This window comes from Halosimplex carlsbadense 2-9-1 (genome assembly GCF_000337455.1).
Taxonomy (GTDB): domain Archaea; phylum Halobacteriota; class Halobacteria; order Halobacteriales; family Haloarculaceae; genus Halosimplex; species Halosimplex carlsbadense.
Map to the genome: position 1 here is coordinate 1 of NZ_AOIU01000024.1, position 50,985 is coordinate 50,985.

Sequence of the window (50,985 nt, forward strand, 5' to 3'; positions counted from 1 at the left end):
ACCATCATCACCACGTCGCGGTTGGCGATGTGAGCCAGTTCGTGGGCGAGGACGCCCTCGACCTCGCCGGCGTCGAGCGTCGCGAGCAGCTCCCGCGAGACGACGACCGTCCCGGCCCCTTTCCGCCCGACTGCGAAGGCGTTGGGTACCCCCATCCGCGCGATCATGAGCCGGGGTTTGTCGATGCCCATCTCCTCGGAGAGCGCCTCGACTTGCCGGTGGATCTCCGGGTACTGCTCCTCGGGCATGTCTTCGGCCCCGACGCTCCGGATCGCGGCCCACTTGCCGACCTTGTACTGGACGCCCACGAACAGGACGCTGCCGACCAGGACCAGCCACAACGGGACCGAGAACGCGCCCATCGCCACGACCGCGGCGACGGCGTAGAGCGCGAACAGTATCGATCCCACGACCGCCATCCGCGCGGTGAGATTCGGGTGACGCATACGTGACGTGTTCCCGTCCCGACGACTCAAGAACCCTCCGCTTGTCGTCGGTCGACCGTGAAGTTCCCCTCGAGACACGTGTGAGATTCCTGATTGGTAACTAGTAGACGCGTTCTACGGGCGTTCGAACGCAATTTCCGACGGCCGAACGCTCTCCTCTGAAGGGGACGACGCGCCGCGGAAAGTTGCTGTCGGCCGACGGCCGTCTAAATATCTATTGCTCGAAATTTCTGCCAGACGAAAAGCCAAAACTCACATCTGGAAGTGACGAGACGCTGAGCTATGAACCGCAAGCTGATGATACCCGGAGTCGCTTTGGCTCTCGCTGGCGTTGCCCTGACCGCCGAGTTCGACCTGACAGGGCCTCAATTCCCCGACAACCCCGTCGAGTGGCTCGGATGGACCGCGGTTCTGTTGGGACTGTTCCTGATGAAACTCGCTGCGACACGCGAAACGTGAGCCCCACCGATGAGATGTCCCGCTCGGTGATATCGTTCGGATCTATTCGAGTACGATTGTCGCTCTCGATGGCGAGCACACGCTTCGCGGTACTCGCCGTGTGGTTCGCGGCAGAATCATAGCGGGAGGTAGATCTGAACCGGAGGCAGACGTGCTCGCTCACTAGGTTCACTGCGCGCGACTGCCAGGGTTCAAATCTCCTCGGCCTATTTTCGAGGAAACGGCTCACTCGTCGCTACGCTCCTCGTTCGCGTTGTTTCCTCGAAAATAGCGGGAGGTAGATTTGAACTACCGATCTGCGGGTTATGAGCCCGCCGGAATCTCCTGGCTATCCCATCCCGCTATCAGTTTATACCGGCGACCACCCATTAAGGGTTGTGATTCGCTCGCCGTCCGTGAATTAGTCCCGTGGTCACGTCTCGTGGACCTGCCAGGTGAACAGGCTCTCGAAGACGTAGTTGACGAACATCGCGACTCCGATGGCGAGCGGGCTCGCGAGCAGGAACCACAGGTCCGTCTCGGAGACGACGACAGTCACGTCCAGTCGCTGGGTCAGGAACCAGTAGATGGCGAACTGAATGAGCGAGCCGCCCGAACGGACGAGGTGGGACTTCCCTAGCCGACGCAGGAACGCCCTCGCTCCCGGCGCCCCTTCGTCGGCGAACGTCCAGTGCTCGTTGACCGTGAACATCACCAGGATCGCCGTCTCGATCCCCACCGCCTTGGCGAGCAGTTCCGGGACGCCGAAGCCGAGGCCCAACAGGACGAGCATCGCGTTGTCGGCGACCGCACCGACCGCGCCGACGGAGACGAACTTGCCGAACCGCACGCCCGAGAGCAGGGCGTCGAGCCGGGAGTCGTCTCCGCCTTCCACGCCGCCCTCGCTCGCTCGCGCCGACCGCTCGCCGTCAGTCATGTTTGTCCACCAGTGCGGTCGGCTCCTCGCGGGTCGCCGCGATGGCGTTGTGGACGCGGCTGTCGCGGATCTGTTTCGCGCGGTGGCGCGAGGAGAGCAACGCGCCGGCGAGCCGAACGGACGTGCGGACCGGTGAAACGGTCGATCCGGGCATATCCTCCCAGGTGATCGGCACCTCGGCCACGTCCAGCTCCAGCGCGCCGGCCATCGCGACCAGTTCCACGTCCCAGGCGAAGCCCGGCTCGTAGAGGTGCTGTCGGACGGCCGCCCACGACTCGGCGGTGATCGCCTTCGCACCGCACTGGTAGTCGTAGAGGTCGGCGTCCAACATCCGGCGGGCGAGCCAGGCGAAGCCGTCGCCGAGGAAGCGACGGGCGAACGTCTGGTGGCTGGTGATCGTCGAGTCGGGGTGGCGGCGGGAGCCGACGGCCACGTCGGCGCCGCCGTCGGTGATCGCGGCGAGCACGTCGGCGAACTCGGCGGGCGCGGTGGAGCCGTCGGCGTCGACGAACCCGAGCACGTCGGTGTCGAGCGCCTCGAACCCGGCGGTAACGGCGGCGCCTTTGCCCCGGCGGTACGGCGAGAGGTGGACGGTCGCCGGCAGGTCCGAGAGGGCGGCGGCCACCCGGTCGTCGGCGTCGTCCAATTCGATCCGGATCGCGTCGGGAGCGAGCGCCTCGTCGAGCGAGCGAACGTACTCCGTGAGTCGGTCCACGTCGGGACGGAAGGCGGGGACCACGAGACCGACGGACGCGCTCATTGTCTGCCGTGACCACCGCGGCGAGTAAAAACCGTTCGGAACGACCGACATCTTGACGGCCGCAGTCGAGCGTCCGCCGGCCGCGGTCACCGACCCCGACGACCCGTGTCGGCGGCCGTTCCCCGGACCCCGGGTGGTCCATAAGAGGTATAGGGTCCGGAGACGGCCACACTGGTAATGGAGTACGGTCTGGTCATCTGGTGGCTCGTGGCCTACCTCGCCTTCATGGCGGTGGGGATGCCGCTCGCGGCCGCCCTGTTCCCCCGGCTCGCCGACCGCGGCGCGGGCGTCGCGCTCCCGACGGCCCTGGCCGTCCTCTGGGTCGTCGCATACCTCCTCGGTCACGTCTCGCTGACCGTCGGCTTGCTCGTCGGGCTCGCCGCCCTCGCGGCCGCCGCCGGCGCCGCGCTCTACCGCGCCAACGAGACGGAGGGCGCCCCGCTGTTCGACCGCCGCCGCTACGCGGAGGCCGCCGCCGTGTTCACCGTCGCGTTCCTGTTCATGATCGCCGTCCGCGCCGTCGACGCCGGCGTCCATCCCTTCCTCGGCGAGAAGTTCCTCGACTTCGGCATGCTGCAGTCGCTGTTGCGCGCCGACGCGCTCCCGCCGGAGGACATGTGGTTCGCCGGCCGCCCGGTCCAGTACTACTACGGCGGCCACCTGATAACCGCCCTGCTGACGAAGATCACCGGCACCGAGGCCCGCTTCGCGTACAACCTCGCGCTCGCCGGCTTCTACGGCATGCTCGTCACCGCTGCCTACGGGCTCGCCGGCTCGATCGCCGCGAGTCGCGGCGTCTCGCGGGTCCGCGCCGGTGCGTTCGCCGCCTTCTTCGCCGGGTTCGCGAGCAACATCTCGACGCCGGTCTACTTCGTCGCCTGGCTGCTCCCCGACGGGATCGCCTCCTTTTTCGCCGGGCTGTTCGGGACGGGCCTGGGACGGGTCGGCGCGGGCGGACTGACGGACTTTCGCTACTGGGACGCGAGTCGCGTCATCGAGGGGACGATCAACGAGTTCCCGCTGTTCGCCTGGCTCAACGGCGACCTGCACGCTCACATGATGTCGACGCCGTTCGTCCTGCTCACCGCGGCGCTGCTCTTTAGCTACTACCGCACGCCCGAGACCGACGTGACCCGCCGTCGGCTGCTCGTACTCGCCGTCGTGCCGCCGCTCGCGGGCATGCTCGCCGTCGTCAACACGTGGTCGTTCCCGACCGCCGGCGGGCTGACCTTCCTCGCCCTCGCGCTCTCGCCCGCGGACCCGGTGACGCTGTTGCCCGGCTCGGTCGCCGACCGCGTCCCCCGACGAGAGAACTGGCAGCGCGAACTCGCCCGTCACGGCGTCGCGCTCGGCGGTGCGGTCGCCGTCGTCGCCCTCGGGCTCGTCTGGTCGCTGCCGTTCTGGCTCGGCACCGCCAGCGGCCGCTCGATCGCTTTCCTCCCCGACCGGAGCTCGCTCGGCGGCCTCCTGTTCGCCCACGGCGCGTTCGTGGTGCTGTTCGCGGTTCACCTGGCCCGGAACTCCTTCGCGGAGGTCGACCCCCAGCACGTCGCCGAAGCACTCCTCATGCTCGGGATCACCGTGGTGGTCGCCTGGCTCGGCGGCTCGGCGGCCGCGCTCGGGATCTTCGGCCCGATGATCGTCGTCGCCTGGATCCTCCTCCGAACGCAGGCCGACGTGGTCCACCGGGCGACCGCACGGGCCGCCGGCACCGCCCGCAAGGTGGCCACCGACGGCGGGGCTCCGACCGAGGCCGCCACCGGCGAAACGCCGCCCGAAACCGCTTCCGGAACCGACGCGGGGATCCCGGCACGGCTCCGCGACGTGGTCGGCTTCGAGACGCTCCTGATCGTCGCCGGCGCGGGCATCGTCGTCCTCGTCGAGTTCGTCTACGTCCAGGAACAGGCCGGACCGGGCCGAATGAACACCGTGTTCAAGACCTACGCAGACGTGTGGATCCTCTGGTCGGTCGCCGCCGGCGCGATCCTCGCCCACCTCGTCGAGAACCACTCGCCGGGACTGGCGCTGTCGGGCGAGCGGTGGGCGTCGGTCTTCCGCGCGCTCGCGGTGGTTCTGATCGTCTCCACCTCGCTGTACGGTGCCCTGGCCCTCGGCGGCCACTTCGCCGGCGACGGCTACTTCAGCCGGTACAACCACCCCGACGACCCCACGCTCGACGGCTTCACCTACATCAACGAGACCCACCCCGAGGAGTACGCCGCAATCCGCTGGTTCGAGGACGTCGAGGGCCAGCCCAACATCGCGTCGGCCCCGGGCCAGGACATGTACCGCTGGACCAATCCGATATCGAGTCTGACCGGCGTCCCGACGCTGGCCGGCTGGGCCCACGAGGTCGGGTATCGCGGCGGGGAGTCCTATCGCACCCGCGTCGACGACGTGAACACCATCTACACCGGGAGCCCGGAACAGCGGGCCTACTACCTCGACGTGTACCAGGTCGAGTACGTCTACGTCGGGTCGAACGAGCGGTCGGCCTACACGAGCGACGACCTGGCCGTCTTCGAGTCGATGGCCGGCGTCACCGTCGAGAAGCAGTGGGACGGCGCGACCGTCTACCGGGTCGACCGACAGGCGCTCGAGTACACCGGACAGGGCGGTTGATACCCCAGAGGCGCCGAATCCGACCCGCCTCGCCGATCAGTGCGAGTCGGCGTGGCGCCGTCGGTGGACGACCCCCTGATTGTTCGCCGCCTTCTCGACGAACGACCTGAGCGCCTCGCCCGTCTCACTGTCCTCGTCGAGTACCATCGGTTCGCCGGCGTCCCCGCCCTCGCGGACGGCCGGGTCCAGCGGGATATCGCCGAGGAACGGCATCCGCGCCTCTTCGGCGAACGCTTCGCCGCCGCCCTCGCCGAAGATAGCGTGTTCGCCGCCGCAGTCCGGACATCTGAACGAGCTCATGTTCTCGACGATCCCCAGCACCGGCGTCTCGTGTTCGCCGAACATCTCCAACCCCTTACGGGCGTCGTCGATGGCGACCTCCTGGGGCGTCGTGACGATGACGGCGCCGGTGACGGGGACGCTCTGGAGCAGCGTGAGCTGCGTGTCGCCGGTCCCCGGTGGGAGGTCGACGACCATGTAGTCGAGGCTGCCCCACTCGACGTCCTCCCAGAGCTGGGTGAGTACCTTGTGGACCATCGGGCCGCGCCAGATAACGGGGTCGTCCTCGCCGACGAGGAAGTCCATGCTCATCAGCTTCATGCCGTACCGCTCGGGCGGCACGAGCGTCTCCTCGGGCGTCGCCTGCGGTTGCTGGTCAGCGGCCAGCATCCGCGGGACGTTCGGCCCGTACACGTCGGCGTCGAACAGCCCCACGCGGGCGCCGAGCTGTGCCAGTCCCGCCGCGAGGTTCACGGCGATCGTGCTCTTGCCGACGCCGCCCTTCCCCGACGCCACGGCGATGACGTTCTCGACGCCCGGCAGGACCGACCCCTCGGCGACGAGCCCGCTGTCGACCTCGGCGTCGAGTTCGACCCGCAGGTTCAGGTCCGACAGTGCCTCACGGACAGCCCCCGCGATGTCGGTCTCCGTCGGGGAGTAAGGCGCGCCCAGCGCCAGCGAGACGCGGACTGCCTCGTCGTCCACCTCGACCGAGTTGACCAGCCCGAGCGAGACGATGTCGTCGCCGAGATCCGGGTCCTCGACCGTGCCGAGCAGGCCGAGTACGTCGTCTTCGTCCATACTCCGTCTCCGGTGGTCCCGGCGAAAAGGGTTGTGGAGCCCCCCTCGACCGACTCCGTCCGATCCCTCCCTCTCGTAGCTTGCACGAAACTACCACGTCATCGATCAGTATCACGAACATTTTTATGGGGAAGAGGCAGAATATCGTCACGACAGGATGACACGCTGGGGGGCGGGGGTTCCGACAGTCGCGGTGAGCGCGGTGCTGATGGTCAGCGCGACGCTCGCCGGTGTCCCGATCGCGAACGCGGTGGGCGCGGGCGGTCCCGACGATGGAGGCAACGAGTCGCCGCTGGCGGACGCGGGGCTCGACCGGAACGTCAGCGCCAACGTGACGGTGTTTCTCGACGCGACGGGGTCGCGCGATCCCGACGGCGAGGTCGACGAGTACGACTGGCTAGTCGAGCGACCCGGAGGCGGGTATACGATCCCGTCGTGTCCGACGTGCGGGCGGACGCGGTTCGTCCCGCGCGAGACGGGCACCTACAACGCGACGGTCACGGTGACCGACGAGGATGGCGCGACCAGCACGGACACGCTACGGATCAACGTCGAGCCGTCGAACGGTCCGACGGTGACGATTTCGGGGCCGGACAGCGTGGTCGAGGGGCAGGTCAGCGCGTACTCGGCGTCGGTTTCGGCCGGGGCGAACGACCTGGCGGCCGTGGTCTGGCGCGCGGACGGGCGGCGGCTGAACCGGACGACGCTCACCGGCGAGACCGCGTCCGTCGACCGCCTCCACGCGTTCAGATCCGACGGGACTGTCACGCTCAGCGCGACCGCGGTCGACCGACTCGGCCGGGAGCGCACGGCGACACAACGGGTGACCGTCACCGAACCGGACACCTCTGGCGGCGGATCGGTCGGCGGCGGATCGGTCGGCGTCGGTTCCGGTATCGGAACTTCCTCCGCCGATAGCGAATCGAGTAACGGGAGCGTCGGCAGCGACAGTGGAACGGCGTGTTCGCGCTACACCCGCAACGACGACCGGTACTGCGACAACGACCGCATGACCCTGGACAGTGACGGCATCGTCGTCTCCGACGCCGACAACGACGGCTCGACCGAATGGGCCGGGGTGGAACTGGACGAGGAGTTCGCGCAGAGCCACGACGGCGTATCGTTCGACTCCGTCGACGGCGTCGCGAAATTCGACAGTCAGGAAGCGTACAAAGAGGCGTTAGGGGTAGAATCTGTGAATATTAACCCGGATGCTGAGGTGAACATAAAGCAAAACAGGGAAGATCAAGGGGACGGCACTGGCGGAAATGAGTTTGGGTCTGGAGATGGTACTGGTTCTAAAAATACAAAAAATACGACAGATGGTTCAAACTCAAACACGGAGAGTGAAAATTCGAGAGATATTCCCGAGAGAGTGATGGACAGGATACAAGACGAAAGAGGCGGCTCGTCATCCACCGACCAGAATGAAACCAATACAGGGGACTCAAATACAAGAACGGGTCGAGTGCCTCCAGGCCAAAATAACGGAGGTTTCTAACCATTATTGACTTTCGTGAGAAGACACGAGGCTTGAGTACAGTTACGTCGCTACTGCTAGGTTCAGTCCTTTTATTTGTGGTTCTATTTCTAACGATCTCTGGGACCGGACTTTTCATTAATAATCCGAGTGGTACTGGATTCGAGACTCCAACGACAACACCGGATCATACCTTTGTCCAATATACAGAAACTTCAAAAGTTGAGACGCGAGACCCCGCTATAACTTCAACTGGGGCCCCGGTGACGACTATGGAGCCAACATTAACACCTTCAGCCACTTTAACTCCGGAACCTTTGCCAACATCTGCTGAAACAACAACAGCCCCTGTAACTGTTGTACCTACGCCGACTCCTGCATCTGACCCATTTGCAAATGAGAAGTACGGTCAATTTGTAGGCGCAGTCCTTGGGGAGGCAGAAGTTGATGCAGCAACTCCAATTAGACTTCGTGCTTGGAAAGTTGCTGAAGGGAATTCCCTAATTGTAGTTTTGAATTTAACATCTGAATCAGAGAATGATGCCAGAAGAGCTAGAGAGATAAACACGCTAGTCACCAGCGGATTTGCACAGGCTGTTGCTCACCACGATATGGAAAGAATTGATGGGAAAATAACGGACAGGCTTCGAATTGCCGAAGTGAACAACACCGGTGCTCGGCCAAAGACTCTCATCGTCAATACCTCGCTCGCACGAGAGTACTACACTGGCCAGATCAACGCTGTAGAATTCACTGAAGAGTACTGGAAGACTGAGAGAAACATGACCGCTGACGAGATAGAGTTCGTGTACAATATGGATATGCGGACAGGAAATCAAACGCTCCACAACGCGACAGCCGACTGATTTTATAGAAGTGCAACAATCACCCGTTCCCAGCGTGCTACTAAATTATTTTTTAGCTAACATATATTCCTGCCCCGCCCTGACACCCTGGCGATGACGCTACCCGACTTCGGTCCCGCGGACGACGACCGACTCCACGAACTGTCGCACGACGCCCTCTCGAAAGTCGCACAGACCGACGACGACGCACCCACGTTCGACACGGGCACGACGATCGTCGCGATCGCCACCGACGGCGGTGTGGTGATGGCGGCCGACCAACGGGCGAGTCTCGGCGGCCGATTCACGACGAACAAGAACGCCGAGAAAATTTCGCAGGTCCACCCCACTGCGGCGCTGGCGATCTCGGGGTCGGTCGGGCCCGCGCAGAACCTGATCCGGTCGATACGGGCCGAAACGAGTCTCTACGAGTCTCGCCGGGAGGGCCCGATGAGCATGCGGGCGCTCTCCCAGACCGCGGGGCATCTCGTGGCCGGGCTTCCGGTCGCGCCGATCCTCGGCGGTGTCGACGCCGAGGGCGGGCACGTCTACGAACTCGACGGCGGCGGGAGCGTGATGGCGACCGACTACGCGGCGGGCGGGAGCGGGATGCAGGTCGCCTACGGCGTGCTCGAACGGCGGTTCGATCCCGGAGCGACGCTCGACGAGGCGACCGAGGCGGCCGTCGCTGCGGTCGAAGCGGCGAGCGAGCGCGACACCGCCAGCGGCAACGGCGTGACCGTCGCGACGATCACCGACGAAGGGGTCGAAATCGAGGGGATCGGCGACGGGCGAGACGCGCCGGGCTGCGACAGCGCGGGGGAGGAGGTGGCCTGATGCAGTCGAACGACCAGCAAGCCTACGACCGCGGGGTGACGGTGTTCTCGCCGGACGGTCGTCTGTACCAGGTCGAGTACGCCCGCGAGGCGGTCCAGCGCGGGAGTCCCGCGGTGGGGGTCGTAGCCGACGACGTAGTGGTGTTCGCCGCCCACGCTCGGCCGCGGTCGCCGCTGATGGAGGCCGACAGCATCGAGAAGGTCCACGACCTGGACGGGAGACTCGGAGTCGCGACGGCGGGGCACGTCGCCGACGCACGCCGGCTGGTCGACTTCGGGCGGCAGTTCGCCCAGCGCGAGCGACTGCGCTACGGCGAAGCCCCGGGCGTCGAACCGCTCGCGAAGGCCGTCGCCGACCGGATCCAGGAGTCCACGCAGACCGGTGGGACGCGGCCGTTCGGGGCCGCACTGCTGGTTGGTGGCGTTCCGGAGGCGTTCCGGTCGGCTGGTGGGACTGCCGACGCCGACCCACGGCTCTACGAGATCGACCCATCGGGGACGCCGACCGAGTGGCGCGCGACCGCGGTCGGCCGCGGGAGCGACGCTATCCGCGGCCACCTGGAAACTGAGTACTCGACCGGGCTGGACACCGGGGCAGCCGTCTCGCTCGCACTCACTGCGCTGGGCGCGGATGCCGACGAGGCACCGACCGCGGCGGAGATCGACGTGGCCGTGCTGGACGGGGACGGTTTCGACGCGTTCGACCGCGACCGGCGGGCGACCGCGCTCGCCGACGCCGGACTCGGCGGGGCATCGTGACGCGAGCGAGTCCGCGCCGATAGGGTATCGTCAGGACTCCGCCGGGCCCGACTCCGCGGTGTCGTTCGCGCGGACGGTTTCAGCGTCGTCCGTCGATACCGCGGTCGAGTCGTCAGTGTGCGTGCCGGTGGCGCTGTCGTCCGCGTCGGCTCTCGCGCTCGGTTCCTCCCGGGACTCCCGACGGTGGTCGACGACGCGGCCGTCGCCGGCGACGTAGCACACGAGGACCTCGCCGTCGAGGCGGACGCTGACGACGATACACCACGGGTCGCGGGAGACGGCTCGTTCGCGCCACTCGCTGCCGACGTTCCAGATGGGGCGGTCGCGCACGTCGCGGTCGTGGTCGTGATAGAACGCGACGACCGCGGGGTGGTCGAGCAGGGTCAGCGCGACCGGACAGCGCAGGTCCGCGCCGCAGGTCTCGCACTCGTAGACCGTCTGGACCGGGACGTACTCGTCGTCTCGGTGGGACGCGCCGTGGTCGGCCTCGTCCTCGGCGGGCTCGATCCGGGCCGACACCGTCGCGGTACACTCCGGGCAGACGCCGTCGTCGAACGACTCGATACGGCGACGGTGGTGGGCGTCGACGGCGTCAGCGAACTCGTCGGAATCGCGGGCGGCGTAGCCGCCCGGGGGGAGCGAGAGTCGGAGGACCGTCCCGCCGCAGTCCCCGCAACCGACCTCGGTGACGTTGTCCGCCACGGCGGCGACGAGCCCGTCGCCGTCACAGAGCGGACACGGCTCGTCCAACTCGACCGGGTCGCGGTCGACGCTGGCGGTGTAGGTGCCGGCGGCGACCGCCCGGGCGACCGACCGGCCGGCGTCGGTCAGCTCGTAGCGTTCGTCCTCGCGCTGGCGGACGAACCGCTCGGTGAGCCGGCGGAGGTGGTAGGCGAACCCGGCAGTGGTGTCCGCATCGGTGGCCTCGGCGAGGTCTGAGAACGCGCGCGGCGATTCCGTGTCGAGCGCGCGGACGACGGCCAGGCGGGTCTCCCCGCCAAGCGCGCCGAAGGCATCGCTCGGCGTCGGTGCGTCGGGGTCCTCGGGGTCGCTCGCGCCACCGCCCGCGGACTCGGGGTCCGACGCTCCGTCCCCGCCCTGTCGACCGTGGGTCATGACACGCAACTGCGTGGCACGGCGGTTTCAACCTGTCGTCGGAGGCGATCCCTGCACCGAACTGGTCGTCTGTGCGGAAACCTTGCAACGGGCACCGGTCTTATTACCGCCGGGCCGAAAGAGCCGGTATGCTCGCGGACGAGTTCGGTCGGGAGGTGTCGGGCGTGCGCGTCTCGCTCACCGACCGGTGCAACTTCGACTGCGTCTACTGCCACAACGAGGGGCTGGGGGACACCCGCGGCCCGATGGCGCCCCGCGAGCACGAGATGACCACCGACGACGTGGTCCGCTTCCTGGAGGTCGTCGCCGAGTTCGGCGTCGACTCGGTGAAGTTCACGGGCGGCGAGCCGCTCCTGCGCGACGACTTGGAGGAGATCGTCGCCCGCACGCCCGAGATGATGGAGACCTCGCTCACCACGAACGGGACGATGCTGCCCGGTCGGGCCGAGGACCTGGTCGACGCCGGGCTCGAACGGGTCAACATCTCTCAGGACGCCCTCGATCGGGAGACGTTCAAGCAGGTGACCCAGGCCGGCGCCTACGACGCGGTGATGGACGGCGTCGACGCGGCGCTCGACGCCGGGCTCGCGCCGGTGAAGCTCAATATGGTGGTATTCGAGCAGACCGCAGGCTACGTCCCGGAGATGGTCGAGCACGTCGCCGAAAACGAGGGGCTGCGCCTGCAGCTCATCGAGTACATGCCGGAGATCGCGGGCCACCCCGAGTGGGCGATCGACATTCAGCGCGTCCACGACTGGCTCGCCGAAGAGGCCGACCAGGTCGAGCGCCGCGAGATGCACGATCGGCGGCGCTACTGGGTCACGCCCGAGGATAGCGACGGCGGCGGCGACGACCTCCTCGGCGACGACGGCGCGGTCGACGAATCGCGGGCCGGGATGGTCGAGATCGTCGACCCCGTCGAGAACCCGACGTTCTGTGCGAACTGCCATCGCGTGCGCGTCACGCACGAAGGGTACCTGAAGGGGTGTCTCAATCGCAACGACGACCTCCGGCCGATGGGCGAGATGACTCGGGCGGAGATCCGCGAGACGTTCCGCGAGACGGTCGCGAACCGCGTCCCCTACTACGGCGAGTACATGGTGAAAGAGGACGGCGAGTGGGTTGTCAACGAGGAGTACCTCGACGACTCGCCGGTCAACGACGCCTATCCGACGGTCGACGAGACGCCCGCGGAGACGGACGACTGAGCGGCGAGCGGCGGGCGGTTCGCGTTTGCCGGCTGCAAAACGCTGAATGGCGCGAGTCCCGTTGGTCCGTCGTGAGCACGTACCAGCCCGCTTCGTGTAACATCGGTCGACGTCAGCGCAAGCGCCGTCTGGCCGTCGCGGGCGCGGCCTTCGCCGTCGCGGCCGGCTACGTCGGTGCAGTCGTCGCAGGCTATCTACCGGAGCAGCTTCTGATCGGTGTGTTCGTTCCGTTCGCTGTCGGGTTCGAGTGGGGAGTCCAGGCGGTCACCAGTTTCTGCGTCCGCCTGGCCCTGCTGAACCGCTACGACTTCGGGTCCGGCGACGGCGCGACCGGAACCGTGTCGGACCCGAGTCACCGAAAGGCCGACCACGAGTACGCGGCGAAGATCACGGTCGCGGCGGTCGCGCTCGCCGGCGCGGTGACCGCGTCGACGGTCGCAGTCGTCTGATCAGTCGAGCTCGGCCAGCGTCCGCTCGGCGATCTCACCCATGTCGGTCGTCCCGTAGCGTCGTTTGGTGACGGCGCGCATCCGTTCGTCGGCTTCGGCCCACGCCTCGGCGGTCCAGAAGCGGGCGACCTTGGCGTCACTCCCTGCCGACAGCGAGCCGCGGGTGTCCTCGCGGCGGACGGCATAGTCGAAGGCGACCATGTGTTTGCCCTCGACGGGCCACGTTCCGCGGCCGGCGACCAAGGTCAGGTCGTCGCGGTCGACGGCGAGTCCGGTCTCCTCTTCAAGCTCGCGCGCGGCCGCGGCGTCGGGGTTCTCCCCCCAGTCGACGTGTCCGGCGGGCGTGCCCCATTGCCCCTCCGTCTCGCCGACCGCGCGCTGGACGAGCAGGACGCTGTCGCGGTCGACTACCGTGACGCTCGCGCCGGGCGTCGGGCTGTGGAAGACGTACCGCTCGCAGTCGTCGCAGACGGACGCGCCGGGGGCCAGGTCCGAGTCGCGGAGCTCGTGTCCGCAGTAGCCGCAGAAGTCCGGTTGGAAGTTCGTCATCGCTCCGGGATCGTAGCGGTCCGTGTTAACCCCTGCGCAGAGCCGGTCCCGACGATTGGCTCCGTGAGCTTGGGGCTACGGCCGCCGGAACGTGTAGGTGACGCCGTCGCGCTCGACGCGGAGCTCCCCCGCGTCGTGGTCGAAGACGAGCCGCTCGGGGACCCCCGAGAACTCGTGGAGGGGCATCCCGGTCTCGATCCGGCCGCCTGGGTGGACCGTGACGTGGGTCGTCCCGCGAAAATCGGCGACGAGCGACCCGTCGTCGCGCTCGGAGACGGTGCCCGACCCGGCGAAGCGTTCGAGGGCGCGCCGGACGGCCTCGCCGTCGGCCGGGTCAACGGATTCAGTATCGGCCATATCGACACGTCGGCCCGGGCGGGCAAAGCGGTGACGGCGGGTCGGGCGGGGGTCACCGTCAACCCGCGGGCCGAGGTCCGTGCCACCGACCCCCGCGATGGATTCACTCCGTGATGTTTAAATAGGGGCCGGGAGGTAATTCAGGTACGCTCGTGCAGGGGCATCGGGTCCCGAGTCCCGCCGGACCGACCGCGCGAGGGCGCTAGTATACAACCGCACGCTGCAAGTGCGTGTCGTGGTAGCCAAGCCTGGCCCAAGGCGCAGGGTTGCTAACTCTGTGGCGTACAGCCTCCGGGGTTCGAATCCCCGCCACGACGCTCACACCCGAATCACAGACACATGAGTGCAGAAGACCAAGACCCGGACGAGAGCGAGGAGGAAGACATTCGCTACTTCGTCCGAATCGGCCAGACCGACCTCGACGGCACGAAGTCCGTCGAGCGGTCGCTCACCGACATGAACGGTATCGGCCATCGCGCGGCCCGCATTATCGCCGAGGAGGCCGGCATCGACCGCCGGGCAGTCTTCGGCAAACTCGACGAGGACGACATCGACGAGATCGTCGCTCTCGTGGAGGGCTTCGCCGAGGAGGCGCCCGAGTGGCTCGTCAACCACCGGAACGACTTCTTCGCCGGCGAGGCCACCCACGAGACGGGGACCGACCTCGAGATGTCCCGTCGTCAGGACATCAACCGCATGAAGATGATTAACTCCTACAAGGGCGTCCGGCACAAGCGCGGACAGAAGGTCCGCGGTCAGCGCACGAAGTCCACCGGCCGCTCCGAGGGCACCATCGGCGTCAACGTCGAGGCCATCAAGGAAGAACAGGCCGAGGCGGCCGAAGCAGAGGGGGATGAGGAGTAATGGCGCTCGGTAGCAACACCAAGTTCTACGAGACGCCCAACCACCCCTACCAGGGCGAGCGCATCAGCGAGGAGTCCGCGCTCACCGGTCAGTACGGCCTCAAGAACAAGGAGGAGCTGTGGCGCGCCCAGTCCGAGCTGCGCGCCTACCGCCGGGAAGCCCGGAAGCTGCTGGGCCAGACCGAGACCGAGGGCGCGGCCAAGGAGACCGAGGAGTTCCTCGCTCGCCTCAAGCGCATCGGCGTCCTCGACGAGACGGACTCGCTGGACGACATCCTGTCGCTCGACGTGACGGACATCCTCGAACGGCGGCTCCAGACGGTCGTCTACCGGAAGGGGCTGGCCAATACGACGAGCCAGGCCCGCCAGTTCGTCTCCCACGGCCACGTCACCGTCGAGGGTCAGCGCGTCACCCGACCCTCGAAGAAGGTCGACGTGAGCGAGGAAGGGAGCGTCGAGTTCGACTCGACGAGCCCGCTGACGGACGAACTCCACCCCGAACGCGCGGAGGACCAATAACATGAGCGAGACCCAGGACGACAAGTGGGGCATCGCCCACGTGCACGCATCGTTCAACAACACGATCATCACGATCACCGACGAGACGGGCGCCGAGACGCTCGCCAAGTCCTCGGGCGGAACTGTCGTGAAGCAGAACCGCGACGAGGCCTCGCCGTACGCGGCCATGCAGATGGCCGAGGTCGTCGCCGAGGAGGTCCGAGCGCAGGGCGTCGAGGGCGTTCACGTCCGCGTGCGCGGTCCGGGTGGCAACCAGCAGACCAACCCCGGTCCGGGCGCGCAGGCGACCATCCGCGCGCTGGCGCGAGCCGGCCTGGAGATCGGTCGCATCGAGGACGTGACCCCGATCCCGCACGACGGCACCCGCGGTCCCAAGAACGCAGGATTCTAACGATGGAGGACTACGAGGTCGAGTTCGTCGAACGCGGCGACCGGGAAGCGCGATTCCTGGTGCGGGGGATCACCCCCGCGTTCGCCAACGGCATTCGCCGCGCGATGGTCGCGGACGTGCCCACCTTCTCCATCGACGAGCTGCGTGTCGTGGAGAACTCCAGCGTCATGTTCGACGAGCAGATCGGGCTCCGGCTCGGGCTGGTCCCGCTGACCACGCCCGAGGGCGAGTTCGAGATCGGCGACGAAGTGACGCTGGCGCTCGACGTGGAGGGGCCGAGCCGCGAGGAGACGACCGAGACGGTGACGGCCTACTCGGGCGACATCGTCTCCAGCGACGAGATGGTCCGACCCGCCAACGACAACATCCCGATCATCGACCTCAAGGCCGGCCAGCGGCTCGAAGCCGAGGCCGACGCGGTGCTCGACCGAGGTCGAGACCACGCCAAACATCAGGGCGGCGTGGCCGTCGGCTACCGTCACCTCCAGCGCGTCGAGGTCGTCGGCGACAAGGGCGAGTTCGCCGACGAGGAGCCCCACATCCTGCGCGGGGTCGTCGAAGAGGACGGCGAGCTGGTCCACACGGACGAGTTCGGCAACGACCTGACCCAGCGCTACCCGGGCAAGGAGATCGAAGTCGAAGACGTACCGAACGCCTTCGTCTTCCACGTCGAGACGGACGGGTCGCTGACGGTCGACGAACTCGTGACCCGGGCGGTCGGCTCGCTTCGCGACCGCGCGGACGAACTGCGCGAATCGATCCAACTGTAACGATGAACAGCCCCCTTCAAACCCACGGCGCTCGCATCCGGTCGTCGGGCAGCAGTTCCGACGGCCACGAGCGCTCCGTTCGCCTGGCTGCAAACGCGCAGGCGGCGGCTCGATCCGGCGCGGCGAGCGCCGGGATCGAAAGCGGTTTGAAGGGCGGCACGAAAGACAGAATCGCGAGCAGGGATAGCCAAGTCAGGCCAACGGCGCAGCGTTCAGGGCGCTGTCCCGTAGGGGTCCGCAGGTTCAAATCCTGCTCCCTGCACTTTTCTAGGAGAAACGTATGAGCAAGAGCAATCCGAGACTCAGTAGCCTCATCGCTGACCTCAAGACGACCGCCCGCAACTCGGGCGGCGACGTCTGGGGCGACGTGGCCGAGCGCTTAGAGAGTCCGCGGCGCACCCACGCGGAAGTCAACCTGGGGCGTATCGAGCGATACGCCCAGGAGGACGAGACCGTGGTCGTGCCCGGCAAGGTGCTCGGCAGTGGCGTCCTGCAGAAGGACGTGACCGTCGCTGCGGTCGACTTCTCCGGCACGGCCGAGAAGAAGATCGACCAGGTCGGCGAGGCGGCACCGCTAGAACAGGTACTCGAGAACAACCCCGAGGGATCGAACGTGCGGGTGATCCGATGAGCCTCGCCGAGTTCGAGGCCGACGTGGTCGTCGACGCGCGTGACTGCATCCTCGGTCGCGTCGCCTCGCAGGTCGCCGAACGGGCGATGGACGGCGAGCGCGTCGCCGTGGTCAACGCGGAGGCGGCGGTCATCACCGGCAGCGAGGACGACGTGATCGGCACGTTCGAGACGCGCCGGGAGCTTGGCTCCGACCAGGGGCCGGCCTACCCGAAGCGACCGGACGGCATCCTCAAGCGGTCGATCCGCGGGATGGTGCCCTACAAGACGACGCGCGGTCGCGACGCCTTCGAGAACGTCCGCGTCTACGTGGGCAACCCCTACGACGACGAGGGCGAGGTCCTCGACGGCACGTCGCTGGACCGACTGTCGAACATCAAGTTCGTCTCGCTCGGCGACGTGAGCGAGGCGCTGGGAGCCAACAACACATGGTAACGAACACCTCAGGCAAGAAGAAGACGGCCGTGGCCCGCGCGACGATCCGCGAGGGCGAGGGTCGTGTGCGTATCAACGCACAGCCAGTGGAGTTGACCGAGCCGGAGCTGGCCCAGCTGAAGATGCTCGAACCGTTCCGCCTGGCCGACGACGACCTCCGCGACGGAGTCGACGTCGAGGTGGACGTGCAGGGCGGCGGCGTGATGGGGCAGGCCGACGCGGCCCGCACCGCCATCGCCCGCGGGCTGGTCCAGCACACCAACGACGCCGAGCTGCGCGACGCGTTCATGGAGTTCGACCGGTCGCTTTTGGTCAACGACGTGCGCCAGAGCGAGTCCAAGAAGTGGGGCGGCCCCGGCGCACGGGCCCGCTACCAGAAATCCTACCGGTGATATCGCCATGATGGTCCCGGTCCGGTGTTTCACGTGCGGCAACGTCGTCGGCGAACACTGGGAGGAGTTCAAGGCTCGCACCCGCGAGGCCGAAGAGGCCGAGGACCCGGAGAAGGTCCTCGACGACCTGGGCGTCGAACGGCACTGCTGCCGGCGGATGCTCGTCTCGCACAAGGACCTGGTCGACATCGTCGCACCCTACCAATGAGCCAATCGTACAACCGCTACGAGAAGGCCCGCATCATCGGCGCGCGAGCGCTGCAGGTGGCCTACGGGGCGCCCGTGCTCGTCGACACCGAGCAGACTCAGCCCATCCTGATCGCCGCCGAGGAGTACGACTCCGGTGCGCTGCCCTTTACGGTCCGTCGGGGTGAGCGATGACGCTCGTCACCGACGTTCGGCTGCGCCGCGTGCTCGACTCGCGGGGCAACGCCACCGTCGAGGCCGACGTGCTGACCGAGGAGGGCGGCTTCGGCCGCGCGGCCGCACCGAGCGGCGCCTCCACCGGCGAGTACGAGGCCATCGAACTGCCGGCCGCCGAGGCCATCGCGAAGGCTCGCGAGGACGCGATCCCCCGACTCGTCGGGGAGGTCCACGCGGGCAACCAGCGCGAGGTCGACGCGGCGCTGGCCGCCGCCGACGGCACCGACGACTTCTCGGGCATCGGCGCCAACAGCGCGGTCGCCATCTCGATGGCCGCCGCGAAGGCCGGCGCCAGCGTCACCGGCGCGCCGCTGTACCAGCACCTCGGCGGGACCTTCCGCGGGAACACGTTCCCGATTCCGCTGGGCAACATCGTCGGCGGCGGCGAACACGCCGCCGACGCGACGGATATCCAGGAGTTCCTCGCGGCGCCCGTCGGGGCGCCCTCCGTGTCGGAGGCCATCTTCGCCAACGCCGCGGTCCACGCGAAGGTCCACGATATCCTGATCGAGCGCGACGAGCCCTGCGGCAAGGGCGACGAGGGCGCGTGGGCGCCGTCGATCGACGACGCCGAGGCCTTCGAGATCGTCGACGAGGCGACCAAGGCCGTCGCCGACGAGGTCGGCTTCGAGATCCGCTTCGGCCTGGACGTGGCCGCCGCGGAGATGTACGACGAGGACGAAGGCGGCTACGTCTACTCCGACCAGGTCCGATCGACGGAGGAGCAGGTCGAGTACATCGCCGACCTCGTGCGCGAGTACGACCTCAAGTACGTCGAGGACCCCCTCGACGAGGACGATTACGAGGGGTTCGCCGACCTCACCGAGCAGGTCGGCGACCGTACCTTAGTCTGTGGCGACGACCTCTTCGTGACCAACACCGACCGGCTGGGTGAGGGCATCCAGCAGGGCGCGGCCAACAGCATCCTGATCAAACCGAACCAGATCGGGACGCTGTCGGACGCGTTCGACGCCATCGAGCTGGCGGTCGAGAACGCCTACGGACACGTCGTCTCCCACCGCAGCGGTGAGACGACGGACGCAACCATCGCACACCTCGCAGTCGCGACGGACGCGCCGTTCATCAAGACGGGCGCGGTCGCGGGCGAGCGCACTGCCAAGCTGAACGAACTCATCCGAATCGAGGACAACGCAGTATGAGCGGAAACGAAAACGAAGGTCTCGACGCCAGCGACTCCGAGGTCGACCCCGAGGTCGACGAGGACGCGGCGGCCGAGACAGAGACTGAGGAACCGGCCACTGGGGCCGACGAGCGGGTCGCCGACGAGGCGGCCGACGAGGAGCCGGCCGAGGAGGCCGACGAGGGGCCCGCCCTCGACGAGGACGTCATGCCCGACGACGAGGCAGACCTCCTCATCCCCGTCGAGGACTACCTGGCCGCAGGGGTCCACATCGGTACCCAGCAGAAGACCAAGGACATGCAGCGGTTCATCCACCGCGTCCGGACCGACGGGCTGTACGTGCTCGACGTGAGCATGACGGACACCCGTATCCGGACCGCGGCGGACTTCCTGGCCAACTACGACCCCGAGCAGATCCTCGTGGCGTCGTCGCGCCAGTACGGCCGCTTCCCCGCCGAGAAGTTCGCCGACGCCGTGGGCGCCCGCGCCCGCACCGGCCGCTTCATCCCGGGAACGCTGACCAACCCCGACTACGAGGGCTACATCGAGCCCGACGTCGTGGTCGTCACCGACCCCATCGGCGACGCCCAGGCCGTCAAGGAGGCTATCACGGTCGGCATCCCGGTCATCGCGATGTGCGACTCCAACAACCAGACCTCCAACGTCGACCTGGTCGTCCCGACCAACAACAAGGGGCGCAAGGCCCTGTCGGTCGTCTACTGGCTGCTGGCCAACGAGACGCTCGACCGCCGCGGCGCCGAGCCGTCCTACGGTCTCGACGACTTCGAGACCGAGATTTAACGCGCTCGTTTCGACTTCTGTTTCGAACGGTTCGACCTCGTAGCAGCCGCCGTACCGTGGTGGCGCGTCCGCACAAAGTATTACCGCCGTCAGTCCTGAGACCGGGGCATGGACGGACGGGAACGCGCCGTGTTCGGGTGGGCGGCGACGGCGGTCGTGTGGCTGGTCGGGATCCTCGCGGCCGCGCCGCTGGTGGGCGGGCACCCGCTGGCGGTCGCCGCGCAGGTCGTGATCGAGGCCTCGCCCGGGGCGGTCGCGACGCTGGCGATCGAGACGCTGGGCGCGGCCGCACAGCCCGCGCTGATGGCCGGTATCGCGATCGCGGCGGTGGCCGCCGCAGCGGGGATCGCGGCCTTCACCGAGGGGTACGGACCCACCCGGAGCCAGGAGCGCTACCTCGCCACCGGCGTCTCGATACTCGTGGTCGTCCTGACGGCCGTGGGCTTTCGGGCAGCGGGCGACGGCGTCTTCTGGCGGTGGACGCTCGCGACGGCGCTGGCGCTGGCGCCACCGGGGCTCCTCCGCCTGGCGAGCGGGGGCCACCGTCCGTCGGTGGGTCGGCGACGGACGCTCCGGAACCTCGGCGGCGCGGTCGGGCTGGCGGCAGGTGGCGCGATCGCGGCCCGGAGCCTTGGTCGACCGGCGACCTCCGGTGACGGACCCCAGCCCGGCGAGTCGCTGGACGCGGTCGCCGAGAAGCGCGACGAAGGGACGACGACCCCCGACTCCGGACGCACGGCGACGCCACCGAGGACCGGCGAGATACTCGAATCACGAAGCACGACCGAGAACGTCGTCGTCTCGGTCGCCGAGCCCGACGCGGACCCGGCGTTCGGCTACGACTTCGCGGGGATGCCGGCGGCGGTCGGGACGGCCGCCGACCACTACGTCGTCGACAAGAACGTCTCCAATCCGAGCGTCGACGCGGAGCGGTGGTCGCTGTCGGTCCGCGGCGCGGTCCAGGAGTCCTACGATCTCTCCTTCTCCGACGTAGTCACCCACCCCGAGGCTCGCGATATGACGGTCACGACGGCGTGTATCTCTAACTCCGTCGGCGGCGACCTCATCAGCACCGCCGAGTGGCGGGCGGTGCCGGTTCGGGCGCTCCTGGAGGAAGCGGGCGTTCCCGACGCCGCCGAGGACGTGGTGACGCTGGCGGCGGACGGCTACACGGAGGCGATCCCGTGGGACGCGGTGAGCGACCGCGAGGACATCGTGCTCGCAGTCGGGATGGACGGGCGAACTCTTCCGAAGGAGCACGGCTTCCCGGCGCGGCTCCTGATCCCCGGCCGCTACGGGATGAAATCGACGAAGTGGGTCGAAGCCATCGAGGTCAGCGCCGGCGACCACGAGGGCTACTGGGAGGCTCGCGGCTGGGTCGAGGAGGCCGTCGTCAACACGCTCTCGTACGTCCGCTCGGTCCAGCGCCGGGGCGACCGCGTGGCCGTCGGTGGGGTCGCCTACGGCGGCCGGCGCGGGATCGACGGCGTCGAGGTGAGCTTCGACGGCGGCGACACGTGGGCCGACGCGACCCTCGAAGATCCGCCCTCGCCCCACGCCTGGCGGCGCTTCCGCCACGTCGCCGAGTTGCCGGATTCGGGGCCGAAGGACGTGGTCGTCCGCGCCACGGACGGGACCGGCGAGCGCCAGACGAGCGAGGAAACGGGCGCTCACCCCGGCGGCTCGACGGGGTGGCACTCCGTGACCGTCTCGCTGTGAGCGGCAAAACGGGGCGCGTCGGCGGTGTACCGTGTCGGATCGAGTGGCACTTTTAAGTCACACGTGGGAGAACGGGGGCGCATGAAGGAAGGCAACACGTTCATCAACGCGCTGATCGGTGCCATCGTGACCGCAGTCGTGGGCGGGTTCATTCCGTTCGGCCCCGCGGCCGGCGGTGCGGTCGCGGGCTATCTGCAGGGTGGGACCCGCTCGGACGGGCTGAAAGTCGGCGTGTTGTCCGGGATCATCGGACTGATCCCGCTCACGGCGGTCCTGTTTCTGGCGCTCAGCTTCTTCGGGGTCATCGCCGTCGGGAGCGGTGAGGCGGCGGGGCTGGCGATCGGCGGGGTGATAGCGGTCGGCATCTTCGCGCTCGTCGCTATCTACACGGTCGGCCTGAGCGCCCTGGGCGGCTGGATCGGCAACTACGTCAAGCAAGACACGGACATCGATATCTGAGGCGAAACGGGGGACCGGTCGGCGACTTCCCGCGGCCCTTCGGAAACCATTACTTCCCCGCGGGTGCGATGAGCGGGCATGGTTACCGCGAGCGCTCCCGGGAAGGTGTATCTCTTCGGGGAGCACGCAGTGGTGTACGGCGAGCCGGCGGTGCCCTGCGCCATCGACCGCCGTGCGCGGGTAACGGTCGAGCGACGGGCCGACGACCACCTCCGCGTCCACGCCGAGGACCTCAGCCTCGACGGGTTCACCGTCGAGTACGGGGGAACGGCGAGCGGCGACCCGGACGTGGACGTGCCCCAGTCGCTCGTCGAGGCGGCGACCGGCTACGTCGACGCCGCGGTCGAACAGGCCCGCGAGGCCGCCGATGCGCCCGACGCCGGCTTCGACATCACCATCGAGAGCGAGATCCCGCTGGGCGCCGGACTCGGCTCCTCGGCGGCGGTCACCGCCGCGGGCATCTACGCGGCCGCGGAGGAGCTCGGCGCGGACCTCTCGACCGACGAGGTCGCCGAACGCGCCTACTCCGCCGAGCTGGCCGTCCAGGAGGGCAACGCCTCCCGCGCGGACACGTTCTGTTCGGCGACGGGCGGCGCCGTTCGCGTCGAGGGCGACGACTGCCGGTCGCTCGACGCGCCGGACCTTCCGTTCGTCGTCGGCTTCGACGGCGGCGCGGGCGACACGGGCGCGCTCGTCGCGGGCGTGCGCGAACTGAAGAACTCCTACGACTTCGCGGCCGACACCGTGGCCGCGGTCGGCGACCTGGTACGCAGCGGAGAGGCGGCGCTCGCGGCCGGCGACCTCGCCGAACTCGGCGAGCTGATGAACTTCAACCACGGGTTGCTGTCGGCGCTGGGTGTCTCCTCGCGGTCGCTGGACGCGATGGTGTGGGCGGCCCGCGACGCCGGCGCGCTCGGGGCGAAGCTCACGGGCGCCGGCGGCGGCGGCTGCGTCGTCGCGCTCGACGAGACCGAGGAGACCGAGACCGCGCTGCGGTATCTCCCCGGCTGCGAGGAGACGTTCCGGGCGGAACTGGACACCGAGGGAGTCCGCGTCGAATGACCACCGTGCTGAAGCTCGGCGGGAGCGTCGTCACCGAGAAGGACTCGCCCGAGACGGTCGACGAGGCCGCGCTCTCGCGGGCGGCCGAGGCGGTGGCCGACTTCGACGGCGACCTGATCCTCGTCCACGGCGGCGGGAGCTTCGGCCACCACGCCGCCGCCGAGCGCGGGGTCAGCACGGAGTCGGGGACCCGTTCGGCCGCCGATGCCCGCGCGATCCACGACGCGATGGGGCGGCTCAACGCCGCCGTCCTCGACGCGCTCCACGAGGCGGGCATCGAGGCGCTCCCGGTGAGACCGCTGTCGCTCGCCAGCCGCGACGCCGACGGCGACCTCTCCCTGCCGACGGGGAGCGCGGCGACGATGCTGGCCGAGGGGTTCGTCCCGGTGCTCCACGGCGACGGCGTCGTCCAGTCGGGGGCCGGCGTGACGGTCACGAGCGGCGACGACCTCGTCGTGGCGCTGGCCGAGAGCGGCGCGCTCGACGTGGACCGGGTCGGCCTCTGTTCGACGGTTCCCGGAGTCCTCGACGGCGACGGCGACGTGATCGCGCGGATCGACCGGTTCGCGGACGCCGCCGACGCGCTGGGGGGCAGCGACGCGACGGACGTGACCGGCGGGATGGCCGCCAAGGTGGAGAAACTGCTCGCGCTCGGGGCGCCGGCACACGTCTTCGGTCCCGAGGGTCTCGAGGAGTTCGTCGCCGGCGGGTCGCCCGGGACCGTCGTCCGCGGGGAGTGACGCGCGGTCCCACCGCGGGCGGGACGTGTCGCCGACCCGAACGGCGTAACCTATTAGGTCGGGCTATGCAATGGGGGTGATATGACATCGGTCCCCCGCCGAGCGGCGTTTCGGTACGGTTTCTACCTCTTCTCGTACTGGCTGGTACTGGTTGCCGTCTGCGCCGCGTCAGTCGCCGGTGGCGTCTGGGCGCTCACCGAGGGGAACGTCGGTGCGGCCGACGTGACCGCGGATGGGGCACAGGCGGCGGCGGGTGGCTTCGCCGTCGTCCTCGGGGTCTTCGTCTACGGCGCCGGCCAGACGGGGATCGCGTACAAGCTCGTCGCCGACGGCACGCGGGCGGGCGTCGTCGGCGCCGTCGGGCCGTCCGACGGCGGGGAGAGCGACGCGAGCGAGGAGACCGACGCGAGCGAGGAGACCGACGCGGACGCGGAGCGGGAGTCCGGATCCGGCGGGTGCGCGAGTACAGCGGGTCCGGCCCACGGGTCCGACGACCCGCTGGGCGGCGACGCGGGCGCCGACGAGCGACCGGAGCCCGAACCCCGGGAGCGGGGAACCGCCACAGCCCGGACCGGTCCGGCGGCGACCGACGGTCGGGACGACGAGCCCGCCGAACCGGCGGACGGACCCGCCGCGTCGTCCCAAGAGCCGGATCGGGAGGCGACGCGGGCACCCGGTGTCGACCCCCAGAGAGCCGACCGCGAGGAACGACCGTCCCATTCGGGTCCCGGCGGTTCGGCCGCGTCCGAGGGGGGCGACCGGCCGGCCGTCGATGCGGACGAGCCGACGACGGCGACCGACGAGAGTCCCGAGGCGGCGACCCCCGCCGACGAGTCGGACGAGACGACGGCAGACGAGTGGGTATCGCCCGGCGGCGCGAGCGACGAAGCGACCGGGGCGGACCATGCGGAGGGAGGCGAGTCCGACCCGCTCGCCGGGGACGGCGAACCCGACAGCGGAGCCCCGACCGACGGGAACGCCGGCGACGAGACGGAGGGCACCCCGGCGGCGACGGACGACGCCGGGTACCGGGCCGACGACGAATCGGGGGCCGACGACCCACCGGAACCGGACTCGGAGTCCGACACCACCGAGACGAGCGCGGCAGTCGACGACGCCGAAGGCCCGCGGGAGTCGCCGGAGGACGTGGCCAACCAGAGCGGTATCGCCGAGGAACTCGGGTTCGGGCAGGCGGGCGGTCCGGCCCGGGGGCCGGGAGACGATGCCGGCGCGGCCGAGGGTTCGGACGCGGACGCATCGGGCGACGACGGGACTGACCGGGAGGACGGCGCCGGAGCGAGTTCGGGCGGTGGTCCGGCTTCCGGCGACGACTCCACGCGGGGTTCCGGACCGGGCGCCGTGTCGGACGGACCGGCGGACGACCCGCTGGCGCCGGAGACGAACGGGGACGACCCGCTCGCAACCGACGCCGACGGGGACCCGTTCGCGCCCGGTGACGAGGACGAGCGGTCGGACCCGACGACGGTGGCCGAGGAGAACGACGCGCGGTCGGCGGCGTCGGGCGAGGCGGCAGCTCCAGCGGACGGTGCGGCTGTGCCGTCCGACGACGGCGAGGACGGCGGCGATACCGAGGGCGGAACGCCCGCCGCAGTCCCGGACAGCGCGGCCGAGGAGCCCGAACCGTTCCCGACCGACGAGGCGGGCGAATCCGACGGTCCGTTCGCTCCGGACGACTCCGGCGACCCGCTGGCTCCCGGCGGGAGCGACGACCCGCTGGCGCCCGCGGATCCCGATCCGGCCGAAAATCGAGACACGCCCACTGACGAGTCGGACGACCCGCTGGCCCAGGGCCCGGCGGACGGCGGGACCGACTCGAACGCGGTCGGTGCGGGCGAGGCCCCGTCCGAGAGCGAGGAGGGTGACGACGCCGGCCCCCCGGGAGCGGGCGTCGTCGAGGAGTCCGGCGATGGGGACACGTCCGACGCCGACGACGGCGACGAGTCCGAGGCGGACGGTGGCGACTGGACGACGGGTCCGGGCCACCTCGGCGAGGAGTGACAGCTCGCGGAGACGAGTCGCACGCTTTTTAAAACCACGCCGTATATGTGGAGGTAACCGAGCATACGGCCGCCCGGGTACGGAGTGGGCGGCCGGCTGACGCATCGGGCGCCGATGCGGACTGCGCTCCGGCCGTGCCGGTGACGCGAGAGCCGTCGGACGACTTCGAGGGCTCGCGGGTCGGTCGACCGGGACGGTTCGGAGCGGGGCAGTCACGCCAGCGTCCACTGTTCGCCGGTCGCACCGCCGTCGCGGGCGAGCCTTCCTCGGAGTGCAAACCATGGAAATCGAAATCGCAACTATCGGCGGCTACGAGGAAGTCGGCCGCCAGATGACGGCAGTTCGCGCAGGCGACGACGTCGTGGTGTTCGACATGGGCCTCAACCTCTCGAAGGTCCTCATCCACGACAACGTCGAGACCGAACGGATGCACAGCCTCGACCTGATCGACATGGGCGCGATCCCCGACGACCGCGTCATGTCCGACCTGGAGGGCGACGTGAAGGCCATCGTGCCGACACACGGCCACCTCGACCACATCGGCGCCATCTCCAAGCTGGCCCACCGCTACGACGCGCCCATCGTCGCGACGCCCTTTACGATCGAGCTCGTCAAACAGCAGATCAAGAGCGAGGAGAAGTTCGGCGTCCAGAACGATCTGAAGAAGATGGAGGCCGGCGAGACGATGTCGATCGGGGACAAGAACGAACTCGAGTTCGTCAACGTCACCCACTCCATCATCGACGCCATCAACCCGGTCCTGCACACGCCCGAGGGCGCCATCGTCTACGGGCTGGACAAGCGCATGGACCACACGCCCGTGATCGGCGACCCGATCGACATGGAGCGGTTCCGCGAGATCGGCCGCGAGGGCGAGGGCGTCCTCTGTTACATCGAGGACTGCACCAACGCGGGCAAGAAGGGCCGCACGCCCTCGGAGTCGGTCGCCCGTCGCCACCTCAAGGACGTGATGTACTCCCTGGAGGACTACGACGGCGGCATCGTCGCGACGACGTTCAGTTCCCACATCGCGCGTGTCACCTCGCTCGTCGAGTTCGCCGAGGACATCGGCCGCCAGCCCGTCCTGCTCGGTCGTTCGATGGAGAAGTACTCGGGCACCGCGGAGCGACTCGACTTCGTCGACTTCCCGGACGATCTGGGGATGTACGGCCACCGCAAGTCCGTCGACCGCACGTTCAAGCGGATCATGAACGAGGGCAAGGAGAACTTCCTGCCTATCGTGACCGGTCACCAGGGCGAGCCCCGCGCCATGCTCACCCGCATGGGCCGCGGCGAGACGCCCTACGAGATCGACGACGGCGACAAGGTCATCTTCTCGGCGCGGGTCATCCCGGAGCCGACCAACGAGGGCCAGCGCTACCAGAGCGAGAAGCTGCTGGGCATGCAGGGCGCGCGCATCTACGACGACATCCACGTCTCGGGCCACCTGAACAAGGAGGGCCACTACGAGATGCTCGACGCGCTCCAGCCCCAGAACATCATCCCGGCCCACCAGGACCTCTCGGGCTTCTCGGACTACGTCAACCTCTGTGAGAGCGAGGGCTACAAGATGGGACGTGACCTGCACGTCACGCGCAACGGCAACCTGATCCAGCTGGTCGAGTAGCATGAGCCGACAGTCCCAGGCGGCCGTCGAGCGGGCGATCGTCGCGCGCCGCGAGCGCGTCAACCAGGCGGTCCCCGAGGAGTTGCCGGTCGACGAGCCCGAGCGGCTCTACGAGGCGGCGCGCTACCTGCTCGACGCCGGCGGGAAGCGGCTCCGTCCGACCGTCGTCCTGCTGGTCGCGGAGTCGCTGGCCGACGTGGACGCCGACCCCGAGACCGCCGACTACCGGTCGTTCCCGGCCGACAGCGGGACGGTCGACGTGCTCAAGGCCGCGGTCAGCGTCGAGGTCATCCAGTCCTTTACCCTCATCCACGACGACATCATGGACGACGACGACCTGCGGCGCGGCGTCCCCTCGGTCCACCGCGAATACGACCTCTCGACGGCGATCCTCGCCGGGGACACCCTCTACTCCAAGGCCTTCCAGTACCTCGTCGAGACGGGCGCCGCACCCGAGCGCACCAACGCGGCGCTCATGGAACTGGCGACGACTTGCACCCAGATCTGCGAGGGGCAGTCGCTGGACATCGACTTCGAGTCCCGCGACGCCGTCGCCACCGACGAGTACCTCGAGATGGTCGAACTCAAGACCGCGGTGCTGTACGCGGCCAGCGCGGCCATCCCGGCCATGCTCGTCGGCGCCGACGACGAGGCCGTCGACTCGCTGCACGGCTACGGCCTCGACGTGGGCCGGGCGTTCCAGATCCAGGACGACCTGCTCGATCTCACCACGCCCAGCGAGAAGCTGGGCAAACAGCGCGGGTCGGACCTCGTCGAGGGCAAGCAGACGCTGATCACCCTCCACGCCCGCGAGCAGGGCGTCGACGTGGACGACCTGGTCGAGACTGACTCCGTCGAGGCCGTCGACGAGGCCGAGATCGAGGCCGCCGTCGACCGCCTGCGCGAGGCGGGTTCGATCGAGTACGCCCGCGAGACCGCCCGGGACCTCATCGCGAGCGGCAAGGACAACCTCCGAGTCCTCCCCGACAACGAGGCCCGCGCTCGACTGGAAGACATCGCCGACTACCTCATCGAGCGCGAGTACTGACTCGCGGTCGAACCCAACGCGGTTTTTACGCGGGGACAAGAAGTCCCTTCCAATGGACGAAGACGTACGCGAGCAGGCCGAAGAGGCCGCCGAGGTCGACGCGCTGTTCAACGCGCTGAAACACGACAGCGACGCGCAGGTCGGGGCCATCATGGGCCCGCTGATGGGCCAGAATCCCGAGTTCCGCGAGTACGGCGACGAGATGGCCGGTGTGGTGGCACCGGTCGTCCAGCGGGTCAACGGGATGGACGCCGCCGGGAAGCGCGAGCGGCTCGAAGCACTCGCGCCCGAGCGCGTCGAGGAACTGGAGGCCGAAGACGAGGAAGACGACCAGGTCCTCCCGGACCTGCCGAACGTCTCCGAGTACGACGAGGTGCGGATGCGGCTGGCCCCGAACCCGAACGGCCCGTGGCACCTCGGCAGCGCCCGGATGCCCGCGGTCATCGGGACGTACAAGGAGATGTACGACGGCTGGATGCTGTGTCGGTTCGACGACACCGACCCCGAGACGAAACGACCGGATCTGGACGCCTACGACGAGATCGTCGAGGCCGTCGACTACCTCGGCTTCGAGCCCGACGAAGTGATCAAGGCCAGCGACCGGGTCGATATCTACTACGACCACGCCCGCGAGCTGATCGACCTCGGCGGGGCCTACACCTGTTCGTGTCCGGGCGAAGAGTTCTCGGAGCTGAAGAACTCGGCCGAGCCCTGTCCCCATCGCGACAAGGACACGGAGACGGTCCACGAGGAGTTCGACGCGATGGTCGACGGGGAGTACGACAGCGGCGAGATGGTCCTGCGGGTCAAGACCGACATCGAGCACAAGAACCCCGCCCTGCGTGACTTCGTGGCCTTCCGGATGATCGACACGCCGCACCCGCGCGAGGCGGCCGCCGACTACCGCTGCTGGCCGATGCTCGATTTCCAGAGCGGGATCGACGACCATCTCACGGGGATCACACACATCATCCGCGGGATCGACCTGCAGGACTCGGCCAAGCGGCAGGCGTTCGTCTACGACTACTTCGGCTGGGAGTACCCCGAAGTCGTCCACTGGGGGCACGTCCAGATCGACGCCTACGACGTGCCGATGAGCACCTCCACTATCATCGAGCAGATCGAGGCCGGCGAACTGACGGGCTGGGACGACCCGCGAGCGCCGACCATCGCGAGCCTCCGACGGCGGGGGATCCGCGGCGAGGCCATCGTCGACGCGATGGTCGAACTCGGGACCTCCTCGTCGAACGTCGACCTCGCGATGTCGTCGATCTACGCGACCAACCGCGACCTGATCGACGAGGAAACCGACCGTGCGTTCTTCGTCCGCTCGGAGGGCCCGGGCACCGACGGCAGCGTCGAGCTGCCGGTCTCGGGCGGCCCCGAGGAGGGCGAGCCGCTCGTCCACCCCAACCACGAGGACCGCGGCCGGCGGTCGATCCCGGTCGAGGACGGCGTGGTCGTCGAGACGGCCGATCTCCCCGCGGCGGGCGAGCGGGTGTGGCTCAAGGGCTACGGCTGCGTCCGCTACGAGGACGACGAACTGGTCGCGACGGGCGACGATCTGGACGTAGTCCGCGAGGGCGACGTGGACGTGATCCACTGGGTGCCGGCCGAGGGACCGCGCCTGCGCCTGCGGACGATGGACGGCGACGTGACCGGCGTCGCCGAGCCGGGCGTCCGCGACTACGAGGTCGACGACCTGGTCCAGTTCGAACGGGTCGGCTTCGCCCGGCTCGACAGCGTGCCGTCCCGCGGCACGGACGACCCCGCCGTCGCGTACTACACCCATCCCTGACCGCTCGCGGGTCTCCGTGTCACCGGAAGTGTCCTCGAACATCTCCGCCGACCGGCTTTGGAAACCGGACCGCTTGTCGCCGACCGCGTCAGTCGGTTCGACAGACACGAACGGATTCAGAAACGATAACGTTGCATGATGTGTCATGCTCATTGGCTTTCGGGCGGGCCGTGTAACACGGAAGCGTTGTCTATATGAGCGTTATCGCCGAGATTAGCATTCCCTCGACGGAGTTCGAGCTGGGACGTATCATGGACGTATCTGATTCGGGGACGGTCGAGCTGGAGTCGCTGGTCCCGACCGGGGAACGAGCCGTCCCTTTCTTCTGGGTCTACGGTGCGGACTTCGAGGCGTTCGAGGAGACGGTCTTCGAGGCGTCGTCGGTCGAGGACCTCGTCGAGATCGACACCTACGACGACCGGGTGCTCTACACCTTCGAGTGGTCGGTCGAGAACGACGCCGTCTTTCGGACCATCCGCTCGGTCAACGCGTACATCCTCAACGCGACCGGGACCGGCGACTCCTGGCGCTTCGAGCTGCGCTTTCCGTCTCACGACGCGATGTCGACCTTCCAGGAGCGCTGTCGCGAGAGCGACATCGGCTTCGAGGTCATCCGCGTCTACAACCCGAGCAAGCCCGACCTCGGTCCGTGGTTCGGGTTGACCGAACGCCAGCGCGAGGCGATCGTCCTCGCCGTCGAGGAGGGGTATTACGACATCCCTCGCGACTGCACGACGGTCGAGCTGGCCGAGCAACTCGGCATCTCCGACCAGGCGGTCACCGAACGGCTCCGGCGAGCGATCGTCAGGCTCGTCACCAACACCATCCTCACCTCTCACGAGACCTGACGGCGGCACCGTCGGGTGCGACCAGCCGGGAGGCCGGGTGGCGAAGCCCGAAACCGAGGGGCCGTTCGGCGCCGCTCGCATCCGAACCGGCCGTCGTCGTGCGGTTCGACGGGAGCAAGGTTTACGGTGGCCCGGCCGGTGACTCTAGGTAGCCATGGCCATCGATCCGGAGTTCGAGAACAATCGTGACATCGCGGAGGAACACGAGGGGCACAACGTCTGGGGACCGGTCGAGGAACCCGAGACGCTGGGTATTCACGGCACACACGTGGCCGTCGACTTCGACATCTGTCTGGCCGACGGCGCCTGCCTCGAGGACTGTCCCGTCGACGTCTTCGAGTGGGTCGACACCCCCGACCACCCCGAGAGCGAGATCAAAGCCGACCCGGCCCACGAGGACCAGTGCATCGACTGCATGCTCTGCGTCGACGTCTGCCCCGTCGACGCCATCGACGTCGACCCCGGCCGCGCCGGCCGCATCTGAGACGACTCGGCTCGGTGGCCGACCGCCGTCACGTCCCGTCTTTTGACTGGTCGCTTTCCGAGTAGTTCCCACCTCTGCGCCTATTCCTTGGGTACGGGCATCGAGCAGTCAATTCTCGGCGAACGAATCTCGATACCGGGACGTGTCCCGAATCAGTGGTTTCGATGGACGAAAAACTTACCCATTGTCCACTCGGCTACCAAACTGTGTGATACCAATATGCATAGCGTCGTACTGACGAAAGGCGTCCCGGACTTCAGGGAGGGCCAGGTCTCGTTCGACGAGGACGGCCACCTGGAGCGGGGGAAGACGCCGACGGTGATGAACCCGAACGACAGACACGCGCTCAGGGCGGCGCTGCAGACGAAGGTCCGCAACGGGGGGACCGTCTCGCTGATGAGCATGGGGCCGCCCGGCTACATGGAGGTCCTGCAGGAGGGAATGGGAGACGTGTACGCCGACGACCTGTACCTGCTCTCGGACCGGGAGATGGGCGCCGCCGACACTTGGGCGACGGCGATGACCGCCGCCACCGGCATCCAGAAGCTCGACGACCCACCGGATCTCGTGTTCGCGGGCTTCAAGACCGCCGACGGGGAGACGGGCCACACCGGCCCCCAGACGGAGTGGTGTCTCGATATGCCGCTCGTGACACACGTCATCTCGCTCGACATCGACGAGGAAGCGGGGACTCTCCGCGCCAAGCGCCTCGTCGAGGGCGACGTGGAAGAGATCGAGACCGTCGAGGCGCCGCTGCCGGCGTTCGTCGTCGCCGACCCCGAGTTCGAGCCCACCTACCGCCGGGCCGACCACCGGCTGAAACACAAGGACCTGCGTGAGACGACCGGCGAGCGGGCCGACGAGTTCGGCGAGTACCTCGACGACGACTCAGATCTGGACCCGACCGACTGGGACCGGTTCACGATGTGGGACCACGCGGCGCTGAACCTCGACCCCGACTACATCGGGCTCGACGGCTCGCCCACCATCGTCGCCGGCGTCGACCCCATCCCCAAGGCCCCCTCAGAACGGGAGGCGACGGTGGTCGACCCCGACGACGACGCGGCCATGGAGCGCGTCGTCGACGAACTCGCGCCGTACGCCGGAGGTGACTGACAGTGCCCGAGATAGACCCCACAGACCACGAGATCGCGGATCTGGGACCGAAGATCAAGGAGGTCGACGACGCCGACGAGTTGCGGGAGATGCTGGAGCTGGAGGAAGACGGCGAGGACCGCCCGCCGGTGAAGACGCTGATCGAGAGCCGCATCGAGAAACTGGAGGAAGACGACGCGGAGGTCGACCCCGAATCGGTCGACCTCTCCGATCTGACCGTCGCGGACATCGCGAATCTGGTCCGCGGCGTCGACGACGCCGACGTGCTCCGGGAGATGCTGGAGCGCGAGGAGGCCGGCCAGGACCGAAAGACCGCGAAGGGACAGATCGAGGACCGGATCGAGTCCATCGAGGGCAGCGACGACGAGGACGGCGAGGAGTTGGAGTACGTCCCACCCGAGGAGAAACACCCCGATCTGGACCACCCTACCGCCGACAAGCAGTGGGTCGAGCGGCTCGAAGACGCCGAGTACCGCGACATGTGGGTCTACTGCGAGACCCAGCACGGCGAGCTCATCGACGTGTCGATGGAGATGCTCGGGAAGGCTCGCCAGTTGATGGACGACTACAACGATCGCTACGGCGGCGACGAGGACGGCGAACCCGAGGACGTGGTCGCCGTCCTGATCGGCGACTCCGTGGGCGATCTCGCGGAGCAGGTGATCGAGTTCGGTGCCGACCGCGTCGTCTCCCTCGAAGACGACCGGCTGGAGCGGTTCCGCCACAAGCCCTACACCGAGATTTTCTGCTCGATGGCTCGCGCGGGCGGGCAGGTCGCCGACGAGGGCCACGAGGACGTCGACTGGAAGGACTACGACGAGCCGCGGTATACGGTCTTCCCGGCGACGAACAACGGCCGGGACCTGTCGGCGCTCGTGCAGGGCGAACTCGACTCGGGGCTGGCCTCGGACTGTTCGGGGCTGTACATCGAGGAGGCGATGATCTCCAATCCCGCCAAAACCGGCAACCCCGGCGATAGCAAGGAGTTCGAGCGCATCCTGCACATGAAGCGCCCGGACTTCTCCGGCTTCGAGTACTCGACGATCCTCTGTATCGACAAGCCCTTCCGCGATTTCCACCCGCAGGGCGCCTCCGTTATCCCGGGGAGTTTCGACCTGCCCGAGCCCGACTCCGAGCGCGAGGGCGAGGTCGTCGAGTACGAGATGGATCTGGACGACGACTGGTTCGCGGTCGACGTGACGGAGTTCGACACGCTCGATTCGGGGATCGACCTGACCGGCCACGACGTGGTCGTCGCGATGGGGCGCGGTATCGGCGACAGCCCCACCGAGGGGATCGAACTCGGCCTCGATCTGGTCGACGCGTTCGACGACGCCGCCTTTGGCCTCTCGCGCGGGGTGATCACCTCCTCGTACAACTTCGAGGGCCACGTCGAGAGCTACATCGGCGAGGACCGCCAGATCGGCGAGTCCGGGCAGGTCGTCGAACCGGACGTGTACGTCGCTGCGGGCATCTCCGGGGCGATCCAGCACAAGGTCGGGATGGACGAGTCCGACACGATCGTCGCGATCAACTCCGATCCGGACGCGGATATCCGCGGGTTCTCCGACTACTACATCGAGGGCGACCTGTTCGAGGTGTTGCCCCGCCTGACCGAGGCGGTCGAGGCGGGCGAACTGGCGACGGCGGTCGCGGAGGCGAGCGACGACTGACCATGACGGACGACTACGAACACTACGAGGCAGTGGTGGTCGGCGCCGGCCCGGGCGGGGCGGCGGCGGCCGCGACACTCGCACGGAACGGAGTAGAGACGCTGGTCCTGGAACGAGGGGTCGACGCCGGGTCGAAGAACGTCTCCGGCGGCCTGATCTACGCCGAGGAGTCCTCGCCGTACACGATCGACGAGCTGTTCCCCGGCTTCCGCGAGGAGGCCAGCGACCGCGAAGTCACCGAACACTACATCCACAACGTCGCCGGGCGGGACGTGAAAACGTTCGACCTTGGTGACCTGCACCACCACGACACGGAGTGGGCCGACTCGGTGCTCCGGCGGAAGATGGACTCCTGGCTCGCCCGCGAGGTCCACGAGATGACTCGCGAGACCGGCGGCGGTCTCCTGACGGACGTACGAGTGAACGGCCTCCTGCGGGAGGGCGCCGAGATCGTCGGCGTCACCTGCGACGAACTCGCCCCTATCAAGGCCGACGTGATAATCGCGGCCGACGGCGTCAACTCCGAACTCGCCCGCGACGCGGGCCTGATGGACTGGGAGGAGCCCGACGAGTGGTTCCAGGGCGTCAAAGCCGTCGTCGACATGCCCGACGGGGCCATCGAGAACCGGTTCGATGTCGCCGAGGGCGAGGGCGTCGCACACCTGTTCTCGGGCGATCTCTTCGAGAACGTCCGCGGCGGCGGATTCCTCTACACCAACGACGACTCGCTCTCGATCGGGACGGTCTTTCACCTCGACTCCATCGCCGACGAGCGGGCCGAGCCCCAGGAACTGCTCGACAACCTGCTGACCCACCCGCTGCTGGCGGACTGGCTCGGCGACGAGTACGACGAACTGGAGTACTCGGCGAAACTCGTCCCCGATTCGAAGAAGGTGGCCCACCCGTCACCGTACCGTGACCGCTTGCTGCTCGTCGGCGACGCGGCCGGCCAGATGCAGGCCCAGGGCCCGATCATCAAGGGGATGAACCACGCCGTCACCGCCGGCGCGCTGGCCGCAGAGGCGTTCGTCGACGCCAGGTCCCGGGGCGACACGGGCGCGGCCGGCGAGCGCTACGTGGCGAAACTGGAGAACGAGGGCGTGATGGACAAGCTCAAGCCCACCCGCTACAAGACGCTCGGCAAGCTCGGCGAGGTCGGCCCGGTCGCCTCGGCGATGAACGCCGTGACCGACTCCGCGGTCGGCCGGGCCGCCGTCTCGGCGCTCGGGGACCGGGCCGAAGCGCTGTTCAATTCCCCCTTGTTGATGGGGATGCTCCCGGACACGCGGATGGGCTACGTCACCGTCCCGACGGTCATCGCGGAGGAACTCGGCGCGCCCGTCGAGGGCGTCAACACGGTCGAGCCGCCGGAACTCGACGACCGGATCGGCGACCTGACCTACGACATCGACGAGGGCAACCCTCACATCGAGCTGCGAGACAACTCCTTCGCCGCCAGCGGGACGGCCGTGACGGCCTGTCCGGTCAGCGCGAAGGACTTCGGCGGCGGCTGCTACCGCGACGAGTACGTCGGGACGAACGGCTCCGAGGAACACGTCGTCAGCCTCGACACCCAACCCTGTGTCGAGTGCGGCACGTGCGCCGTCGTCGCCGACACCGACTGGACCCACCCCCGCGGCGGCAAGGGTGTCGAGTACGAACAGGGCTGAGACGGCCGATCGCGACCGTTTAAACCGAATTCACCTGCCTATGCCATCGGAGTACCGCGCCCGCATCGACGACCTGGCCGAGGAGGCGGCCGCCGCCCGGGCGTCGTTCGACCCGCCGGCCGACCCGCCCGACGAGGAGCGCGCGCTGGCCGTCTGCCGCGAGGGCGTCGGTGCGGCCGTCGCCGTCTACGTCGACGCTCGCACGGGCGAGTGGCACCGCTTCGGCGAGGCCGAGTTCGACCGACTGGAGCGGGCCCTCAACACTCACCTCGAACTGTACGCCCGCTGTTACGGCGTCGAGATCGACCCCGACCACTCCGTCCGCACGGCCGCCGAGGCGCTGCTCGACACCCACAACGTGGTCGACGTAGCCCAGATCCTGACCGGCGTGCCCGACCGCGACGACGAGTGAGCCCGCCGGCCGACCAACCGAACCGTCCGCGAACTCGATTCTATCTCGATCGTCCGTGATAAATGCTAAGTATCGGGGAGTGGTACCGTCCCACATGGAACTAACAGCGGAGCTGTCGTTCGACCACGACGACCGGCGTGACATCTACGACTACGTCGAGCGCCACGGGTCGGTACAGCCCCGGAAGGCTCGCCGGGCGCTGGAGATGGAGCCGCGGGCGTTCGGCCACCACGTCGCCATCCTCAAGCGCGACGGCGTCCTGCTGGAGTCGGAGGGGGAGTTGCGGATCGCCTACGACGACGAACTGGAGGAGGAGTTCAGCTCCGACGGCCTGCAGGTGACGATCCGCCGCGCCCGCGAGGAGGACCTGACGGGGCTGGTAGGCGTGATCCGCCAGGCCATCGGTGGCGGTACCTACGTCGACGCCGAGACGGTCGCCGACGTGGTCGACCACGAGGAGGTACTGTTGCGACACAACGAACTGCAGTCCCGCGTGTTCTTCGTCGCCACCGTCGACGACGAGGTCGTCGGCTGGGTCAACCTCAACACGCACGAGACGGCGAAACTCGACCACACGGCCGAACTCACGGTCGGCGTCTTAGAGCGGTACCGCGGCCACGGCATCGGGAGCGAACTCCTCGAACGCGGCGTCGAGTGGGCCAGCGACAACGGCTACGAGAAGATCTACAACAGCGTCCCCGACGCCAACGAGGGCGCCATCGGATTTCTCGAAGCCCACGGCTGGGAGGTCGAGGCGGTCCGGGAGGACCACTACAAGATCGGCGGCGAGTACCTCGACGAAGTGATGCTCGCGACGACGGTCTGAACGCCCTTCGCCGCTCGAACCGGGCGATCGTGACCACCACGGTAGTCTTTTATATAGTGATCTCACAAAGTCGTACTCGATGACCGACGACGTGGACGACGACCTTGATGCGACGTTCGAGTTGCTCGCGGACCGCAGGCGACGCGCGGTGCTGCAGGTGCTCCGCACGGCGCCCCGCGGAGCGCTGGAACTCTCGGCCCTCGTCGACGCCGTCGCGACGGAGTGCGGGGAGGACCCCGACGCGCTCGCCTCGGCACTCCACGAGCGCCACCTTCCGAAGCTCGACGACGCCGACGTCGTCGAGTTCGACCGCGAGGACGGCGTCGTCACCTACGATTCTCACCCGCTCGTCGAGCGCTGTCTCGACGTGGTCCAGTCCTACCGATCCGACGAGTGGATGCGCGGCTCCTCGAAACCGGAGTCGAAGTGACCGCCGCGTCGCTCGCCCGTTGACCGTTCAGGGCCATTCGTCTTCGTAACCGTCCAGCGGGTCCGCGACCACGCCGTCCTGCCGCGCGATCACCCGCGCGTGGCCGGCGCAGACCCACCGATTGTCGGCCCAGGGGACGTGCAACTCCACGACCGCCTCGGCCTCGCAGCCGTCCTCCGCGCAATCGACCATACCGTTACTTCGAGCGCCGCGAGGAGAGTCTTTGGTGGCGTCTCACGGGAGCGTTCGACACAGCTCAGAGAGTGAGCAATTGCGGTGGCGCGCGCTGTCGCGGCGTTCATGCCGCGACAGCATCGTGCGAGGGATGAGCGAGCCGAAGGCGAGCGAAGCGGTTGGGGAGGGTCGTGGCCGTCTGCGGTGCTGTGCGGAGCGGTTGGGGCTCTTGGCGGACTGAACGGGCGAGGTGCGCTCGCGTTCGGTAGTCGCCTGAGCGGGCACTATCCGCGCGGTGCGAGGCGCGTAGCGCCTCGAAGCGAACGGCTGTGCCGTGAGCGGGCCGTGCGGAGAGCGCGGATATCCCGCCCAGCGACCGCGAGCGCGCCGAGGGCTTTCACCGCCTACTGTCGACTGCGGTCACCGCAATCCGACATCCTTCCAACCTAACTCGAACAGAAACAACCGAGACACTCGCACACAGAACTGAACGGTCGTTCGCTCGCCCTCACAGCAAGAAGACGCCGATCATGGCGACGAGGACGCCGGCGGTCAGCAGGATCTGCAGGACGCTGGAGGTGAGCATGCCCAGTAGCGTCACGCCGGCGGCGCGGGCGCTCTCCTCGATTTCGCCGCCGTCGACCAACTCCATGACGAAGACGGTGCCGGCGGTACCGAGGAGGAACCCGAGCGGGCCCCACACGAGACCGACCAGGCCGACGACGGTGGCGATCACGGTCGTCCGGGTGGAGGCCCCGCCGGCCTTCGCGGAGACGGCGCCGGCGAGCCAGTCGGTCGCGACGGCGATCAGTGCGACGAACAGCAGTCCCGAGAGGACGAAGACGTTCGGCTCGGCGAAGCCGCTGGCCCACCAGTAGACGACGACGCCGGCCAGCGAGAGGATCCCGCCCGGGACCAGCGGGGTGACGCTGCCGACGACGCCGCCGACCAGCAGGACGAACGCGACGATCACGAACAGGTCGACGGGGAGGGCGCCGAGCGCGGGGAGTTGCATCATTCGAATCGCTCCAGTTCTGCCGCGACCTTCGGGCCGCCGAACCGTGAAAGCAGCGGTCGGGTCGCTTCCCCCAGCGTCCGCATGCACTGCCCGGTGGAGTGGAAGTCCAGTTCCTCCGCGACCGCATCCCACGAGTGGCCCTGCAGCGCCTTCCGGACGAGCAGGCGCTCCTGTCTCGGTGTCAGGGGTTCCTCGCCGGGCGGACCGGCGTCGACCAGATACGCGACGGTCAGCCGCCGGAGCGGCCGCGGCGAGGTGTCGAAGATGCCGGCGCCGCCCGTCATCCCGGCGAGCAGGCGCCACTCCCACTCGGTGAGTCCGAGCTCGGGTGTCGCGTCGACGCTGCACAGCGCCGCGCGCACCACGTCGGGGTCCACGTCGTCCAGCGGGTCGGAGAGCATGGCCGCGACGCGGTCGAGGAACCACCGCGAATGGCGGTCGGCCAACGCTCGACCGGCGTCGCTGGTGGGAGCGAGCATCACCGCGGAGTACTCGCCGCTGGCGTCGTTGCGGGTCGTCGAGAGGTGGACGGTCGAGTAGCCGTTCGCTCGCCAGAAGGCCAGGAGTTCCGGCGTCGCGCCGTAGCCAGTGCCGAGCCAGTCCACGTCGTCGGCGAACTCCCCGCGGATCTCCGAAAGCAGCCGCGAGCCCAGCCCGCACGAGCGGACGGCGTGATGGGTCGCGATCCGGAGCACGCGCACCCCCTCCGGGACGCCTGCGTCCTCGTCACGGAGCTGGCTCGTCAGCACGTCGGGGATCATGTTCCCCCGCACGCGGCCGCCCTCGTACATGTGCGCCCGCAGGTCCGCGGGGAGGTCTCCCTCGCGAGCCAGCAGCGCGACCGAGACGACGTGACCCCGATAGGTGAGCGCCCGGACGGTCACGTTCGGCGCGTCGAGCAGGCGAGCCAGGTCCGACGGCTCCGTGCGGTAGTGGGCGGCGACGAGCAGCCCGAAGACTTCCCGGAGCAGGTGTTCGTCGGCGAGCAGGTCGGCGGCCTCGGGGCCGCGGTAGGCGAGCGACGGCGAGTCGCCGCGGGGATCGGTGGCGTCCGCCCCGCCGCCCGCGCCCTCGACGAGCGAGTCGACGGCGGGGCTCGCGTCGAGCAGGAGCGCGCGGAAGGCCCACACTTCCACGGGGTCGCCGGCGGCGTAGCGGATCGGGTCGGTCATCGACACGTCCGTCACGTCGAAGTCGCCGTCGTCGAGGCGGTCGCGAAAGCGCACGGAGAAGCCGCGGCCGGCGCCCTCGTAGCCGTGGACGGTCGTCGCGAACGCCGCCGCCGGGGCGTCGAGGAACCGTTCGAGCAGCCGAACGGGCAGCGCCGCGGCCTCGTCGACGACGACCGCGTCGGGGTCGTCGGGGAGTTCGGCCGCCGCCGTCGGCTTCTCGAAGCGGACGCGCCCGTGAGCGGTTTCGAGCAGCGTCGGGTCGGACTCGTCGGGGTCACCTGCGAGTGCGTCGGCGCCGACCAGCACCTCGCGAGCGCGGGCGAACACCTCGGCGGCGCCGCGGTACTGTGGCGCGGTGACGAGCACGTCCCGACCGTTGAGCGCGAGCGCGCCCGCGGCGAGGCCGGCCGCGCTGGACTTTCCGCGCCCGCGGTCGGCCTCGACGACGACGGCGTCGCCGGGCTCACCCAGCGCTTCGAGGGCCTCGACGGCCGTCACCTGGTCGTCGGTGCGACAGCGTTGGTAGACGGCGGCCGGGAACGCTGGGTCGTCGGGGACCGCCGGCGGATCCGGAGCGACTCGCGGTGCGGGGTCGGTCAGCCCGTCGCGTTCGACGGTCGGCTCGCCGGACCCGTCGTCCACGTCGACGACGGCGATGCCTGGGTGAGCGCGAAGCAACTCGACCAGCCGGCAACGGAAGTTGCCCGCAACGTCCGACACGTCGAACGGCGGGACGGCCAGCGTCTCGTCGAAGCCGTCGCGGCGGTCGGCCCACGAGTCGAGCGGCGGGACGCAGAGGACGAGCAGGCCGCCGCCGTCGACGGCGCCGACCGCGCGGCCGAGCGCGTTCGGCCGACACGCCTCGTGGCAGTCCACCACCAGCGCGCCGTGAGTCGTCCCGAGGAGGTCCCCGGCGCGAGCTGGGGGGACCCGCTCCCAGGGCGTCTCCTCCGATTCGCCGAGGTACGTTACCGCTCGCGATTCGATGGCGACCGCGTCGAGGGCGTCGGCGGCGGCCGCGCGGGTGGCCGCTCCCTCGCCGGCGAGGACGAGCAGTCGCCGTTCGTTGGTGGCGCGGGCCTCCGCGCGCAGCGCGTTCGCGACGCGACCGACGGTCATGGCTCCCGGTCCGCCGCCGAGCGACAAATGCCCGCCGATCGGATCGGCTCCCCGCGGGCTCGACCGCCGGCCCCAGCGACCTGCGACCGGGGCCGACGGGTGTGTCGGGAATCTGCCATACAGCGCGTGTCGACCCGGCGCGAGCGTCGTGGGAACGTCCTCGACGGGGCTGGGTGCGAGCCGGTCGGCCGAGCGGCTGGAGGAGCCGACGCGGACAACCGTTACCGCAGGGCGGCACCTCGTCGCGACAGGGGTGGTTCCAGGCGGTCGAGGGCCCTCAGCGAGCGGCCCGCGGAGACGGACGCGAGCGGCCGTGACGTGTGCAGGCGGCTCGCACGCGGGGTCGTCTTCGAAAGTGCTTTTAGTACTCCTCTGCCAGATGGGTGTACAGCCCGCGCGGGGTTGATGATGCTCCTAGCCTCTCAGGATATTCCGCCGCGATTTTCTCGCGGCGCCCGGGTCGAACCCGGACCGGCGGGGGAGCGCGAGCCCACGCGCGGGAGGTGATCCACAAATGCCAGTATACGTAGATTTCGACGTGCCCGCGGACCTCGAAGACGACGCGCTCGAGGCCCTCGAGGTCGCACGAGACACAGGCACCGTGAAGAAAGGAACCAACGAGACGACCAAGGCCGTCGAGCGCGGCAACGCGGAACTCGTCTTCGTCGCCGAGGACGTCCAGCCCGAGGAGATCGTCATGCACCTCCCGGAGCTGGCCGACGAGAAGGACATCCCGTTCGTCTTCATCGGCACGCAGGACGAGGTCGGGCACGCTGCCGGTCTCGAAGTCGGTAGCGCGGCCGCCGCCGTCGTCGACGCGGGCGACGCCCAGGACGACGTCGACGACATCGCCAGCAAGGTCGAGGAACTGCGGTAGGTGACCCGGTATGTCTGCTGAAGAATCCGACGGAAACGGCGGTTCCACGGCCGCCGAAGTCATCGAAGTCGTGGGCCGCACGGGGATGCACGGCGAGGCCATGCAGGTCAAGTGCCGGATCCGCGGCGGCGAGAACCAGGGCCGCATCATCACGCGAAACGTCCTCGGGCCGGTCCGGGAGGGCGACGTGCTCCAGCTCCGCGAGACCGCGCGCGAGGCCGACCAGATCGGAGGCCAATAATGCCACGAACGCGCGAATGTGACTACTGCGGCACCGACATCGAGCCCGGGACGGGCACCATGTTCGTCCGCACCAACGGCTCGACCATCCACTACTGCTCCTCGAAGTGCGAGAAGAACGCCAACCTCGGTCGCGAATCGCGCGACCTCGAATGGGCGGGCGAGGAGGAGGACGCCGCGGAGTCCGACGAGGACGAGCCGGCCGCCGAACCGGAGCCCGAGCCCGAAGTCGAGGAAAGTTCCGAGGCCGACGGTGACGAGGCTGACTCCGACGAGGACGAGTCGGAAGCGGAAGCCGACACCGATGCCGACGAAGCGGCGGACGCCGACGAGTCCGACGCCGACGAAGAGGAGGCCGAGGCCCAATGAGCCACCACGACGAGCGCACGTTCGTGATGGCCAAGCCCGACGCCGTTCAGCGCGGACTCACCGGCGAGATCGTCACTCGCCTGGAGGAGCGCGGGCTGAAGCTCGTCGGCGCGAAGTTCATGCAGATCGACCAGAAGCTCGCCGAGCAGCACTACGGCGAGCACGCGGACAAGCCCTTCTTCGACGAGCTCGTCGAGTTCATCACCAGCGGTCCGGTGATGGCGATGGTCTGGCAGGGCGCCGACGCGACCCGCCAGGTCCGTCAGATGATGGGCGCGACCGACCCCGCCGACGCCGCACCCGGCACCATCCGCGGCGACTACGGTCTCGACCTCGGTCAGAACATCATCCACGGTTCCGACCACGAGGACGAGGGCGCCAACGAGCGCGAGATCGAGCTGTTCTTCGACGAGGACGAACTCGTCGAGTACGAGCGCTCGGACGAGCCCTGGGTCTACGAAGACGAAGACCACTGAGCCGCTGAGTCCCCGCTTTTCGGCCGTCGCTGCGCACGTCGACCGGGCTCCGGTCGACTTCGCTTCTCGCTCGCGAGTCTCATCCCTGTTCGCACGTCGCTGGCCGCGAGTCGTGACAGCGTCGGCGTAGCTTTTTGACGGGTCGGCCGCACCACCCGCCATGGACGAGATCGCCGAGGACGTGCTGTCGACGCCGCCCGACGCCGACGAGGAGTGTTCGGTCTGTGGCGAGTCGATCCCGATCGAGGACGGTGTGGTCCCGCCTGCGGGCGAGGAGTACGCCGTGCTTCGGGCCGCCGACCCACAGAGCGCCGGCGTGATGACCGAGCGGTGGGTCCATCGCGAGTGTCTCCGGACGTATCTGAAGGAGTCGGGAGCGGACGAGCGGTGACGAGTCCGACGGCGCGGTGACAGCCTTCCGGGAGTCGACGGTAGCGACGCTCTCAGTTGTCCCGGTGGCCGAGACGGGGTGATCGGGTGGCGTCCGACGCCCGTCGGACGTACGGCTTCGCCGCAGGTGATACATTTTTCTCACCCCCAGATCAATAGAGTGGCGTGCAGACGACATCGGCCGCAGATATCGAAGCCGTCCTCGACGAGTCCGGGCCGGACTACGAGGAGTTCAGCTACGAAGCGGCCACCGGTGGGACCCGTGCCGACGTGTACATGGTCACGCTCGTCTATCGGGGCAACGAGTACGAGGTGGTCGTCAAGTTCGAACCGCCGGGCGACGACCGGTTCGCGGTCGAGCCGAAGCTCCACGAGTACGTCGCCGACCGAACCGAGATCCCGATCCCGCGCATTCTCGTCTTCAAGCAGGAGCCCGAGCGGGCGGTGCCACCCTACTTCGTCACCGAGCGGGTGCGCGGCGACAACCTCGCCGACCAGTACGGCGCGATGGACCAGAGTCACTGGGAGCGGGTCATCGAGCAGGTCGGGTCGATCATGGGCGACCTGCACTCGGAGATCGCCTTCGAGGCGTTCGGTCGGCTGATGCTCTACGACGACCGGATCACGATCCGCAACTGGCGGGGCAACTGGCGGGAGTACTTCGGCGACCTGACCCGCTCGCACATCGAACGTCTCGACGGGACGCCCTTCGAGGGGATGCAGTCGCGGGCGCGTGACGCCATCGAGGACACCCTCCCGCTGGTCCCCGAGGACGGGATGCCCCGGCTCGTCCACGACGATATGCAGCCGACGAACCTCCTCTGTATGCTCGACGAACCGGACCCGGTCACCGCGGTCCTTGACTGGCAGGACACGCTGGCGGCCCACCGCGACTACCAGCTCGCCCAGTCGGAGTTCCTCTACATCGACTCGACGTTCGACGACCCGGAGGTGTGCGAACGACTGCGCGAGCAGCTCTACGAGGGCTACCGGACCCACACGGAGTTCGACCCCGGCGAGACTTACGAGCGGACCAAACCGGTCTACCAGCTGTCGACGCTCCTGTGGCGGATGACCGGCTTCGACGACGCCTTCGCCGAAGACGACCTGGGCCGCGCCCGCGCGGAGTTCCAGTACCGCCAGCAGTTCGACCGCCTGCTGGCCGAACTCCCGCGGTGACGGTCCCGCGCGCCGTCCCGTCGATCCGACATCTCCCCATCCGGCGCGAACGAACCTGTCTGACTGGAGACCTGTTTCCCGTAACGAAGTTGTTAAGTTGTCGCTCTACGGACCCCTCGGCAGGATGCGCTCCGTGTCGTCCCCGCCGACCGGTCTCGACGGCCCCGTCCAGCTGCGGGAGCGAGTCCGTCGCGTGCGTCGGTCGTGATGCCCGGTGTCGCAGTCCCGGCCCCGATCGCCCAGTCGCCCTGGCCCCGGACGGGTCCGGTCGCCGTCGCGGTCCGCCGATGAACCGTCGCTCGCGCCCCCGCATCGAGTCGCCAGTCGCGAACCACACCTCCCCCGACCAATGAATCGAACCAAGACAGTAGCACTCGTAGTCCTGATCGCAGTCGCATCGCTTCCGGCCGTCGCGGCCGCTACCAGTGTCAACGTGACCATCTCGTCGGTCGACGTGAGCCCGGCCGAGCCGGTCCCCGGCGACGAGGTCACGATCGAACCGACGATCGAGAACTTCGACAGCAGCTCCGCGGGGTACTTCCTCGACCGCGTGCGAGTCATCGAGGCCGACGACGGGCCCGACCCGAAGGAGTACGCCGAGGTGAAGAACATCGGGACGCTCCCGGCCGGCTCCGACCGGTCGGTTCCGCTGTCGATGTCGTTCGACGAGCCCGGTACGTACGACCTGCAGGTCAACGTCTCCGGTCGCGACACCGACCAGAACCGTGTGACGCGGCTGAGTTACCCGGTGTCGATCACCGTCGAGGAGCGGTACCCGCAACTCGACATCGACGCCGACGACTCCGTGGCGGGCGTCCGCGCGGACGGTTCGGTCACCGTCGCCAACAGCCTGTCGAGCCCCATCGAGAGCGTCGAACTCACCGTCGGCGGTGAGAACGTCACCGTCACCAACCGCCGGGAAGTGCTGGCGACGGTCAGAAGCAACGCCTCCCGCTCCGTCGAGTTCGACTACCGCGCGGACGACCCGGGCCGCCATCGGGTGACCGCGACGCTGACCTACACGACCGCCGGCGGCGTGACGGACACGGTCACCGACACGGTGACGGTCCGGACGGAGACCGAACGGCCGCAGCTCGACATCGATACCAACACCTCGATCGCCGGGCTGGAGTCCGACGGCACCGTCACGGTCGCCAACGGGCTCGGCGCGGCGGTGACCAACGCCGAGCTGACGGTCGCCGGCGACGGCGTCACCGTCCGCAACGGCCGCTCGGTGTTCACCCGGATCGCCGACGGCGAGTCGACCACGGCGGCCTTCGACTTCCGGCCCTCGGCCGCCGGCGACCACGAGGTGACCGCGACGTTCGCCTACTCGACACCGGGCGGGGCGACCCGGACCGTCACGGAGACGGTCTCCCTCCAGGCCGACCCGCTGCGCGACAGCGTCGCGCTCGACCTGAGCACTCGACAGGGTGGCAACTCCCAGGCGGTGACGGTGTCGGTACTCAACGGCGGTAACGCGCCCATCTCGAACGTCAGCGTACGCGCAACCTCGCCGAACGCGACGGTGGGTCGGGCGCTCGTCGACCGCGTCGCCGCGGGCGAGTCCCGAACCGTCCGGCTGAACGCGACGCTGTCCGGTGACCGCGCGGCGGTCGACGTGGTGGCAACCTACGACGTGGCCCGCCAGCGCGGCGAGGCCGCGGCGTCGACGGCGCTCACCCAGACGCCGGGCACTATCGGCCTGACCGGGCTGGAGGTCGTCCCCGACGGCGGGCGGCTCCGCGTCTCCGGCAGCGCGAGCAACCTCGGGACGACCGACGCCCAGAGCGTGCTCGTCAGCGTCGTCGACACCGAAGCGGTGACGCCGACCGCGCCCAACCGCGAGTACTTCGTCGGGACCGTCCCCGCGAGCGACTTCGTCTCCTTCGACGTGTACGCGACGGCGACGGGCAACGTCTCGACAGTTCCGCTGGAAGTCGAGTATCTCGTCGACGGCCAGCGCGTCACCCGCACCGTCGAGGCCGACGCTGCCGCCGCCAGCCGCGCGCTCGCCGCCGGCCCCGACGTGGATCCGAACTCGACCGGCGGCGGCTCCCTCCTCCCGCTGGTCGTCGGTACCGTCGTGGTGATCGCCGTCCTCGCCGTGGGCGTCCGCGCCTGGAGGACGAGACGTGGCGGTGATTGAGACCCGGGGCGCCGTCAAGCGCTACCGGACCGGCGGGGAGACCCTGGAGGCCCTGAAAGGGATCGACTTCGCCGTCGAACCCGGGGAGTTCGTCTCCATCATGGGACCCAGCGGGAGCGGCAAGACCACGCTGCTCAACCTGCTCGGCCTGCTCGACGACCCCAGCGAGGGCGAGGTCCTGCTCGACGGCGAGGACGTGACCGGCCTCTCCGACCGCGAGCAGACCGCCGCACGCAAGCGGACCATCGGCTTCGTCTTCCAGAACTTCTACCTCATCCCGACGCTGACCGCGAGGGAGAACGTCGAGGTGCCCGCGCTCTTCGACCACGACCCGACCGTCGAGGAGCGGTCGGTCGACCTGCTCGAGCGGATGGGACTGGGCGACCGGCTGGACCACAAACCCGACGAACTCTCCGGCGGCCAGAAACAGCGGGTCGCCATCGCGCGCTCGCTCATCAACGAGCCCCGGCTCCTGTTGGCCGACGAGCCGACGGGGAACCTCGACCGCGAGACCGGCCGGCAGATCTTGGAGGAGTTCGTCGAGATCACCGAACGGGACGTGGCCGTCATCGCCGTCACCCACGACGAACTCGTCAACGAGTACGTCGACCGCACGGTGGAACTCGTCGACGGCTACATGGGCTCGGACGTGCCGACCGGTGCCTACGGGAAACCGGCGGGCGGCCCCGCCGAAACCGCCGACCCGGACCCGGACCCGGGCGCCGGCGCGGTCGGTTCGGTCGACGAAGGCGACCCGGGGAGTGGTGAGCCGTGATGGGCTGGCTGCGCCGGCGGTTCCCCGCCCTGCTGATGGCCCGGCGCAACATCGGACGGACGAAGGTCCGCTCGGTGCTGGCGGCGCTGGGCATCGTCATCGGCGTCATCGCTATCGCGTCACTCGGGATGTTCGGGCTGACGCTGCGCTACCAGCTCACCGAGAACCTCGGCGACATCGGCAACCAGGTCATGGTCACCCCGGCCGACTCGTCTGGGGCGCCCGGGGCGCTCACCGAGCGAGACCTCCGGCAGGTCGAGTCGCTCGCGGGGTCCGGCGCCACGGTCGCGCCCGCGGTCCAGCGGTTCACCACCGTCTCCTACGGCAGGGGGGCCGGCGAGACCAGGGCGGTGATGGGGATCGACCAGCCGGGCAAGCTGTTCGAGGCCCGCGAGGGGTCGATCCCCGAACCCTACCGGAGCGGCGCACTGATCGGGCCGAACCTCGCTGACCAGCGCGATCTGGGCCCCGGCGACACGATCACGGTCAACGGCTCGACCGAGCGGGTCGTCGCCGTCCTCTCGCCGAGCCAGGGCTTCGGGTTCACCGACCCGAGCGACCAGATCGTCCTGCCGACCCGGACGTTCGACAGCCGCGGCTACGACACGATCACCGTCACCGAGACCGACAGCACCGCCGCCAACGCCACCGCGGTGGCGATCCGCGCGCAGTTGAACGACCGGCGCGAGCGGGTGTCCGTCCAGGACTTCTCCGGCGTCGCCGACCAGATCGGCCAGTCGTTCCAGGCCGTGAACCTCTTTCTCATCGGGATCGGCTCCATCTCCCTGCTGGTCGCCGGCGTCAGCATCCTGAACGTGATGCTGATGAGTGCCGTCGAGCGCCGCCAGGAGATCGGCGTGTTGCGCGCCGTCGGCTTCCAGAAACGCGACGTGCTGAAGATCATGCTCTCGGAGGCGGTCCTGCTGGGGATCGTCGGCGGCCTCGCCGGCGCCGGCTTCTCCATCGTCGCCGGGATGGCTCTCAACCACTTCGTCGTCGGCGACGCGAGCCTCGTTTTCCGTCCCGGGAACTTCGTTTACATCGGCCTCGCGTTCGCCTTCGGCGTCGGGACGAGCCTCCTCAGCGGGCTCTATCCGGCGTGGAAGGCCGCCAACGAACGCCCCGTCGAAGCGCTGCGGGGCTAAAAACTGTCGCCGTACCCGATTTTCCGCCCGCCGTCCGCGCCCCGTCGCTCAGTCCGCGTTGACCGTCAGCCGCGGGCTCGCGCGGTCGACCGTCACCGCCGCGAACTGCTCGAACCAGTCGGACTCACCGGATTCGAAGGCGTCCAGGCAGTCCTGAACGGTGAAGTTGATCTCGCCGGTCCCGTCGGCGCAGGGGAACACGGCCTGCAGGTCGCTGCCCTCGTAGACGGCGAGCGACGCCATCGGGAAGACGACCACGTCGTGGACCGCGTCGCTGCCGATGTACGAGCGCTGACGGCGCTCGAAGGCCGGTTCGAGCCGGTAGCCGTTCTCGCCCGCCCACTCGCCGAACTCGTCGTAGGTGGCCAGCGCCGCGTCGCGGCTGTCCTGCTCGGGCGTCCGGATGCGTTGCCAGGAGGCGTCGACCTCGGTGTCGGTGACGACGCCCTCGGCTTCCAGGTCCTCGACCCGTGCGAGGATCCGCTGCTGGCGGTCGTAGCTGCCGTACGTGTCCCCGCGGAGGTAGAGTTCGATCCGGTGGTCGGCTGTGTCCGTCATGGGTTCTGTCACTTGATCGATCCCTCGGGTGGCCCCCTGAAAACGCTTTCCGCCCTATGCCTTCGAGGGACTTTAGGGACCTAAAGTGAGTCGCGTTGACGCCGTTCCCGCGGGTTGAGTCCCGGTTCCGTACGAACCGCCTGCGGGCCGCCGGGACCTCCCGACGGCTGGAACGGCGGAGCCGCGTTCAGTCGTCGGCCGACGCCGTCTCACCGAGGGCGGGCACGTCGATCTCGCCGGTGTCGAGTTCGGCCTCGACCTCGCGGGCCGCGGTGACCATGTTCTCCATCTTCTCGTAGGCCTTCTCGCGGGGGAGCAGCTTCAGGCCGCAGTCCGGGGAGATCGTGAGCTGCTCCGGCGGGACGACCTTCAGGCCCTGACGGATGTTGTCCTTGATCTCCTCGACCGTCTCGACCTCGGCGGTGTGGTTGTCGATGACGCCCAGCGCCAGGTCGAGCGTGAACTCGGGATCGGTGAACACGTCGATCTGCTCGTAGTCGCCGTTGGTGAGTTCGAGGTCGAGCTCGTCGATCGGGTAGTCGAGCACCTCGGGGTAGATCCGCGAGTAGTCGCCGTAACAGACGTGGAGGCCGATGCGGACCTCCTCGGGGATGCCCTCGACGATCCGTTCGAGGCACTCGCCGACGATGGCGTGGTCGTCGGGCGTCGTGGCGAGCGCGGGCTCGTCGATCTGGATGTAGCGGGCGCCGGCGTCGACCAGCTGTTCGATCTCCTCGTTGACCAGTTCGGCCAGGTCGTATGCCAGCGCCTCGTCGTCGTCGTAGGCCTCGTTGAACGTCCAGTTGGCCAGCGTGTACGGGCCGGTGATGGGCACCTTGACGGGGCGGTCGGCGACGGAATCGGTGAACTCGAACTCGTCGACGAGCCACTGCTCGCCGTATTCGACCTCCTCGGCGACGGAGGGCTTGTTGAAGTAGTTGTGGCCCCACACCTTCACGCGGCCGTTGAACTCGTAGCCCTCGATGCGCTCGGCGAAGTACTCGACCATCTCGGTCCGGCGCATCTCGCCGTCGACGACGGTGTCGAGGCCGGCCCGCTCGTGCTCCTCGGTGATGAGGCGAGCGGCGTCGTCCTTGGCCTCCTCCCACTCAGTGTCGCCGAAGTTGTCCTCGTCGTCCTCGTACAGCTGTCTCTTATACACATCT

The 50,985-nt window shown here is 68.6% G+C and carries 56 protein-coding genes and 3 tRNA genes; 46 read left to right on the forward strand and 13 right to left on the reverse strand.

The annotated features are described in order from the left end of the window. The coding region (locus C475_RS10030) for a M48 family metalloprotease (protein WP_006883710.1) at positions 1-446 on the reverse strand (446 nt) is incomplete at its 3' end. A 282-nt stretch (positions 447-728) separates the two neighbouring features. Between C475_RS10030 and C475_RS23840 the strand changes: the two genes are divergently transcribed. After that, positions 729-905, forward strand: a complete 177-nt coding sequence (locus tag C475_RS23840; protein ID WP_161625183.1) for a hypothetical protein — start codon at positions 729-731, stop codon at positions 903-905. 268 nt (positions 906-1,173) lie between these two features. Here C475_RS23840 and C475_RS10035 read toward each other — a convergent pair. From C475_RS10035 to C475_RS10045, 3 genes are all read right to left on the reverse strand, one after another. Further along, positions 1,174-1,248: transfer RNA gene (locus tag C475_RS10035), tRNA-Met, on the reverse strand. Positions 1,249-1,317: 69 nt separating this feature from the next. Then, entirely contained in the window at positions 1,318-1,821 is a 504-nt protein-coding gene (locus C475_RS10040) for a GtrA family protein (protein ID WP_006883711.1), read from the reverse strand. Continuing rightward, positions 1,814-2,581 carry a glycosyltransferase gene (locus tag C475_RS10045; protein ID WP_006883712.1) on the reverse strand — a complete coding sequence of 256 codons (768 nt, stop codon included), beginning with the start codon at positions 2,579-2,581 and terminating at the stop codon, positions 1,814-1,816. The genes C475_RS10040 and C475_RS10045 overlap by 8 nt, the downstream gene beginning before the upstream one ends. A 177-nt stretch (positions 2,582-2,758) precedes the next feature. Between C475_RS10045 and C475_RS10050 the strand changes: the two genes are divergently transcribed. After that, positions 2,759-5,203 carry a DUF2298 domain-containing protein gene (locus tag C475_RS10050; protein WP_006883713.1) on the forward strand — a complete coding sequence of 815 codons (2,445 nt, stop codon included), beginning with the start codon at positions 2,759-2,761 and terminating at the stop codon, positions 5,201-5,203. Positions 5,204-5,239: 36 nt separating this feature from the next. Here C475_RS10050 and C475_RS10055 read toward each other — a convergent pair whose 3' ends face one another. Then, a complete protein-coding gene (locus C475_RS10055) occupies positions 5,240-6,283 on the reverse strand; it encodes an Mrp/NBP35 family ATP-binding protein (protein WP_006883714.1) in 1,044 nt (347 codons plus the stop codon). A gap of 250 nt (positions 6,284-6,533) precedes the next feature. On the opposite strand from C475_RS10055, the gene C475_RS10060 reads away from it, so the two are divergent. The 4 genes from C475_RS10060 (at position 6,534) to C475_RS10075 (ending at position 10,203) form a co-directional block, all read left to right on the forward strand. After that, positions 6,534-7,784, forward strand: coding sequence for a PKD domain-containing protein (locus tag C475_RS10060; RefSeq protein WP_204366161.1), 1,251 nt, complete (start codon positions 6,534-6,536; stop codon positions 7,782-7,784). 32 nt (positions 7,785-7,816) lie between these two features. Further along, the gene (locus C475_RS23095) at positions 7,817-8,629 is read left to right on the forward strand and encodes a hypothetical protein (protein ID WP_152436380.1); all 813 of its coding nucleotides are present in this window, start codon (positions 7,817-7,819) and stop codon (positions 8,627-8,629) included. 93 nt (positions 8,630-8,722) lie between these two features. Continuing rightward, a complete protein-coding gene (locus tag C475_RS10070) occupies positions 8,723-9,445 on the forward strand; it encodes an Ntn hydrolase family protein (protein WP_006883717.1) in 723 nt (240 codons plus the stop codon). Further along, the gene (locus C475_RS10075) at positions 9,445-10,203 is read left to right on the forward strand and encodes an archaeal proteasome endopeptidase complex subunit alpha (RefSeq protein ID WP_006883718.1); all 759 of its coding nucleotides are present in this window, start codon (positions 9,445-9,447) and stop codon (positions 10,201-10,203) included. The genes C475_RS10070 and C475_RS10075 overlap by 1 nt, the downstream gene beginning before the upstream one ends. A 30-nt stretch (positions 10,204-10,233) precedes the next feature. Here C475_RS10075 and C475_RS10080 read toward each other — a convergent pair whose 3' ends face one another. Next, positions 10,234-11,319, reverse strand: coding sequence for an ArsR/SmtB family transcription factor (locus C475_RS10080; protein ID WP_006883719.1), 1,086 nt, complete (start codon positions 11,317-11,319; stop codon positions 10,234-10,236). Positions 11,320-11,447: 128 nt separating this feature from the next. Between C475_RS10080 and moaA the strand changes: the two genes are divergently transcribed. After that, entirely contained in the window at positions 11,448-12,527 is a 1,080-nt protein-coding gene (gene moaA / locus C475_RS10085; protein WP_006883720.1) for a GTP 3',8-cyclase MoaA, read from the forward strand. A gap of 71 nt (positions 12,528-12,598) precedes the next feature. Then, positions 12,599-12,976, forward strand: coding sequence for a hypothetical protein (locus C475_RS10090; protein ID WP_006883721.1), 378 nt, complete (start codon positions 12,599-12,601; stop codon positions 12,974-12,976). On the opposite strand, the gene C475_RS10095 is transcribed toward C475_RS10090, so the two are convergent. Beyond that, on the reverse strand, positions 12,977-13,525 hold the full coding sequence (locus C475_RS10095; protein ID WP_006883722.1) for an NUDIX domain-containing protein: 549 nt from the start codon (positions 13,523-13,525) through the stop codon (positions 12,977-12,979). It abuts the gene before it with no gap. Positions 13,526-13,600: 75 nt separating this feature from the next. Beyond that, positions 13,601-13,882 (reverse strand): hypothetical protein, encoded by a 282-nt coding sequence (locus tag C475_RS10100; RefSeq protein WP_006883723.1) that lies wholly within the window; start codon positions 13,880-13,882, stop codon positions 13,601-13,603. Positions 13,883-14,114: 232 nt separating this feature from the next. On the opposite strand from C475_RS10100, the gene C475_RS10105 reads away from it, so the two are divergent. The 29 genes from C475_RS10105 to C475_RS10245 all read left to right on the forward strand — a co-directional run bounded on the left by C475_RS10105 (position 14,115) and on the right by C475_RS10245 (position 38,178). Beyond that, a tRNA-Ser gene (locus tag C475_RS10105) sits at positions 14,115-14,199 on the forward strand. Between the two features lie 22 nt (positions 14,200-14,221). Next, positions 14,222-14,746: a 30S ribosomal protein S13 gene (locus C475_RS10110; RefSeq protein ID WP_006883724.1), complete on the forward strand. Its 525-nt coding sequence runs from the start codon at positions 14,222-14,224 to the stop codon at positions 14,744-14,746. Next, on the forward strand, positions 14,746-15,264 hold the full coding sequence (locus tag C475_RS10115; RefSeq protein WP_006883725.1) for a 30S ribosomal protein S4: 519 nt from the start codon (positions 14,746-14,748) through the stop codon (positions 15,262-15,264). Before C475_RS10110 ends, C475_RS10115 begins: the two co-directional genes overlap by 1 nt. 1 nt (position 15,265) lies before the next feature. Next, on the forward strand, positions 15,266-15,655 hold the full coding sequence (locus C475_RS10120) for a 30S ribosomal protein S11 (RefSeq protein ID WP_006883726.1): 390 nt from the start codon (positions 15,266-15,268) through the stop codon (positions 15,653-15,655). Positions 15,656-15,657: 2 nt separating this feature from the next. After that, on the forward strand, positions 15,658-16,425 hold the full coding sequence (locus tag C475_RS10125) for a DNA-directed RNA polymerase subunit D (protein WP_006883727.1): 768 nt from the start codon (positions 15,658-15,660) through the stop codon (positions 16,423-16,425). A gap of 177 nt (positions 16,426-16,602) precedes the next feature. Beyond that, positions 16,603-16,687, forward strand: a tRNA-Leu gene (locus tag C475_RS10130). A gap of 18 nt (positions 16,688-16,705) precedes the next feature. Beyond that, entirely contained in the window at positions 16,706-17,056 is a 351-nt protein-coding gene (locus C475_RS10135) for a 50S ribosomal protein L18e (RefSeq protein WP_006883728.1), read from the forward strand. Further along, positions 17,053-17,490 (forward strand): 50S ribosomal protein L13, encoded by a 438-nt coding sequence (locus C475_RS10140; protein WP_006883729.1) that lies wholly within the window; start codon positions 17,053-17,055, stop codon positions 17,488-17,490. Before C475_RS10135 ends, C475_RS10140 begins: the two co-directional genes overlap by 4 nt. Next, the gene (locus C475_RS10145) at positions 17,484-17,882 is read left to right on the forward strand and encodes a 30S ribosomal protein S9 (RefSeq protein WP_006883730.1); all 399 of its coding nucleotides are present in this window, start codon (positions 17,484-17,486) and stop codon (positions 17,880-17,882) included. The genes C475_RS10140 and C475_RS10145 overlap by 7 nt, the downstream gene beginning before the upstream one ends. Positions 17,883-17,889: 7 nt before the next feature. After that, positions 17,890-18,090, forward strand: coding sequence for a DNA-directed RNA polymerase subunit N (locus C475_RS10150; protein WP_006883731.1), 201 nt, complete (start codon positions 17,890-17,892; stop codon positions 18,088-18,090). Beyond that, positions 18,087-18,263 carry a DNA-directed RNA polymerase subunit K gene (locus C475_RS10155; RefSeq protein ID WP_006883732.1) on the forward strand — a complete coding sequence of 59 codons (177 nt, stop codon included), beginning with the start codon at positions 18,087-18,089 and terminating at the stop codon, positions 18,261-18,263. Before C475_RS10150 ends, C475_RS10155 begins: the two co-directional genes overlap by 4 nt. Continuing rightward, positions 18,260-19,465, forward strand: coding sequence for a phosphopyruvate hydratase (gene eno, locus C475_RS10160; RefSeq protein ID WP_006883733.1), 1,206 nt, complete (start codon positions 18,260-18,262; stop codon positions 19,463-19,465). The genes C475_RS10155 and eno overlap by 4 nt, the downstream gene beginning before the upstream one ends. Next, complete coding sequence (gene rpsB, locus C475_RS10165) at positions 19,462-20,247, forward strand: 30S ribosomal protein S2 (RefSeq protein ID WP_006883734.1); 786 nt, start codon at positions 19,462-19,464, stop codon at positions 20,245-20,247. Before eno ends, rpsB begins: the two co-directional genes overlap by 4 nt. 108 nt (positions 20,248-20,355) lie before the next feature. Then, positions 20,356-21,966 (forward strand): molybdopterin-dependent oxidoreductase, encoded by a 1,611-nt coding sequence (locus tag C475_RS10170; protein WP_006883735.1) that lies wholly within the window; start codon positions 20,356-20,358, stop codon positions 21,964-21,966. 81 nt (positions 21,967-22,047) lie between these two features. Continuing rightward, the gene (locus C475_RS10175) at positions 22,048-22,425 is read left to right on the forward strand and encodes a DUF5518 domain-containing protein (protein WP_006883736.1); all 378 of its coding nucleotides are present in this window, start codon (positions 22,048-22,050) and stop codon (positions 22,423-22,425) included. A gap of 78 nt (positions 22,426-22,503) precedes the next feature. Further along, positions 22,504-23,487 (forward strand): mevalonate kinase, encoded by a 984-nt coding sequence (mvk, locus tag C475_RS10180; protein ID WP_006883737.1) that lies wholly within the window; start codon positions 22,504-22,506, stop codon positions 23,485-23,487. Further along, positions 23,484-24,227, forward strand: coding sequence for an isopentenyl phosphate kinase (locus C475_RS10185; RefSeq protein WP_006883738.1), 744 nt, complete (start codon positions 23,484-23,486; stop codon positions 24,225-24,227). The genes mvk and C475_RS10185 overlap by 4 nt, the downstream gene beginning before the upstream one ends. A gap of 81 nt (positions 24,228-24,308) precedes the next feature. Then, positions 24,309-26,246, forward strand: a complete 1,938-nt coding sequence (locus C475_RS10190; protein WP_006883739.1) for a hypothetical protein — start codon at positions 24,309-24,311, stop codon at positions 26,244-26,246. Positions 26,247-26,526: 280 nt separating this feature from the next. Next, positions 26,527-27,873, forward strand: coding sequence for an RNase J family beta-CASP ribonuclease (locus tag C475_RS10195; RefSeq protein ID WP_006883740.1), 1,347 nt, complete (start codon positions 26,527-26,529; stop codon positions 27,871-27,873). Between the two features lies 1 nt (position 27,874). After that, on the forward strand, positions 27,875-28,921 hold the full coding sequence (gene idsA3 / locus C475_RS10200) for a geranylfarnesyl diphosphate synthase (protein ID WP_006883741.1): 1,047 nt from the start codon (positions 27,875-27,877) through the stop codon (positions 28,919-28,921). Positions 28,922-28,973: 52 nt separating this feature from the next. Beyond that, positions 28,974-30,719 (forward strand): glutamate--tRNA ligase, encoded by a 1,746-nt coding sequence (locus tag C475_RS10205; RefSeq protein WP_006883742.1) that lies wholly within the window; start codon positions 28,974-28,976, stop codon positions 30,717-30,719. A 194-nt stretch (positions 30,720-30,913) separates the two neighbouring features. Further along, the gene (locus C475_RS10210; protein WP_006883743.1) at positions 30,914-31,567 is read left to right on the forward strand and encodes a helix-turn-helix domain-containing protein; all 654 of its coding nucleotides are present in this window, start codon (positions 30,914-30,916) and stop codon (positions 31,565-31,567) included. Positions 31,568-31,721: 154 nt separating this feature from the next. Beyond that, the gene (locus tag C475_RS10215; RefSeq protein ID WP_006883744.1) at positions 31,722-32,051 is read left to right on the forward strand and encodes a 4Fe-4S dicluster domain-containing protein; all 330 of its coding nucleotides are present in this window, start codon (positions 31,722-31,724) and stop codon (positions 32,049-32,051) included. Between the two features lie 219 nt (positions 32,052-32,270). Further along, positions 32,271-33,167, forward strand: a complete 897-nt coding sequence (locus tag C475_RS10220; RefSeq protein WP_006883745.1) for an electron transfer flavoprotein subunit beta/FixA family protein — start codon at positions 32,271-32,273, stop codon at positions 33,165-33,167. Between the two features lie 2 nt (positions 33,168-33,169). Next, a complete protein-coding gene (locus C475_RS10225) occupies positions 33,170-34,840 on the forward strand; it encodes an electron transfer flavoprotein subunit alpha/FixB family protein (RefSeq protein ID WP_006883746.1) in 1,671 nt (556 codons plus the stop codon). A 2-nt stretch (positions 34,841-34,842) separates the two neighbouring features. Continuing rightward, positions 34,843-36,510 (forward strand): FAD-dependent monooxygenase, encoded by a 1,668-nt coding sequence (locus C475_RS10230; protein ID WP_006883747.1) that lies wholly within the window; start codon positions 34,843-34,845, stop codon positions 36,508-36,510. A gap of 40 nt (positions 36,511-36,550) precedes the next feature. Further along, on the forward strand, positions 36,551-36,922 hold the full coding sequence (locus C475_RS10235) for a hypothetical protein (protein ID WP_006883748.1): 372 nt from the start codon (positions 36,551-36,553) through the stop codon (positions 36,920-36,922). A 94-nt stretch (positions 36,923-37,016) separates the two neighbouring features. Further along, a complete protein-coding gene (locus tag C475_RS10240) occupies positions 37,017-37,748 on the forward strand; it encodes a GNAT family N-acetyltransferase (protein WP_006883749.1) in 732 nt (243 codons plus the stop codon). Between the two features lie 79 nt (positions 37,749-37,827). Then, positions 37,828-38,178, forward strand: a complete 351-nt coding sequence (locus tag C475_RS10245; RefSeq protein ID WP_006883750.1) for a DUF7344 domain-containing protein — start codon at positions 37,828-37,830, stop codon at positions 38,176-38,178. A gap of 27 nt (positions 38,179-38,205) precedes the next feature. On the opposite strand, the gene C475_RS24335 is transcribed toward C475_RS10245, so the two are convergent. The 3 genes from C475_RS24335 to tmcA form a co-directional block, all read right to left on the reverse strand. Then, positions 38,206-38,370, reverse strand: coding sequence for a hypothetical protein (locus C475_RS24335; protein WP_006883751.1), 165 nt, complete (start codon positions 38,368-38,370; stop codon positions 38,206-38,208). A 490-nt stretch (positions 38,371-38,860) separates the two neighbouring features. Continuing rightward, the gene (locus tag C475_RS10250; protein ID WP_235728448.1) at positions 38,861-39,370 is read right to left on the reverse strand and encodes a DUF456 domain-containing protein; all 510 of its coding nucleotides are present in this window, start codon (positions 39,368-39,370) and stop codon (positions 38,861-38,863) included. Further along, on the reverse strand, positions 39,367-41,661 hold the full coding sequence (tmcA, locus tag C475_RS10255) for a tRNA(Met) cytidine acetyltransferase TmcA (RefSeq protein ID WP_006883753.1): 2,295 nt from the start codon (positions 41,659-41,661) through the stop codon (positions 39,367-39,369). The genes C475_RS10250 and tmcA overlap by 4 nt, the downstream gene beginning before the upstream one ends. A gap of 514 nt (positions 41,662-42,175) precedes the next feature. On the opposite strand from tmcA, the gene rpl7ae reads away from it, so the two are divergent. From rpl7ae to C475_RS10300, 9 genes are all read left to right on the forward strand, one after another. Beyond that, a complete protein-coding gene (gene rpl7ae, locus C475_RS10260) occupies positions 42,176-42,538 on the forward strand; it encodes a 50S ribosomal protein L7Ae (protein WP_006883754.1) in 363 nt (120 codons plus the stop codon). A 10-nt stretch (positions 42,539-42,548) separates the two neighbouring features. Further along, entirely contained in the window at positions 42,549-42,779 is a 231-nt protein-coding gene (locus C475_RS10265) for a 30S ribosomal protein S28e (protein WP_006883755.1), read from the forward strand. Next, a complete protein-coding gene (locus C475_RS10270) occupies positions 42,779-43,147 on the forward strand; it encodes a 50S ribosomal protein L24e (RefSeq protein ID WP_006883756.1) in 369 nt (122 codons plus the stop codon). Before C475_RS10265 ends, C475_RS10270 begins: the two co-directional genes overlap by 1 nt. After that, positions 43,144-43,623 carry a nucleoside-diphosphate kinase gene (gene ndk / locus C475_RS10275; protein WP_006883757.1) on the forward strand — a complete coding sequence of 160 codons (480 nt, stop codon included), beginning with the start codon at positions 43,144-43,146 and terminating at the stop codon, positions 43,621-43,623. The genes C475_RS10270 and ndk overlap by 4 nt, the downstream gene beginning before the upstream one ends. Positions 43,624-43,783: 160 nt before the next feature. Further along, positions 43,784-44,014 (forward strand): hypothetical protein, encoded by a 231-nt coding sequence (locus tag C475_RS10280; protein WP_006883758.1) that lies wholly within the window; start codon positions 43,784-43,786, stop codon positions 44,012-44,014. Positions 44,015-44,178: 164 nt separating this feature from the next. Next, a complete protein-coding gene (locus C475_RS10285) occupies positions 44,179-45,192 on the forward strand; it encodes a phosphotransferase family protein (protein ID WP_006883759.1) in 1,014 nt (337 codons plus the stop codon). A 349-nt stretch (positions 45,193-45,541) separates the two neighbouring features. After that, complete coding sequence (locus C475_RS22340; protein WP_152436381.1) at positions 45,542-47,341, forward strand: COG1361 family protein; 1,800 nt, start codon at positions 45,542-45,544, stop codon at positions 47,339-47,341. Continuing rightward, entirely contained in the window at positions 47,328-48,116 is a 789-nt protein-coding gene (locus C475_RS10295; RefSeq protein WP_006883761.1) for an ABC transporter ATP-binding protein, read from the forward strand. Before C475_RS22340 ends, C475_RS10295 begins: the two co-directional genes overlap by 14 nt. Next, the gene (locus C475_RS10300) at positions 48,116-49,261 is read left to right on the forward strand and encodes an ABC transporter permease (protein WP_006883762.1); all 1,146 of its coding nucleotides are present in this window, start codon (positions 48,116-48,118) and stop codon (positions 49,259-49,261) included. Before C475_RS10295 ends, C475_RS10300 begins: the two co-directional genes overlap by 1 nt. A gap of 48 nt (positions 49,262-49,309) precedes the next feature. Here C475_RS10300 and C475_RS10305 read toward each other — a convergent pair whose 3' ends face one another. Further along, the gene (locus C475_RS10305) at positions 49,310-49,819 is read right to left on the reverse strand and encodes an HTH domain-containing protein (RefSeq protein WP_006883763.1); all 510 of its coding nucleotides are present in this window, start codon (positions 49,817-49,819) and stop codon (positions 49,310-49,312) included. A 187-nt stretch (positions 49,820-50,006) separates the two neighbouring features. Beyond that, positions 50,007-50,985: methionine synthase (locus C475_RS10310; protein ID WP_006883764.1), on the reverse strand; the 979-nt coding region annotated here is incomplete at its 5' end.

Coding starts and splice junctions, on each gene's coding strand:
- C475_RS23840 (WP_161625183.1), top strand. CDS start 729: ATGAACCGCAAGCTGATGATACCCGGAGTCGCTTTGGCTCTCGCTGGC.
- C475_RS10040 (WP_006883711.1), bottom strand. CDS start 1,821: ATGACTGACGGCGAGCGGTCGGCGCGAGCGAGCGAGGGCGGCGTGGAA.
- C475_RS10045 (WP_006883712.1), bottom strand. CDS start 2,581: ATGAGCGCGTCCGTCGGTCTCGTGGTCCCCGCCTTCCGTCCCGACGTG.
- C475_RS10050 (WP_006883713.1), top strand. CDS start 2,759: ATGGAGTACGGTCTGGTCATCTGGTGGCTCGTGGCCTACCTCGCCTTC.
- C475_RS10055 (WP_006883714.1), bottom strand. CDS start 6,283: ATGGACGAAGACGACGTACTCGGCCTGCTCGGCACGGTCGAGGACCCG.
- C475_RS10070 (WP_006883717.1), top strand. CDS start 8,723: ATGACGCTACCCGACTTCGGTCCCGCGGACGACGACCGACTCCACGAA.
- C475_RS10075 (WP_006883718.1), top strand. CDS start 9,445: ATGCAGTCGAACGACCAGCAAGCCTACGACCGCGGGGTGACGGTGTTC.
- C475_RS10080 (WP_006883719.1), bottom strand. CDS start 11,319: ATGACCCACGGTCGACAGGGCGGGGACGGAGCGTCGGACCCCGAGTCC.
- moaA (WP_006883720.1), top strand. CDS start 11,448: ATGCTCGCGGACGAGTTCGGTCGGGAGGTGTCGGGCGTGCGCGTCTCG.
- C475_RS10095 (WP_006883722.1), bottom strand. CDS start 13,525: ATGACGAACTTCCAACCGGACTTCTGCGGCTACTGCGGACACGAGCTC.
- C475_RS10100 (WP_006883723.1), bottom strand. CDS start 13,882: ATGGCCGATACTGAATCCGTTGACCCGGCCGACGGCGAGGCCGTCCGG.
- C475_RS10110 (WP_006883724.1), top strand. CDS start 14,222: ATGAGTGCAGAAGACCAAGACCCGGACGAGAGCGAGGAGGAAGACATT.
- C475_RS10115 (WP_006883725.1), top strand. CDS start 14,746: ATGGCGCTCGGTAGCAACACCAAGTTCTACGAGACGCCCAACCACCCC.
- C475_RS10120 (WP_006883726.1), top strand. CDS start 15,266: ATGAGCGAGACCCAGGACGACAAGTGGGGCATCGCCCACGTGCACGCA.
- C475_RS10125 (WP_006883727.1), top strand. CDS start 15,658: ATGGAGGACTACGAGGTCGAGTTCGTCGAACGCGGCGACCGGGAAGCG.
- C475_RS10135 (WP_006883728.1), top strand. CDS start 16,706: ATGAGCAAGAGCAATCCGAGACTCAGTAGCCTCATCGCTGACCTCAAG.
- C475_RS10140 (WP_006883729.1), top strand. CDS start 17,053: ATGAGCCTCGCCGAGTTCGAGGCCGACGTGGTCGTCGACGCGCGTGAC.
- C475_RS10145 (WP_006883730.1), top strand. CDS start 17,484: ATGGTAACGAACACCTCAGGCAAGAAGAAGACGGCCGTGGCCCGCGCG.
- C475_RS10150 (WP_006883731.1), top strand. CDS start 17,890: ATGATGGTCCCGGTCCGGTGTTTCACGTGCGGCAACGTCGTCGGCGAA.
- C475_RS10155 (WP_006883732.1), top strand. CDS start 18,087: ATGAGCCAATCGTACAACCGCTACGAGAAGGCCCGCATCATCGGCGCG.
- eno (WP_006883733.1), top strand. CDS start 18,260: ATGACGCTCGTCACCGACGTTCGGCTGCGCCGCGTGCTCGACTCGCGG.
- rpsB (WP_006883734.1), top strand. CDS start 19,462: ATGAGCGGAAACGAAAACGAAGGTCTCGACGCCAGCGACTCCGAGGTC.
- C475_RS10170 (WP_006883735.1), top strand. CDS start 20,356: ATGGACGGACGGGAACGCGCCGTGTTCGGGTGGGCGGCGACGGCGGTC.
- C475_RS10175 (WP_006883736.1), top strand. CDS start 22,048: ATGAAGGAAGGCAACACGTTCATCAACGCGCTGATCGGTGCCATCGTG.
- mvk (WP_006883737.1), top strand. CDS start 22,504: ATGGTTACCGCGAGCGCTCCCGGGAAGGTGTATCTCTTCGGGGAGCAC.
- C475_RS10185 (WP_006883738.1), top strand. CDS start 23,484: ATGACCACCGTGCTGAAGCTCGGCGGGAGCGTCGTCACCGAGAAGGAC.
- C475_RS10190 (WP_006883739.1), top strand. CDS start 24,309: ATGACATCGGTCCCCCGCCGAGCGGCGTTTCGGTACGGTTTCTACCTC.
- C475_RS10195 (WP_006883740.1), top strand. CDS start 26,527: ATGGAAATCGAAATCGCAACTATCGGCGGCTACGAGGAAGTCGGCCGC.
- idsA3 (WP_006883741.1), top strand. CDS start 27,875: ATGAGCCGACAGTCCCAGGCGGCCGTCGAGCGGGCGATCGTCGCGCGC.
- C475_RS10205 (WP_006883742.1), top strand. CDS start 28,974: ATGGACGAAGACGTACGCGAGCAGGCCGAAGAGGCCGCCGAGGTCGAC.
- C475_RS10210 (WP_006883743.1), top strand. CDS start 30,914: ATGAGCGTTATCGCCGAGATTAGCATTCCCTCGACGGAGTTCGAGCTG.
- C475_RS10215 (WP_006883744.1), top strand. CDS start 31,722: ATGGCCATCGATCCGGAGTTCGAGAACAATCGTGACATCGCGGAGGAA.
- C475_RS10220 (WP_006883745.1), top strand. CDS start 32,271: ATGCATAGCGTCGTACTGACGAAAGGCGTCCCGGACTTCAGGGAGGGC.
- C475_RS10230 (WP_006883747.1), top strand. CDS start 34,843: ATGACGGACGACTACGAACACTACGAGGCAGTGGTGGTCGGCGCCGGC.
- C475_RS10235 (WP_006883748.1), top strand. CDS start 36,551: ATGCCATCGGAGTACCGCGCCCGCATCGACGACCTGGCCGAGGAGGCG.
- C475_RS10240 (WP_006883749.1), top strand. CDS start 37,017: ATGGAACTAACAGCGGAGCTGTCGTTCGACCACGACGACCGGCGTGAC.
- C475_RS10245 (WP_006883750.1), top strand. CDS start 37,828: ATGACCGACGACGTGGACGACGACCTTGATGCGACGTTCGAGTTGCTC.
- C475_RS24335 (WP_006883751.1), bottom strand. CDS start 38,370: ATGGTCGATTGCGCGGAGGACGGCTGCGAGGCCGAGGCGGTCGTGGAG.
- C475_RS10250 (WP_235728448.1), bottom strand. CDS start 39,370: ATGATGCAACTCCCCGCGCTCGGCGCCCTCCCCGTCGACCTGTTCGTG.
- tmcA (WP_006883753.1), bottom strand. CDS start 41,661: ATGACCGTCGGTCGCGTCGCGAACGCGCTGCGCGCGGAGGCCCGCGCC.
- rpl7ae (WP_006883754.1), top strand. CDS start 42,176: ATGCCAGTATACGTAGATTTCGACGTGCCCGCGGACCTCGAAGACGAC.
- C475_RS10265 (WP_006883755.1), top strand. CDS start 42,549: ATGTCTGCTGAAGAATCCGACGGAAACGGCGGTTCCACGGCCGCCGAA.
- C475_RS10270 (WP_006883756.1), top strand. CDS start 42,779: ATGCCACGAACGCGCGAATGTGACTACTGCGGCACCGACATCGAGCCC.
- ndk (WP_006883757.1), top strand. CDS start 43,144: ATGAGCCACCACGACGAGCGCACGTTCGTGATGGCCAAGCCCGACGCC.
- C475_RS10280 (WP_006883758.1), top strand. CDS start 43,784: ATGGACGAGATCGCCGAGGACGTGCTGTCGACGCCGCCCGACGCCGAC.
- C475_RS22340 (WP_152436381.1), top strand. CDS start 45,542: ATGAATCGAACCAAGACAGTAGCACTCGTAGTCCTGATCGCAGTCGCA.
- C475_RS10300 (WP_006883762.1), top strand. CDS start 48,116: ATGGGCTGGCTGCGCCGGCGGTTCCCCGCCCTGCTGATGGCCCGGCGC.
- C475_RS10305 (WP_006883763.1), bottom strand. CDS start 49,819: ATGACGGACACAGCCGACCACCGGATCGAACTCTACCTCCGCGGGGAC.